Origin of the sequence: Sphaerisporangium krabiense (assembly GCF_014200435.1) — a bacterium.
Taxonomy (GTDB): domain Bacteria; phylum Actinomycetota; class Actinomycetes; order Streptosporangiales; family Streptosporangiaceae; genus Sphaerisporangium; species Sphaerisporangium krabiense.
On record NZ_JACHBR010000001.1, the window covers coordinates 6385301 to 6427873 of the forward strand.

The following is a 42573-nucleotide window of genomic DNA, read 5'->3' on the forward strand; positions in this document are numbered from 1 at the left end:
GCACTTCAGGGCGGACACCTCGCGCGGCCCGCCCGGGTCGGCGGCGGAGACGGTCGACAGCAGGCCGTTGGTCAGCGCCTGCAGGCGCGGCCCGCCGCCCACGGGGCCGGAGGGGACGGCGGCGGCCCGCCTGCCCTCGGCGGCCGACCGCGCGGACCTCGCGGAGGCCGCGTAGGCGACGGCGGCCCCGGCGAGCAGCAGGGCGGCCAGGACGGTGACGAGGACGCGGGTGCGCGTGCTGAGGGTCATCGGGACCTCGCGGGGGGAAGGGGGACGGGACGGCGGAGTGCGGCGCCCCGGACGGGCACGGCGCCGCCGCGGGACCCGCGATGGGCCCGCCGGCGGCGCCGCTTCCGTCGAGGCCGCTCAGGCGCGCGCTCAGTGGCAGGCGGTGGTGCCGCTGTCGGTGAACGTCTTGCCCGACTGCGGCACGAACTGCCAGTCGTAGCTGCCGGCGTGAAGGGTGAGCTTCAGCACGCCGTAGGTGTCGCTGTTGCGGACCTGGCTGTTGGCCAGGATCGTGCCGAACCCGTAGTGGCTCGCGCCGCCGGACCCGACGACGAAGTGACGGATGCCGCGCGCGTTGTCGAGCTGGTTGGAGGGGGTGATCGGCGCGAACCGCTCGTACTGGTGGTTGTGGCCGGTCAGGATCACGTCGGCGTTGTTGTCGTACAGGGCCTGCACGAGCGGCGCGACCGAGGTGTCGGGCGCGTGGTTGGACCCCGAGGTGAAGCGCGGGTGGTGCCACATCGCGACCGTGCACGGCTTGGGGTTGGCCTGCAGGTCCGCGCGCAGCCACTGCACCTGCGCCGACGTGGCGCCGCAGCCGCCGACCGCCGAGCAGTTGGAGTTCAGCACGACGACGTGCCAGTTGGACCCGAGGTCGTAGGAGTAGTACCCCTTGCTCGGGTCGCCCGCGGCGGCGCCGAAGTAGCCGTAGTACCCCGACGCACCCGAGGTGTTGTAGTCGTGGTTGCCGGGCACCGGCCGGGTGCGCGCCTTGTGGCGGCCCCAGGTCGGGTTGTAGTAGGTGTTGAACTCCGAGGCGGTCCCGTTGTCGTACACGTTGTCGCCCAGGGTGAACACCGTGCCGGAGATGCCGTCCAGCAGCGCCGCGGTCGCGGTGTCGCCCGAGCCGGAGTTGGAGATGTCGCCCGCGCCGACCAGCACCGGGTCCGCGGCCGACGGCGTGCTGGTCGTGGGCGTCGGGCTGGAGGTCGTCCCGGTGGTCACCACGAGCTGGGGCGCCGTCGCCGCGCCGCTCTCGCGCGCGTCGTAGTCGGCGCCGTCGGAGCTGGACGAGGTCACGCCGACGCTGTAGGTGCCGTCGCCGGTCACGTACGAGGTCACGTCGACCTCGTACCAGGCGTTCCTGGACACCGAGCCGATCGTGCCGAGCGTCGCGCCGTCGATGGCCGGCTGGTCGTTCCACGTGGTGGCGGTCTCCGACCACGTCGTGCTGCTCACCGCGCGGAACGTGCCGCCGCTGGCGCTCTCCGCGCCGCTGACGTCGTCGGTGTGCAGGCGGAGCTTGGCGCCGGTGACCGTGCCGGAGACGCCGGACACCGTGAACCGCAGGAACAGCCGCTTGACCGGCGAGTTGTCGATGCCGAGCTGCCCGGAGGTGCCGTAGTTGGTGCCGGTCGCGCCGTTGTCCACGTAGGTGTCCGCGACCGGGGTGAAGGTCGACGTGGCCGCGTTGGCCACGCCTCCCGGCAGCGTCACGGCCGCGATCGCGACCGCGCCCGAGACGGCGGCCGCGAACACCGCCGTCAGGGTCTTGCGTCGGAACATGTGCTTGCTCCTCGTGCGGGGGTCGGGGGGGCTACACGGACGCTAGATCGGCTTCCGCTCGGCCCGATGAGCAGTGAGAGAGCGAAGGGAGTCCAGAGGGTTAATGCCGGAAGCGCCCGGTCGTGCGGCGTGAGGTATGAAGCCGACATATTGCGCAGGCCCCGCGGGCGGCGCGTCCGGCGCCGTCACGCCGCCCGCGATGGCGGTACACGACCACGGACGCGTGAACGGAAGGTGAGGTCGTCGTGCCACCCTCGGATTCCGGCGAGTCCTGCCGCAGACCGTTCGGACGGCGTCGTGCCGGTCCCCGGATTCGGCGGGTTCCGCCGCGCGACCGTGCCGAGCGGCCCGTCCTGTGTGTGCCCGTCGGTCCTGAGCCACCGTCGCGGCGGGCCCGCGGCACCGTGGACACCATCGCTAGGGTGAGGGTGGGATGTCCGGTTCGTTGTCCAGTGGGGTGATGGGGTGGCGACGTTGCACTTCGGGATTCTGGGGCACAGCGCCGAGGGGGCCGCGTTGTGCTTCCGGGCGTTCTGCGGGGAGGGCTTCCGCGCGCTCGGGCCGCACCGGCATCCTGACGTGACCCTGGACCTCATCCCGCTGGCGCGCAGCATGCCGTACTGGGACGCGGGCGACCACGCGCCCATCCGGGACACGCTCGCCGAGAGCGTGCGGCGGCTCGCCGGCGCGGGCGCCGACTTCTTCGCCTGCCCCGACAACACCGCCCACATGGCCCTGGACCTGCCGGGGGAGGACCTCGCACTCCCGGGGCTGCACCTCGCCGAGGTCGTCGCCGACCGTGCCGCCCGGGACGGCCGCACCCGCGTCGGCGTGCTCGGCACCCGGTACACCATGGACGGCCCGCTCTACCCGCGCGCGCTCGCCGCCCGGGGCATCGCCGCCGAGGTTCCCGAGGCCGGCGACCGCGCCGTCGTGGACGAGATCATCTTCACCGAGCTGCTGGAAGGCGTCTTCAGCGACTCATCGCGCCGCAGGTACGCCGAGGTGATCGGGCGGCTCGCCGAGCGGGGCTGCGACGCGGTGGCGCTGGTCTGCACCGAGATCCCGCTCCTGGTGACGCCCGAGGTGTCGCCGCTTCCGACGCTCGACTCGACCCGCCTGCTCGCCCGCGCCGCCTTCGAGGTGGCCACCGGCCTGCGCCCCATGCCGGTCTGGCGCGGCGGCCCCGGCCCGTCGCGGAGCTGAGGCGGAGCGGACCCGGGCCGGGCGGACCAGGGCCGATATACTCGTCGGCGCATGCGAAAACGCGGCCTGGTCGGTAGCCCAGGCGCCGTCGTCCGACGGTTTGTATCCGCCCTCTCCAGGGATGTCCGGCATGCCGGAATCCGGCCTCGTCAGGCCGGTGATCGGTATGCCCGCTGGAGGGGACATGAGCGCCGTGACGCTGACCGTGTGCTTCGCCGACCCGTTCTGGGTCGGCTACCTGGAGATCGACGAGGGCGGCGCCGTGCGCGCCACCCGGGTCGTGTTCGGCGGCGAGCCGACGGACGCCGAGCTGCACGACTTCCTCCTGCGCAACGGCTCCGCCCTGCTCGCCAAGGCCGCCGCGAACCCGCCCGTGGCAAGCGACGCGCGGCCCGTGGGGCGTCCCAACCCCAAGCGGGCCGCGAAGCTGGCCGCCCGGGAGGCCGCCCGCGTGGCGCAGGGCCGGCGGAGCACGGCGTCGCAGGAGGCCGTCCGCCTGGAGTACGAGGAACGCAAGGCCGAGGCGTCCGCCGGGCTGCGGGCCAGGAAGGCGGCCGACGCCGAGCGCCGGTACGAGGCCGCCCGTGCCAAGCGCCGCGAACGCAGACGCGGCCACTGATGACGCCGCGCGGACCGGCACGCACCGGCACGCACCGGCGCGGACCGGCACGCACCTTACCGGGCCGGGTCGCGTTCGTAGAGCTCCGTCAACGGGGCGGTCTCGGCGGCGGGGACGGACAGGGGGATGGGGCCGGGTGGGGTGCCGAGGCCGGCCACCTGGTCCCAGGTGACGTACCTGCTGCCCCGGTGCAGGCGCCGGACGATCGCCCGCACGAGCAGGGGCGCCTGCCCGCCGGGGCCGCGTTCGTAGCCGAAGAGCTGCCCGGTGTGCCGGGGCGCGACGATGAGGCCGGACACGCGGAACGCGTGCTGGACGCCGCGCAGCAGCGGGCCGTCCTGGGTGAGCTGGACGTCGGCCACCTGGCCCATCGGCGTGCCGCTCGCGTCGTTCACGGGACGGCCGATGAGCTCGCCGATCCGCGTCGCGCCCTCCTCCGCCCGGGTCCTGGCCGGTCCCGGCGGCGCGGTGGTGTCGTCCCCGGCGCCGCTGCCGGGGATGGGGCCGATGAGGTTGCGCCGCGTCCAGCGTTCCAGGGCCGGTTCCTCCGGGTCGCCGTCCACCGACAGGGCGGCGTCGATCCCGGAGACCTGCGCCATGCCGACGCGCCGCGGCGCCGGGTCCTCCTCGGGCCGGAACAGCTCGGTGACGGCGACGATGAGCCTGCCGGGCACGCCGCCGATCCTCGGTCCGAGCGCGAGCGGCCCGGCGAGGATCGCCGCCACGTACGGGCGGCCTTGGGCGTCGCGCTTCAGCTCCAGGTCGTCGGCCTTGCAGACGTGCCGGCCGTCGCGGGAGCGCACCACCTGGCGGTCCAGCAGGTGGAGCCGGGCGTGCAGGATCCGCGCTCCGGTCATTGCCCCGCCTTCGTCGCGAGCATCAGGGGGATCGCCGCCACGGCGACCACCAGCAGCAGCACCATGTACGCGGTCCCGAGCGCGTTGGAGATCCTGCCGTTCACGTGTTCGCCCATGTAGTCGGGGTCGTTGGCGATCATCAGCACCGGCAGGTAGGTCAGCGGCAGCGCGGCGGCGGAGAAGACCAGGGAGTACTCGGTCACCTTGATCGGGTCGATCGTGGTGAGCACCAGCGCGGCGGCCACGATCGTGGCGACCAGGACGACGACGTGGAAGCGCGCCGCGTCCCTGGGCCGCACGTACTTGCCCCACTGCCAGCCGAAGTACTGGCTGAGCGTGTACCCCGACGACAGGGCGGTCTCCAGCGTCGCGCCGAACGTCGCCGCGAACACCCCGAAGATCACGACCACCAGGCCGATCTTCCCGAGCGCCAGCCCGACGGGCAGCAGCATCTGGTCCAGCGTGCCGACCTGGATGTGGAGGGGGAGGAAGACGGTGGCCGCGCACGCGGCGATGGCCAGGGACAGGAACCCGCCGAGGGGGAAGCCGACGAACACGTTGGCCCGCGCGGTCAGCAGGTCCTTGCCGGTCCAGCGCTCCTCGACGCCGCCGGAGGAGAAGAAGAACACCTCGTACGGCGTCATCGCGCCGCCGAGCAGGGCGATCGCGTAGTACCAATACGTCGGCGCGCCCTCGTCCGGCGGGGGATGGGTCACCTGGCGGGCCAGCTCGCCCCAGTCGGGGCCGAGCCGCCACGCCGCGACGGCGAACACCACCAGCGCCAGCCCGGCCAGCCCGAAGACCTTCTCCATGGTCCCGAACTTGACCCGCCACATCACCAGCCAGGCCACCAGCGCCACACCGGGCACCCACAGCAGGTAGTTCACGCCGGTGACCAGCTCCAGCGCCAGGGAGGCGCCGCCGATCTCGGCGGCCAGCGTGAGCACGTTGATGAAGAAGGACGCCCCGAGGTTCACCAGGCCCGCGCGGGGGCCGAGCCGCTCGCGCACCAGGTCGAACACCGGCCGCCGCGAGGCCACGGCGATGCGGCCGGACATCTCGGCGAACAGGCAGATGCCGATCACCCCGACCACGACGACCCAGGCCAGCGACATGCCGAACCTGGCGCCGACCAGGGCGTTGGCCACCAGGTCGCCGATGTCGACGAACCCGCCGAAGGCGGTGAGGATGCCGAGCGTGACCGCGAAGAGCCGCTTCACCCGTACGCCTCCTCGACGGCGCGCAGCCGCCCCGCGAGGTCGCCGAGCTCCCGGTCGGCGGCCGCCGGGTCGCGCAGCCCGTCCCTCCTGACCTCGACGAGCAGGCCGCGCAGTTCCTCCTCGGCAGCCGAGGTCAGCTCGGTGACCCGGTCGCGCAGCCGGTCGGAGGCGTCGGAGGGCGGCTGGACGCGGCCGAACTGGTCGCCGACGCCGCCCACGTCGTCGGCGGCCTGGGTGAGCAGCGTCTTCAGGTACGGCGTGGTCAGCCGGTCGGCGCCGCGCACGGCCTGGCGCGCCAGCTCCACGCCCGAGGCGGCGGCCTCTGCGGTGGCGGCGGCCTTGAGCCCGTAGTCGTGGTCGTCCCAGGCCGGGCTGACGCATCCGGACAGGACGAGCGCCGCGAGCAGGACGGGCGGGACGGCGGCCGCGCGCCTCATGACCGGCCTCTGAGCAGGAAATATCCCAGCAGGCCCAGCAGGGCCAGCATCTGGCCCCAGGCCAACAGGAGCACCAGGCCTTCGTCCACCACGCGGCCCCCACTGCCCGCGCGCGGGGTCTTCATACCGGCGCGGGGCGGGAACCCGGCGGAGGTCCCGCGCGGGGCTGCTGGTTGAATGCGGCCATGGTGGTGCGTGACGCTCTTCCCCACGAGATGGACGCGGCCGGCGCGCTGCGCGTGGCGGCCTACCAGGCCGACCGGCTGCTGGACGCCAACCCCTCCTACGCCGGCGCGCTGCGCGCCCTCGGGACGGACGGCGCGGGCGAGGTCCTGGTCGCGGTGGACGGCGACCGGCTGCTCGGGACCGTCATGCTGGAGACGTGGCACGCCGGGAGCGAGGTGGCCAAGGGGCCGCAGGAGGCGGAGATCCGGGCGCTGGCCGTCGCCCCGGAGGCGCGCGGGCGCGGCGTCGGCACCGCGCTGGTGCGGGCGGTCGTGGAGCGGGCCGTGCTGCGAGGGGTCCGGGCGCTACTACTGTCCAGCCAGCCGGCGATGGCCGGCGCTCAGCGCATCTATCTCGCCGAGGGGTTCACGCGCAGGCCCGAGCTCGACTGGGCCCCCGTGCCGGGTCTCACGCTGCTCGGTTTCGGGCGCGATCTGTGAAAGCCCGGTGATCCCGCGTTATCGGCGCGTGCCGCGGCATTGTCGGCAGGGGTTTTCGGTCCGCTCGCCCTGGTGGTAAAGGAAACGCTCACATCGGCGCACTCTGGCACGGGACCGAATCAGGATCTACGTTATTCGGGGAAAATCGGAATACGTTCCTCGGGAGTTGGTGTCCAGTGCCGGACGACGAGGCCTTCCCCGTCCCGGAGTCGCCGAAGATCGACACCTCTGTGCCGCATTCGGCGCGCATCTGGAACTACTGGCTCGGCGGCCGGGACAACTACCCCGTCGACCGGGAGGCCGGCGACGGCTTCGCGCGGGTCTTCCCCGGCATCGAGCGGCTCGCCCGGGCGTCCCGGCACTTCCTCAGCCGCGCGGTGCGTCACCTGGCGGGCGAGGCCGGGATCCGGCAGTTCCTGGACGTCGGCACCGGTCTGCCCACCGTGGACAACACCCACGAGGTGGCCCAGCGGGTGGCCCCGGAGTCGCGCGTCGTCTACGTCGACAACGACCCGCTGGTGCTGGTGCACGCCCACGCCCTGCTCACCGGCACCCCGCAGGGCGCGACGAGCTTCATCGACGCCGACCTGCGCGACCCCGAGGCGATCCTCGCCGCCGCCGGCCGCACCCTGGACCTGACGCGGCCGGTCGCGCTGGTCCTCATGCAGATCACCGGGCACGTCCACGACACCGCCGAGGCGCACGCCCTGGTGCGCCGCCTGATGGCCGGGCTGCCGTCCGGCAGCTACCTGGCGTTCAACGACAGCTCCGACACCAGCGCGGCCAACCTGGAGGCCACCCGCCGGTACAACGAGTCCGGCGCGGCGCCGTACCACCTGCGCAGTCCCGCCGAGCTCGCCGGCTTCTTCGACGGGCTGGAACCGGTCGAGCCGGGCGTGGTGCCGATCGCCCGATGGCGTCCCGAGGTGGACCCGTCCGCCATCGTCGATGTGGACGCATGGGGAGGAGTCGCAATAAAACCATGATCCGCGACGCGCCATGAAGAATCCGGTAATCACGCCCACATGATCGATAGATTGGTCGGTAGCGGAAGATCGTACGACTTGGGGGAGGCGGCGACGTGACCGAACGGGAGAGGGCTCACCCCTGGGTCGTCGACCCCACCACTCCCAGCGTCGCCCGCATGTACGACTACTATCTCGGCGGCAAGGACAATTTCGCCGCCGACCGCGAAGCCGCCGAAAAGATCATAAAGCTGGTGCCGAACGCCAGGGAGATCGCGCGCGCCAACCGCGCCTTCCTGCGCAGGAGCGTGCGCGTCATGGTCGAGTCCGGCATCGACCAGTTCCTGGACATCGGCACCGGCCTGCCCACCCAGGAGAACGTGCACCAGGTGGCGCAGCGAGTGAACCCGGACGCGCGCGTCGCCTACGTCGACAACGACCCGATCGTGCTCGCCCACGCCCGCGCCCTGCTCGCCGACAACGCCGGCACCGTCGTCGTCTCCGCCGACATGCGCGACCCGCGGGGCATCGTGGACCACCCCGAGGTGCGCGCCCACCTGGACCTCGACCGGCCGGTGGGGCTGCTGCTCCTGGCCATCCTGCACTTCGTCGTCGACGACGCCGAGTCCGTCCAGATCGTCCGCACGCTGCGCGGCGCCATGGCCCCGGGGAGCACCCTGGCGATCTCGCACATCACCCCTGGCGACCTCAGCGAGGAGGACATCCGGCGGGGCCGCGACGTCTACACCTCGACCGCCACGGGCGGGATCGTCCCGCGCACCCACGCGCGGATCCGCTCGTACTTCGAGGGCTTCGAGCTGCTCGCGCCCGGCGTGGTGCCGGTGGAGGAGTGGCGTCCCGACCCCGAGACGGTGATCCTCCCGCACCGGGGCGGCATCGGCTTCATGGGCGCCGTCGGCCTGCTCGCCTGAGCGAAGGCGCCGCCGCGCGTCCCCGCCTCCTGGAAAACCTGGAGAACCGGTGGGCGAACGCCCGGCGAAGATCTCCACGCCCCCGCCGGATGTCATCATGAGGCGATGGACGAGGGCATTCTCCTGGTGGACGACCACCCGGGATTCCGCCGCATGGCCCGCCGGCTCCTGGAGGCCGGCGGGCTCCGCGTGATAGGGGAGGCGGCCGACGGGCGGCAGGCCGTGGCCCTGGCCGCCGAGCTGCGCCCCGAGGTCGTGGTCCTCGACGTCCTGCTGCCCGACATCGACGGCTTCGCCGTGGCCGCGCTGCTCGCCGAACTGCCCGACCCCCCGGTGGTCGTCCTGATCTCCAGCCACTCGCCCCTGGAGCTCGGGGCCGAGGCGGGCGCCCCGAACGTGCGCGGCTTCCTGCCCAAGGACGAGCTGACCGCCGAGCGCCTCGCCGAGCTGGCCGGATTACGCCCGTGACCACGCCCCTCCCTTCCCCGGCCGCCGTCGCCCCGCCGCCCGCGGGAACGGAGGGCACGCGACGGCGGCACGGCGCCCTGGTCCTGGCCGGGCTCGCCCTCACCGCCGCGGACGTCTGGTTCGCCGCCCGCTGGGGCGCCGCGGAGCCGCTCTTCTACGTCAAGGAGGTCACCCAGATCCTGGTGTGGCTGGCCGCGGGATTCCTGGTGGAGCGGGTGCGCCCCGGCACGCCCATGGGCGTCCTGATGGCCCTGCTCGGCGTGCTGCTCGCCGCCGACGCGCCCGCCGCGTTCGCGCTGGAGGCCGGCGGCGCCGGGATGCGCGTCCTGATCACCGTCGCGCTGCTGCTCACGGCGCTCCAGCTCCCGCTCGGCGCGCACGTCTTCCTCGCCTACCCCTCCGGCGTCATCCGCGACCGCATGGGACGGGTCGTCATGCGCGCCGGCTACGCCTTCGGCGCCCTCACCGCCCTGACGCTGCTCCTCGCCGGGCCCGCCGTGCCGGTGCAGGGCTGCCGCGACGTGTGCGCGCCCATGCCGCTGCTCGACGCCCCCGGCCTCGCCGAGGCCGCGGCCCGCGGCGTCTCGCTCGGGACCGCGGTGCTCGTGCTGGTCGGCGGTGGCGTGATCGTACGGCGGGCCGTCCGCGCCGGGGCCAGGGAACGGCGGCTGCTGGCCTTCCCCGCCACCGCGATGGTCGCCACCGCGCTGCTGTGGGCGGCGGTCGGCCTGCTGGCCGCCAGGGCGCCGGGCGACTGGTCCGCCGGGGCCGACTCCACCCTGGCGCTCGCCCAGTTCGCCGCGCTCGTCGCGGTGCCCGCCTCGTTCTTCCTCGGCCTGCTGCGCGAGCGGCTGGACGAGGCGCGGGTGTCCGACCTGGTCAGGGAGATCGCCGCCATGCCCGCCGAGCGGCTCGGGCCCGCGCTGGCGGAGGCGCTCGGCGACCCCCACCTGCGGGTCGCCTTCCCGGTGCCCGGCGGGTACGTCGACGCCTCCGGGACGCCGGTGGAGGTGCCGGTGGAGCTGGACCCGCGCCGGTTCACCGTCGTCGGCGACCCCCGGGCCCCGGTCGCGGTGCTCCTGCACGACCCCAGCCTGCGCACCGAGCCCGCGCTGCTGGAGGCCGTCAGCGCCACCGCGCGCCTCGCCCTGGAGAACGCCCGGCTGCAGGCCGCGGTGCGGGCGCGGCTCGCCGAGGTGCGGGCCTCGCGCGCCCGCATCGTGGCGGCGGGCGACGAGGCGCGGCGCAGGCTCGAACGCGACCTGCACGACGGCGCGCAGCAGCGCATGCTCGCCGTCGGCCTCGCCCTCAACCTGCTGCGCCAGGGCCTGGGCGAGGCGAGCGCCGAGACGCTGGACCTGCTGCGCGAGGCCGAGGAGGAACTGCACGCGGCGACGCGCGAGCTGCGCGAGCTGGCGCGCGGCATCCACCCCGCCGTGCTCACCATCCAGGGGCTGCGCGCCGCGCTGCACCAGCTCGTCCTGCGCGCCGGGCCCACGGCGAGCCTGCGGGTGGGGGAGCTGCCCCGCCTGCCCGAGGCGGTGGAGGCCACGGCCTACTTCGTCGCCGCCGAGGCGCTGACCAACGCGCTGCGGCACGCGGCGGCCCGCCGCGTGGAGGTCGCCGCCACGGTCGCGGACGGCAGACTGGTCGTCTCGGTGTCCGACGACGGCGCGGGCGGCGCGGCCCCGCGCCCCGGCTCGGGCCTCGCCGGGCTCGCCGACCGGGTCGCCGCCGTGGACGGCGTGTTCACCCTGCACAGCCCGCCGGGGACGGGCACCGTGCTCACCGTGGAGCTCACCGTGGAGCCGTCATGCGCCTGATCATCGCCGAGGACTCGCTGCTGGCAAGGGAAGGGCTGAACCGCCTGCTGGGCGGGCTCGGCCACCAGGTCGTCGCCACGGCGACCCGCGCCGAGCAGGTGCTCGGCCTGGTCGCCCGGCACGCCCCCGACGCGGTCGTGCTGGACATCCGCCTCCCCCCGACCTTCACCGACGAGGGGCTGCGCCTGGCCGCCGCGATCCGCCGCAGGCACCCCCGGGTGGCGGTGCTCATCCTGTCCCACTACCTGGAGAACTCCTACGCCGCCGCGCTGCTGGAGAACGGCGCCGCCCGGCTCGGGTACCTGCTCAAGGAGCGCCTGCTCGACGCGGCCATGCTCGACGAGGTGCTGCGCCGCCTGCACGGCGGCGGCACCGCCGTGGACCCCGACGTCGTGGCCCACCTGCTCGCGCCCCGTCGCGAGCACGACGCCCTCGCCCGCCTCACCGGGCGCGAGCGCGACGTGCTGGCGCTCATGGCGCAGGGCCTGTCGGACCGGGGCATCGCCGACCGGCTCGCCCTGTCGGTCACGACCGTCGGCACCCACACGCACAACGTGTTCCGCAAGCTCGGCATCGGCGACGCCCCGGCGAGCAACCGGCGCGTCAACGCCGTCCTCGCCTACCTCACCGGCCGCGTCGAGGCGTGAGGGCGTCAGGGGAGATCAGTCCGGCGAACTCCGGCGGGGTGAGGATGGGGACGCCGTAGGCGCGTGCCGTGCCCGCCTTGCGGGAGAGCGTGTCGGGGTCGGCGGCCACCAGCACGCGCACGCGCCGGGTCACGCGCGGGTGCACGGTGTACCCGGCGCGCTCGGCGCGCGTCTCCCAGTCCTCCCGGCCGCCGGGCAGGTCCCCGGTGAACGCCACCAGGTCGCCCGGCCTCAGCCGCAGGTCCGGGCCCGCCCGCCGGGTGCGGGGACCGGCGGCGCCGCGCCGCACCCAGGGCAGGTCGGGGCCGGGCGGCGCGGGCCAGACGGTGGCCGCGGCGGCCTCCAGCCGCTCGCGCCACCCGCCGGATAATCGGATGTAGTGGCGCAGCAGCCCGGCGGCGGCCCGGGCGTCGGCGAGCGCGTCGTGGTGGTCCTCCAGCGGCACGCCCGCCAGCGCGCAGCAACGCGCCAGCCCCCGCCCGCCGTACGGGAGGAACCGCGCGGCCTCGGCCATCGTGCAGACCCCGAGCTCGGTGCGCAGCGGCGCGCGGACGCCGAGCCGTTCGAACTCGCGGGCCAGGAAACCGACCTCGAAGGGCAGGTTGTGCGCGGCGAGGACGCGCCCGCGCAGCAGCCCGGCGAGCCGGCGCGCGACCTGCCCGAAGGCGGGGGCGAGGCGGACGTCGGCGGCGCGGACGCCGTGGACGTGCTGGGGCCCGAGGTCGCGGCCGGGGTTCACCAGCGTGTTCCACTCGCCGGTGACCTCGCCGGCGGGGCTCAGGTGGACGACGCCGATCTCTATCACGCGGTCGTGCCACGACGACCGCAGGCCGGTCGTCTCCAGGTCGACCACCGCGTAACCGGGCGGGCCCGCCGTCTCGGGAGAACTCGCGGGATCCGCGAGATCGTGCGCCATCGGATCGCCTTTCGGTCGCCGCCTCATCCGATGATCTCACCCGGCACGGGGCCGATGATCACGGAAACGGGGGACCGTGACCGGCTCGTCACCGGGCGCGGGACGGGCCGGTCACCGATGTGGCGACGGGGGAGGGACGCGGGGGATGACGGGGACGGGACGCCGCGCTGCCGCATCATTCCCTCATCATGTCCCGGCGCGCCGGGAAGCGGGCGGGAAACGGATTTCGCGGTGAACGGCGGACGCGGCGGCGGTCCCGTGACCACCGCCGCGTCCGTGTCCGCGCGGCTCCCGCCGCGAAGGGCTCAGCCCCAGGGCGTGTTGCCCCGCCACACCGTGTGCGGCGAACTCGTGTGAGCGTGGTCGGAGATGCGCACCACGTGCGGCGACGCGGCATGGGCCGAGGTCATGGCGCCGGCCGTCACGAACCCCCCGGTGGCGACGACGGCGACGACGATGAGCCGGGTCGTGAATTGTCTGACGTGATCCCTCATTGCAGCGGTCCCCTCGTCTGCGGCGGCTTCGCGTCCTGCCGCTTCCCTGCTCGCGTCGCCAACGTATTCGCGGCCGCTATCCGACCCCTATCCGCGCGCTTCCGTGGCGCTATGGCGGCGCCCACCGCGTCGTTCGGGTCGCGCGACTTTACGTTAAACAGGCCGTCGTTCCGTGCCCGCTTGAGCACGGATGTCGCCGTGCGGGAAGGTGGCGGGAGCGATCCGGCGCCTCCGGTCGCCCGTTTGGACGGGGCGGACGGGGTAAGGCGTATCTCGGACGGAACCGGAGGGCGTGAGGTGTCTCGACCCCGGCCTGCGATGGGGACCGCGCGAGCCGTCCCCACGGGACGCGGGCGCCCGGCCTCCGGATGGCAGGAAGTTGCCAGGCTCCTGCAACTTGCTGCCACCGATCCGCATGGTCCCGGGGCGGCGCTTCGCGCAGAGTGGTACACGGGAGTGCCGAGTGGTACCGCTTCGGGAAGGCGCGCGCACGTCGAGGACGGGCCTGGGCCGCGGGTGCTTCCGCCTGCCGGGCTTGGCCCGGTCGTGTGTCCCGGCCTCGGCGGATTCCGGCTCTCCGGCCGTCGCGCGACAACCGCGGCATCCGAGATCGCGACCAAGGAGGTGCGAGATGACCCACCCATCCGCGTCACGCGACGGGTCCGAGCGACGGGCCGATCCCGCGCGAGAGGGGATCTTCACCGGACGCGCCGGCAGGCAGGGACCGCCCGGTCTGCCAGGCCACGACGGCGGGACGTCTCCCGGCCGCCCCACCGGCAGGACCCACGGTGCCGAGCGGACGGGGTAACCGTGGTGAGCAGAGGCTGGGACATGTATCTGCACACCCTCGACCAGTACCTCACCCGCTTCCCCGGGCGGTTCGCGCTCGTGGTCTACTCGCCTCCGGCGCGGCGCATCCGCGATGAGCCCCTCTGGACCGTGCTGGAGCGCGGTCTCGGGCTCAACGGACCGGTGGTCAGGGGCGACCGGGTCCGCCTGGCGCCCGAGGGTCTCACCCCGATCGAAGGCGTCGCCGACTACGTGGCCCCGCACTTCCTCGGCGTGCGCACCGGCGACGGGCTCTACCGGTTCATCGAGGGCTCCAAGTCCACGGTCGTGATCGGCCACCACATCTTCTCCGACAGCGTCGACCCGGCGGACAACGAGCGCATGTGGCTCGGCTGGCTCCTCGCCCTGTTCGAGCCGGACGACTCCCGATGACGGACGCGGCGGTCGCCGCGGGCGGGAGATGCGGCCGTCGCCCTAGAAGGTCACCAAGGAATGCGCGAGACGACAGACGCCGGACACCCCGCCGATGACCGGCGCACCGACAGGGAAGCCACCGACGACGGGAAGGACGACGTGACGGACATGGAGACGCACGCGGGCGGCGCCGCCACCACGCCACCCGGCGACGCCCTGGGCGCGCCGGACCCGGACGCGCCCGACGCCGGCCAGGAAGGGCGCGGATCCGGGAAGTCGTTCCTCCTGGGGCTCGCCTGGTGGCCCTGATGCCACGGGCCGGGGCCGCCGCGAGGTGAGCCCTCGGGCCCGTGCCACGACTCGGCGTCCGCGTGCCGGGAGCCGGGTGAATCCCGGCGTGCCGGTGCCCGTTGGTGCGGCGGAGCACCGGCACGCCGGCCGTGCCGCCGGAGTCCCGCCCGCCGGACTCCGGCCGTCTTTCCCCCGTCCCGGTCGGCCGGGGCGGTCTCATGCGGTGGGCATCGCCTCGCGCGCCGGGTCCGCCTCGCCGCGCGGCCTGACCGTGCGCCGCACCGCCAGGCCGAAGGCCGTCACCAGCAGCCCCGCGACGCCGGCGACGACGAACGGCCCGGCCGGCCGCCACGTGTCGTACAGCCATCCGCCGAGCGCCGAGATGATCATGATGCCCGCGGCGCCGCAGAGCGTGTGGACGCCGAACGCCGACCCGCGCACCTCGGCCGGCGCCTGCTGGGCCAGCAGCGGGCCCGCGGTGGTGATCACGGCGATCTCCCCGACGCCCACGAGCACCGCGACGGCCATCATGCCGCCGCCGAGCGGGTCGTCCACCAGCAGCGTCGACAGGTAGGCCGCGGCGGCCAGCGCCTGGGCGAGCACGACGAGGTCCTGGCGGCGCACCCGGTCGCCGAGCCAGCCGAACAGCGGCGCGCACAGCAGCGCGACGGTCTGCGAGACGCCCACCACGGCCCCGGCCCTGGCCAGCGCCTCCGCGCTGGACATGCCGCGCGCGTCGGTGGCGTGGTCGGCGATCCACAGCGTCATGAAGCCGACGACGATGGCCAGGTCCGCGCGCGCGACGAACGACGCGGCGTACGACAGCGCCACGCCGGGGTCGCGGGCCAGCGCCACCCCCTCGCGCACCAGGCGCGCCAGCGGGACGCGCGCGGCGGCCTCGCTCACCCCGACGGGGGACAGCGTCAGCCACAGCAGCCCGGCGGTGGCCAGCACGCCCGCGGCGATGAGCAGGAACGCCAGCCGGGTCGCCGCGACCGGCGCGAGCCCGGCCGACTCCAGCGCGCGCGGCAGCCGGACCAGCGCCAGCACGGCGAGCACCGCGCCGAGGCCCCCGAACACGCCGATCAGCCCGTAGGACTTGCCGCGCGAACGGGTGCGCACGTAGTCGACGGCGATGGTGGAGAGCATGGCGTTCAGCGCCGCCACGCCGAGGCCGAAGACCACGCGCAGCGCGACCAGGACCGTCGTGTTCGCGGCGAAGGGGAACAGCGCCGCCCCGGCCGCGCACAGCAGCAGCCCGGCGACCACGACGAGCCTGCGGCCGAACCGGTCGGCGAGCGCGCCGTACCAGGCCAGGCTGAGCACCATCGCCAGCTCGGCGGCGAACCCCAGCAGGCCGACGGTGGTGCCCTGCGAGGACTCCGGCACCCCGAGGACGGTCGTCAGCACGTGCGGCTGGGCCGAGGGCAGGAACGAGATCACGGCGGTGCCGGCCGTCGCCAGGGTCAGCAGCGCCCACATGTTGCCCTTGGTGATGCCGTCGGCTAACTGCGCGCCCAGCACACGGCGCGGGGAGGCTGCGGCCATGAGAGGATCATGACACCGGGACTGGGCATTTTTCTACATATGCTCATATTCGTCGACACTTGTTAAGATCGTCGGCGTGAAGCGGATCAGTGGGGGACTGCGATGAACCCGTCCTCGTTCGGCCCGGGTTTCGACCCCAACACTCCGAACGCGGCGCGTATGTACGACTACTTCCTGGGCGGTAAGGACAATTTGCCCGCCGACCGTGAAGCGGCGGACAAGGTGCTCAGGTTCGTCCCGGAAATCCCCATAGGCATCCGCGAAAATCGCGCCTTTCTTGTTCGCGCGGTACGGTTCCTCGCCGATCAGGGCATCCGGCAGTTCCTCGACATCGGCGCCGGGCTCCCCACGCAGCGCAACGTGCACCAGGTGGCCGCCGAGCACGCGCCCGGCTCCCGCACCGTCTACGTCGACAACGACCCGCAGGTGCTCGTGCACGCCCGCGCCCTGCTCCAGGACAGCCCGCAGGTACTGGTCGTCGAGGGCGACCTGCGGCGTCCGGAGGAGATACTCGCCGACCCGGCGCTGCGCCGCCACCTGGACCTCGGCCGACCCGTCGCCGTGCTCCTGCTGGCGATCGTCCACTTCATCAGGGACTCCGAGGACCCGGCCGGCGTCATCGCCAAGATCCGCGGCGCGCTCCCGCCCGGCAGCTACATGGCCATCTCACACGTCGCCGTGGACGAGCGGCCCCAGGCCGCCCCGGGCGTCGAGCGCGTCTACAGCGGCGCCTCCGCCCAGTTCGTGGCGCGGATGTCGCGCGAGATCGAGCCGTTCTTCGACGGGCTCGACCTGGTCGAGCCGGGCATCGTGAACCTGCACCAATGGCGCTCCGACCTGCCCGTGGTCGCCCCCGAGCTGGACAGGATCGGCGCCTACTTCCTGTGCGGGGTCGGCCGGGTCCGATAGGGGGACCGGCGGGCCCGCGGCCCGCCGGTCGCCGGGGTCAGCGTCCGCCGAACCGCAGGCGCGCGACGCGGCCCTGTTCGCCGGACGCCCAGCAGCTCAGGTCCGGCGCGCACGCGACGGTGTCGAAGGACCCGCCGTCGAAGGCCCGCCACCGCGCCCCGGCGGAGAGCGTCACGTCGCTGCCGGACGGCCCCACCGCGACGGCGGCGAACGGGGCCCAGGGAAGCCAGGTCACGCCCGATCGGTAGGCCGCGGGAGGCTCCGCGGCCGGCCTCCAGGTGGCGCCGCCGTCCTCGGTCACCGCGGCGGCGTCCGGCGACGCCTGGCCGGCGCGGTAGTCGCCGCCCACCGCGATGCCGTGCCGCGGGTCGCGGAACGCCAGCGCGAACACCCCGCGCGCCGGGTCGCCCGCGGGGATCGGGGTGTCGGACACCTTCCAGGTGCGGCCCCGGTCGCGCGAGTGGAAGACGCGCGAGCGCGCGCCGCCGCCCGAGGCCAGCCACACGTCCCGGTCGCCGGCCGTCGCCAGGCACTGGCCGCTCGCGGCGAACCCGGCCTCGCCGGGGAGCGCCTCCGGCATGCCCGCCGAGGGCAGCACGCGCCAGCTCCGCCCGCCGTCGTCGGTGGACAGGACGCGGAACCTGCCGTCCACGGGGTCGCTCATGGCGAGCCCGTGCCTGCGGTCGAAGAAGGCCATGCAGTCGTAGAAGGCGCGCGGCTCGTCGTTGCGGAAGGTCTCCGCCCAGGTGCGCCCGCCGTCCTCGGTGCGGTAGACGCGGGACGCCTCGCCCTCGCCGATGGACAGGACCACGGCGGTGCGCGCGTCGAACGCCTCGATGTCGCGGAACTCCAGGCCGGAGGCGCCGGGCGGGCCGGACGCCGTCCAGTGCGCGCCGCCGTCGCCGGTGCGCAGCACGGTGCCGAGCGAGCCGGACGCCCACGCGACGCGCCCGCTCACAGGGGAGAGCCCGCGCAGGCGCGCGGTGCTGCCGGTCGGGGTGAGCCGCCAGGTGAGGCGGCGCGCGAGGTCGTCCACGCCGGCCGCGGCGCCGGAGTCCACGGCGGACGGGAGGCCGAGAGCCGGGCCGGAGTCCACGGCGGACGGCAGGTCGCGGGCAGGGCCGGGGGGTTCGGTCTCGGCGTGCGCCGGGGCGGTGGTCGCCAGGACCGCGACGGCCGCCGCGACGGCGAGAGCGGTTCGCGGCCTCAAGCGGGGGATCGGGGACTCGGGGGGTATGGGGGGTATGGGGGGCATGGGGGGCATGGGGGGCATGGGGGGCATGGGGGGAACGTAGCGAACGGGATCACATCCGTCCACGGTCCCGCCGCGGACGCGGACGTCGGCGCGCCCGCGGCGGGACCACTGGGCCCGGACGCGTGCCCGGCCCCGCCGTGGCGGCGGCGGCGCCGGGCGTCCGGCCCTCCGGGATGGTCAGCCGACCTGAAGGTCCACGCAGTTGTAGAAGGCGTTCGCGGTGTCGTAGACGTTCCAGACCGCCAGCACCTTGGTCCTGCCGGTGACGTTGCCGAGGTTCACCGTGTGGGACACGGTGGAGCCGGGCTGCGCGCCGTTGTCGTTGATCGACGCGACGCGGGTGCCGCCGACGTAGTAGTCCCAGGTGCTGGTCCTGTGCCGGGCGGTGAGCACCCAGGTGAAGGTGACGGTCCTGCCCACGCGGGCCGCGGGCCACGCCTTGCTCTCGTCGCTGAGCTGGGCGAACCTGCCGACGTTGCCGTGGCAGTTGCGCAGGCCCTTCGGGCCCTCGACGCTCTGCGGCTCCCAGACGATGTCGCCGCAGTTGGAGACGGCGCCGCGGGCGCAGTTGGCCTGCCGGCTCGGCGGCGAGGAGATGTAGCCGTGGGCGTTGGCGGGGGAGGCCACGAACACCGTGGCGCCGATGGCCATCACGGCGGCGGCGAACAGCGTGATCGTTCTTCGCATGTGGTGCTCCTTACTGTGCTGGGGGGTGCTCCTAGTTTGTAGGAAACTTTCCTAAGGGTAAATGCGTTGATGACAGAAGTTTTGTCGTTCTGTCAGAACGTTTCGGGCTGAAGGGATCTTGATTGGTAATTGGAACGATCCTTACTGTGGCGACGTTTACCGCTGATGCCGTTGATAGCCGGATATGTGGCTTAAGTGGAGAAAACTGAGCTTTTGGGCTATATGGGGTGAATAGTCGAGTTTGCCGCAACTACCGTGGCAGGCAAGTATGGCGTCGTCTCGACGCTCCCGGGAGTTCGGATCCGGCGCTGCGCCGGCCCGCGGCAAGGACGGGCCGCGAACCCTCCGACACGGAGTGATCCTCATGCTGAAACACGCTCTCGCCGCCTGCGCGATCGCGGCGTCCGGCCTCATGGCACCGGTGGCCGCGCAGGCTCCGCCCGCCGGCGCCGCTGTGGTCCGGCATGTGTCCGAGCACGGCCACATGGCGCCCGTCGGCGACGACTGTCGCTACCGGTCGTGCCGCAGCGAGAGACCGCGGCGGTACGGCGGCTCGAGTTCGAGCGGTAGCAGTAGCAGTAGTTCGAGCAGTTCGAGTAGCTCGAGCAGTTCCAGTAGTTCGAGTAGCTCGAGCAGTTCCACCGGCTCCAGCGGTTCGGGCCGCGGTTGGCGGGACGACTGGGACCGCCGGGGCGGGGGCTCCGGTTCCAGTTCCAGTTCCAGCAGTTCGAGCAGCTCAAGCAGCTCGAGTAGCTCCAGCAGTTCGAGCAGTTCGAGTAGTTCCAGCGGTTCGAGCGGTGACTAGGACGCGGTCACGGACGCGGCGCCCGCCGGTCCGGCGCCGCGCCGGCGGCGTGCCGGGCTCGGTCAGACCAGGGCCCTCACGATGAGATCGGCCACCATGTCGGGGTCGATGTGGTGGCCCGTCAGCATGCAGAGGCTCTCCTGGTAGAGCAGCACGGCGGCGAAGGTGGCCGCGGCGGCCTCCAGGCGCGCCGCGTCGCCGCGGCCGCCGGGCAGGGTCAGCTCGAGGACGAAGCTCGCGCGGCGGATGATCTCGGCGTTGAGGTTGCGCAGCCGTTCGCGCACCGAGCCGTGGGTGTCGGCCTCGCGGAACAGGATGCGGCGCATCGCCGGGGAGGCGCGCAGCGGCACGCGGCGGGCCAGGCGGGCGAGCGCGCCGGCCGGGTCGCCGGGGACCTCCTCGACGGGCTCGTCGCCCATGTCGTCGACGCGGGTGCGCTCCCCGACGAGCGTGACGAGCACGTCGATCTTGCGGGGGAAGTAGTGGAAGACGAGCCCCTTGGGAACCTCGGCCCGTTTGGCGATCTCCGCGGTGGCGGTGGCCTCGTAGCCGCCGCCGGCGAACAGCTCCTCCGCGGCGTCCAGGATGCGGGTGCGGGCGTCCGGCCATGCCTCGCCGGTCCCGGACCGCCGCCGGGCGGCCCGGGACCACAGGGACGGATTGATCACGCGTGCGTCGGCGCCCGGGTGCCGACGCGGGTCTGAAGGGCCGTCCACAGCCCGACGATAACCGTCACGCCGCCGGCGATCCACGCCGTCCACGCGGCGGCGCCGTCGCCGTCGAAGCCGAACGCGAAGGGGGACAGGAACAGCAGTGCTCCGAAGGCCGCCGTGACCCAGGAGCTCGCGCCGCCCGCGCCGAGCAGCGACCAGAGCGCGGAGATGAGGAGCAGGCCGCCGACCAGCAGCAGGGGCTGGGCGGCGGCGCGGGTGCCGTCCGCCCACAGGAACGGCGCGAGGACCGCCGCCGCGCCCGCCAGGAACGCGACGACGTCGGCCCAGGATTTGGAGAGGTCCATTCGTGCCTCCGGCGAAGAGAGAGGTGTCGTGCCCTTCGACCGTCGTCCTGATTGACCGACCGGTCAATGTTCGCGAACGTTACGAACTGCTCACTGTGCGGGGTGGTTCCCTGGCGGCGCGGAAGGCCGCCCCGCCGGAGCCGGACCCGCCCCAGGACAAGGCGCCCGCCGCACCGGGTCACGGCCGGTACGGCGGGCGCCGCTCGAGGGCCCCGCCGGCCCGGGGGCGGTCCGGGCGGGGCGGGGCGGGGTCACCAGGAGCGGTGGCGGGTCCTGAAGAGCTGGCCGCGGACGGCGCCGCCGTCGAACACGGTCGTGTGCAGGTTGGCGTACCAGTTCTTCGGGTTCCTCCTGATGCCGTCCGCGATCTCGTCCTTGACGGGCGCGGCGCCGGCGATGCCGTAGATCGAGGCGGGCAGCCCGTTGGCGTCGGCGAACAGGTCGGCCACCACCTCGCCGTTGCGGCCCTTCTTGCCGCGGTGGACGTGGCCGTTGGTCACCGGGTCGAGGCGGTCCCAGACCGTGGCGTAGTAGATCTTCGACCCGCGGACGCCGAACAGCCACTCGGCGTGCCCGTCGCGGTCGCCGGTCCTCTTCGGCGGAGCGGGCACCTCCTGCCCGCCGTCGGCGCGGACGCCGAACGAGGCGCGCGTGCCGTCGGCCAGCAGCGCGGCCAGGTCGACGCCACGGGGCAGCCGGTGGAGCTGGGCGCGGACGGCGCCGCCGGGGAACTCGCCGGTGTGCAGGTTCACGTACCAGTTCTTCGGATTCTTCGTGATCCTGGACAGCAGGGCGCGGTCGCCGACCTTGAGGCGTCCCGCCACGGCGCTCGCCGTTCCGGGCAGCGCCTCGGCGAAGAAGCCGATCTTCACCTCGCCGTTGGTCCCGGCCTTGCCCTGGTGGATGTGAAAGGCCGTCGGGGCCGCGATGCCCTTCCAGCGCACGGCGTAGGAGACCTGGTCGCCGCTGATGCGCACCACGGCGTAGGCGCCGCCGTCCTTGTCTCCCACGGCCGGGCCGCCCTTGACGGGTACTTCCTCCCGGCCGCTGAGCCGGGCCGCGAAGTAGACGGCGGGGGTGTGCGTGCCGCCCGCCGCCCTGGAGGTATCGGCGGAGGTCTGCCCGGCGGCGTGACCGGCGTGCGAGGTCACCTGCGAGACGCCGTGCGAAGAACCGTGGGAGGGGTCGTGCGCGGCGTTCGCGGCCGGCGGGAAGGCGGCGGCGAGCAGACCGGCGGCCGTTCCGGCGGCCAGACCGGCGAAAGGCAGGGCGAGGGTGCGCTTGGCCATGATGAACCTCTCATTTTCCGCGTCGAGGGTGTCGAGGGTGCGGTGTCGGTGTTTCCGGCACTAGTACGGGGCCGGGGGCGGAAGAGGTTCAATTCGCGGACCGGTAAAACTACATGGACAACGGCCTGGCGCCGCCCGGTGGGAAAGGTTATCCTGCCAGGTCAGACATTCACCGTGAGAAGTGTCGCCCCGGTTGAGGCGGTCACCTCGAAATGGTCGATACGGTCGGGCGGCAACGCGCTCCCGCCGTGCACATAAAGGGGTTCCGGCGAGCCCGGAATTCCATATCCCTTTTCCGGGACCGCCCATCCGGTGACGACGCGCCTTTCGCCTTTTTCGGTGACGGCGACCAGCGTGCACTCCAGAGGACCCTTGAGGCCGCGCAGCTCCAGGGCCACGTGCGTGCCCCAGTCCTTGCCCTCCAGCACCAGCCCGCCCGACACGCCGGGGACGCTGCCGGGCCGCCCGGGGATGGGGACGCCGGCCTTGTAGTACGCCTCGGCGGGACCGTGCGCGGAGTGACCGGGCCCGAAGGACGGCCCGCCGGTGACGGTCGCGCCGACCGCGATGCCGCCCAGGACCAGCGCCGCCGCGGCGGCCAGGCCCCCGGCGTACCGGGTGAGCCTCGCGCGCCGGCCCGCGGCCCGGTCGCGCCGCACGAGGCGGAGCAGCCGCTCGGGGGCGTGCTCCTCGCCGTCGTCCTCCAGGGGAGGGAGCCCGGCGAGCGCGCCCGCCGGTCCGGACAGCTCCGACAGCTCGGCCCGGCACGCGGCGCAGCCCGCCAGGTGCGCGGCGAAGGCCAGGCGGTCGGGCTCCTCCAGCAGGCCGAGGGCGTAGGCGCCCACGTCGGTGTGCTCGACGGTCACGCGGTCACGCCCCTTTCCTCCAGGGCCACGCGCAGCGCGCGCAGGGCGTAGTACACCCGGGACTTCACCGTCCCGAGCGGGATGCCCAGCACCGACGCGGCCTCGTTCACCGACCTGTCCCGCAGGATGGTCTCGTTCAGGATCTCGCGGTGCGCGCGGGACAGGGACCGCAGCGCGTCCTCCACCATCACCTGGCGCAGCAGGTCGTCGGTGAGGTCGGGGACGGGGGCGTGCCCGAGCGGCAGGTCGCCCGCCTCCCGGGGCCGGGCGTCCCTGCGGCGCACGTCGTCGATGACGACGCGCCGCGCGACCGTGGCCAGCCACGGCATCAGCGAGGCCGCCTCGGGCCGCAGCTCGCCGGCGCTGCGCCAGGCGCGGATCATGGTCTCCTGGACGACGTCCTCGGCCCACTGGAGGTCTCCTCCGGTGAGCCGCGCCGTGAAGGCCAGCAACGGCCGGTGGTACTCGCGGTACAGCTCGGAGACGATCAGCTCGTCGTCGGGTTCCTTCGGCGGGCGGGGACGGCCGAACAGGTTCCGCCGTCCTCGCGGGCCGTGGAAGGCGTCCGCCATGGACTCTGCTCCCGGGGTCGGCCGTCGGGGGACCGTGCCATCAGGCATCATCCCGCGCGCCGTGCGAGTGCGCGAGCCCGGCCCGTCAGGCGGCCGTCGCGCATTGACCATTCATGAGGCTCAAGTACCGAAATTTCGCGCTTAGGGGCCTAGTTTCGCTACCGTTGACTCCCGAGGGCCGGGCTCCGGCGGAAAGCCCGCGCGACATCGTCGCGCGTGGCCGCCGCCGCGCGAACGCGGGCACGCGCGCCTGGTCCTCGACGGCACGGGCCGGCTCCAGGGAAGCCGGCCGAAGGCACGGCACGTGAGACCCCGGCAAGGCGGGGAGGCAGGCAGGTCGCGCGGAAGGGGAGCAAGAAGGGAACCGCCAGGGCCCGATGCGCCCGCCGGCGGATTGCATGGTCCAGGAAGTTCGGTGATCCAGGAGTGCCGCCATGACCCGCGAGTCCCGAGAGGAGCACGGCGATCTCGCCGATCTGCTGCTCGTCGGCCCTTTCCACCAGGCGCTACGCGTCGCGATCCAGGAGCGCTCGCTCACGCTGGAGCGTCTGCGCCGGAGGATCGTCCAGGCCGGTGTGCCCGTCGCGCTGTCGACGCTGAGCGACTGGCAGCAGGGCAACCGCCGCCCCGGGACCGAGAGGTCGATGCGCGTGGTCGCGGTGCTGGAGCAGATACTCGGCCTTCCCCCCTCCTCGCTGCGCGACCTGCTCGACCACGAGTCGGTCGTCCACGACGAGCGCGGCGGCGCCATCGGCGAGCTGCTCGACCGGCTGCCGGGCTCGCGCGACCGGGACGCCACGATCCTCAGCCAGCAGCAGAAGGTGACCGTCAGCAAGTACGGCGCCGCCAGCAAGGTGTGGAACCGGACGCTCATCCGGGCCCGCCGCGACGGCGTCGACCGGTACTTCTTACGGTTCTTCGGCGGTCCCGGCACCGTCATCGACGACGTGCAGCTCAACCCCATCGACAACTGCACGCTCGCCCGGGTCGAGCGGCACCCCACCCAGCCGGTGCTGGTCGCCGAGTACCTGTTCGGCAGCAAGCTGCAGGCGGGCGAGACGTGGGTCTTCGAGCACCAGTACGAGGACCACGCCGACCAGCCGGACACCGAGTACGGCCACGGCTTCCGCTACATGGTGTCGCAGTACCTGCTGGAGGTGCGCTTCCACCCCGAGCGCCTGCCCGCCGCCTGCTACTCCTACGCCCGGCGCGGCCTGCTCGGACCGCCGCACCGCACGGGCGTGCTCACGCTGAACCCGCACCACGCCGTCCACCTGGTCGCCTCGAACGTCGCCGCCGGCGTGCTCGGCATCACCTGGGACTGGGAGAACCCCGCGGGCTGACCCCCGATGCCGCGCGCGACGCTCACGCGGGCCGGATCACCCGCGCCGCTCGGCGGCCACCGTTGCCGGTGGCCGCCCGGGACGGCGGCGATCGTGCCGGGAATCAAGAACCGGACAAGAGTGGACGCTAGGCGTCAAAGCGGAAGTAATCCGCGGTCCTGGGTATTCACATTGGTGCTCTGATTTACCCGCAAACAGGTGTCAAGGCATCGACAGCGGGCACGCGACTCCACGGCTGAACCGGCAGCCTGAGGACTCCGCGCTCACTCGCATTGGAATGCCATGATCACCCAGAACACGATCCTCCCCGCCGTCTCGTGGCTGCGCCGCGCCGCCTGCCGTGGCGAGGACCCGGAGCTGTTCTTCCCGATATCGGCGAAGGGGCCGGGGCACCTGCAGCACGAGCGCGCCAAGGCGGTCTGCCGCCGCTGCCCGGTGCGCGTGCCCTGCCTGGACTACGCCCTGCGCACCGCCCAGGAACACGGCATCTGGGGCGGAACCGACCCTGACGAGCGCAGGGCGAGCGCCCGGCGCTCCCAGGACCGGCGCGTGCGGGTCGGATAGCGGAGACCGCGAAGACCATGGAGACACGGGACGCGGGTAGGGAGGGGTCATGAGCGACGACCTGCCCGACCCGGGCGAGCGGCGGCCCTCGGGGCTGGACGACACCACCGTCGAGGCCCTCGGCAAACTGTCCGAGGCCCTGGAGACCGTGCAGCGCGCCCGCGGCCACCTCTACACCTTCCACCAGCTCACCGGGCACGCCCACCTGCAACTGGAGGAGGCCGTTTCGCTGCTGCGCGCGGCCGGGCACGACACGCACGCCGACGCGCTGACCGCGGATCTGCTCGGCCGCGACGTGCTGCCGGGTCGGTGGACCTTCCAGGTCGTCGAGGAGTACGACGACGGCTACTACCGCTGCTTCACCGAGACCGAGGAGCGGCTCAGGAACGACCTGGCCAAGGGCAGGCGCCACATCTACGAGTCCGAGATGAAGCGGCGCCTGCAGAGGTGAGCGGACGGGATCACTTGAGCGCGCCCGCGGTCAGGCCGGCCTGGATCTGCCGCTGGAAGATCGTGTAGACCACCAGCATGGGCAGGATCGCCATGCTGAGGGCCGCGAACAGCGCCGCCCAGTCCGCGTCGTAGCCGGCGGCCGTGGAGATGTCGGCGATGCCCTGCGTGAGCACCCACTTGTCCTTCGACTGGCCGCTGAGCAGCACCAGCGGGATCTGGTACTGGTTCCACTGCCCGAGCACGTTGAAGATCGTGATGCTCACGATGCCGGGCCTGGCCAGCGGCAGCATGATCTGGAAGAACACCCGGGCGTGCGAGGCGCCGTCCACGAACGCCGCCTCGGCCACCGCCCCGGGCAGCGTGCGGAAGAACGCCGACAGGAAGAACACGGTGAACGGCAGCGAGTAGGCGATGTACACGAGCACCAGCCCGCCGTAGCTGTCCAGCCCGATCAGCGGGCCGATGACCGGCAGGCTCCCCATGGTGCGAACGACGAAGAACAGCGGCGTCAGCGCCAGGTACACCGGGAAGGCCAGGCCCGAGACGAACAGCAGGTAGACGGCCCGGTCGCCGCGGAACCGGTAGCGCGCGAGCACGTAGGCCGCCATCGAGCCGAGCAGCATCGTGCCGGCCGTGCCGAGGCCCACCACCACGACGCTGTTGAGCATGTACCTGCCGACGTGCGCCTGCTCCCAGGCGCGCGCCCAGTTGTCCCACCGCGGGACGGCGGGCAGCGACCAGGCGCTGCCGAAGATCTCGTCCTCGGTCTTCACCGACGCCAGGAACGTCCACGCGATCGGGACCACGACCAGCGCCGTCCACACCAGCAGCGCCGCGTGCGACAGCCCGGCCAGCGGGCCGAGCACGCGCCGCCGCCGCTCGCGGGCCGCGCTCCTGGCGAGCGCGACCGGCTGGGATCCCGCCTGAGACGTCACGTCCCGGCCCCTTTCACAACTCGGCTCAGAACTCGACCCGCTCGCGGCGCGACAGCCGCAGGGCGACCGCCGCGAAGGCGACCGTGAAGAAGAACAGCACCACGCCCATCGCCGAGGCGTAGCCGAACTTGAAGTACTGGAAGGCGTTGCGGTAGATCTCGGCGGCCATGACCGTCGTCGCGTGGTCGGGCCCGCCGTGCTCGGCGGTCATCACCCACACGATCGCGAAGACGTCCAGGGCGGCGATGCCGAGGTAGATCCACCCGACCTGCACGGTGTCCCACAGCAGGGGCAGGGTGACGCGGAAGAACAGCCGCCCGCGGCCCGCCCCGTCGATCTCCGCCGCCTCGTACAGCTCGCGCGGGATGGACGCCATGCCCGCCGAGAACAGCACGACGTAGAAGCCGACCGCCTGCCAGATCAGCACGCCGAGGATCGACCACAGCGCCACGCCGGGGTCGGACAGGAAGCCGACCGGCTCCAGGCCGAGGGCGATCAGCGGGGCGTTCAGCATGCCGCTCTCGTCCGGCCGGAACACCTGCTGGAACAGCACGGCGACGATCGCGACGGCCAGCACCTGGGGGAAGAAGAAGACCACGCGGTAGAACCGGGCGCCGAACACCCCCGAGGCCGCCGTGGAGCCGCCCGCGTTGAGCAGGAAGGCGAAGAACAGCGCGATGACCAGCGTTCCGATCGGCATCAGGACCAGCAGCAGGCCGTTGTGGCGCACGGCGGTCCAGAACACGCCGTCCCCCAGCAGCCGCTGGAAGTTGGCCAGGCCCACGAAGCCGGGCGCCGCGCTGACCCCGCGCCAGTCGGTCATCGCGATGGAGAACGCCTGGGCGTAGGGGGAGATCACGTAGATGAGGTAGAGCAGCACCGGGGCCGCGAGGAACCCGATGATGAACCGCGCCCGGGTGAAGGCGGCGCGGTTGGCGGTGAGGGACCTTCTCGTGCGGTCGGCCACGCTGTTCTCCCTGGTACCGCTGTGCGGCTGCTTCGCTGGTCGCCGGCCGTGGCCCGAGGGTCCGCGCCGGGCCGCGGGGGCCCGGCGCGAGGGCCCCTGGTCAGCGGCGGGTGTACTTCTTCACCGAGGCGTCGTTCCTGATCTCGTCGGACTTGCGCTGGATCCGGTCCGCCCACGCGGCCACCGGCAGGCGGCCCGCCATGAGCTGGCCCGTCGCGGCGGCGGCCTCGTCGTGCAGCTCCTTGTACCACTGGCGGAACCGGAAGTAGGTGGTGTTCTCGCCCGCCTCCTTCAGCCGGGCCGCCGCGCTGCGCAGCCCCGGCTTCAGCGTGCGGCCCTCGGCCGCCCCCTTCACCACGGTCAGCGTGCTCACCATCTCGCTGAACCTTCCCGCGCCCTCCTTGGAGAGCATCGCGCGCATGTACTCCATGCCCGCGCGCGGGTTCGCCGACCGCGCGGCGACGAAGAACTCCTCACCCGGCCGGGAGTGCAGCGTGCCGTACGGCAGGGCGTCGGAGGCGGTGAACGACGGCAGCGGGAACATGGCGTACCCGAAGTCGGGGGGCGTGGTGTCCTTCTGCTCGTTCTCCAGCCACGACCCGCACGGCAGCATGGCGACCTGGTACTTGTTGTGCGCGGTCTGGGTCTGGATGTGGTCCAGTCCCTCGGTGCCGCGCAGCAGGTACTTCGCGCCGAGGCCGGCGAAGGCGGTGGCGGCGGTGGCGACCGGCTCGGCCTTCCACGCGCCCTCGGCCAGGTTGTCGATGTCCTTCAGCACCTCGACGCCGCCGATCTTGGCGGCGAGGGTGAGGATCGTCTCGTAGATGTAGAACGGGTGCTTGCCCGCGTAGGTGAACGGAGCGCACTTCCCCGACTTCTGGATCCTCTCGCAGAGCGCGGTGAACTCCTCCCACGTCTTGGGCACCTGCCAGCCGTTGTCGCCGAACAGCTTGGTGGAGTACCAGATGCCCCAGACCGTGCTGGCGTAGTTGAGGACGCAGTAGGCGCCGTCGTAGGTGCCGAGCTCGACGGCCGAGGGCAGGATCGTGTCCCGCACCTTGACGGCGGGGTCGTCCCAGCTCGGGGCGTCCAGCAGCGGGCCGAGGTCCTGGAGCTGGCCGTCCTGCGCCAGCGCGCCGAAGTCCATCGCGTTGTCGCCGGAGTTGTTGACGAACTCCGGCGGGTTCCCTCCGGCGAAGCGGGGCTGGAGCGTCTTGGCGATCTCCTTGGTCGCCGTGTGCTTGATCGCCGCCTTCGGATGCCTGGCGGCGAACAGGGGCTCGTGCACCTGGCGGGCGTAGGCGTCGCCGAAGCCGCCGTCGAAGATCACCACCTCGAACGGGGCGGTCTCGGCTATGCCGAGCGGGTTGGCCGCCGACGTGGCCCCGGTGGCCGCCGGGGCGGGGGCGCCGGACCCGCCTCCGGGGGACGCGCAGGCCGCGAGCGCGCCTCCGGGGAGCAGGACGCCCGCGAGGGCCGCCGCGCGCAGCAGCTCGCGCCGGGTGAAGGAGTTGTCCGCCATTGGTCCTCCTGGGGGGTGGAGAGGGGGAACTTCAGCCGCCGCGGCGGATGCGCCCCGCGTACCGGGCCTCCAGGGCGCGGTTGTGCTCGTCGCCGCCGACGACGTTGGCCGAGCGGTAGATCGGGGGCTCCTCGCCCGCCTCCGTCAGCGCCCGCACCACTTCGGCGACCACCATCTGCGCCAGCAGCGCCGAGGTGATCGTGGACACCGCCCCGAACGTGCCGCCCCCGGGCAGCCGCAGCACCGCGTCGCCGTAGGGGGCGCCGTTGTCGAGCACCACGTCGGCGATGTCCATCAGCTTCCGGCCTGAGGGGTGCCGCGAGGCCATCGCGGCGCTGTGGCGCACCGACGTCAGCGCGACCAGGGGATGGCCGCGCTCCTTGATGAGGGACGCCAGCTCCACCACCGAGCCGTTGACCCCGGAGCTGGAGATCAGCACGAACGCGTCCCCCGGCCGGACCGGCGCCAGCTCGTAGACGCGGCGGGCCACCGCCGGGTCGCGTTCCAGCTCGGCCGAGCCCAGCAGGGACGCGGGCTCCCCGCCGTACAGGACCAGATCGCGCAGCGCCAGCCGGTTGGCCGGGACCAGGCCGCCCGCGCGGCCCGCGATCTCCATCGCGATGGCCTCGGAGTGGCCGGAGCCGAACGCCTGGATCACCCCGCCGGCGCGCAGGGCGGCGGTGAGCAGCGCCGCGGCCTCCCGCACGGCCTCCGCCCGCCCCGTGGCGACCTCGCGCACCAGCATCTCGACCTCCCGGGCGTAGGCGCCGGCACTGATGTCCAAAATTATTCCTTTCATTAAGGAGTGATCAGATGAAAATAATTGCCCAGCACCGGCCGCTTAGCAAGAGGAGCTTCGTGGCATTCTGGACATCGGCCCGCGCCGCGGACCGGACGACAGGCGCCGCTCATGCGCCAGAATGGGCGGGGGCCGTCACCACGGGCGCGGCCATCGCGGGCGGCCGCGTCGACGAGGCATCGGGAAGTCATGAGCGAAGATCAGATCAGGCGGGTGCTCGGCCTGCTCTCCCAGGACGACACGCTGCGGGTCTTCTCCGCCCTCGTCCTGCACGGCACGACGGGGGAGTGCGGCCTCGCCCCCGAGGCCGAGCGGCGGGCGCTGGACCGCCTCGAACGCGGCGGCCTCGTCACCCGGGACTCCGGCGGCTGGCGCGCCCGGCGCGAGCGGTTCCGCGAGCTGCTGCACGCCACCACCCCGCCGCCCGCCCCCGCGCCCGACGCCGAGAGCCGGGTGCTGCAGACCTTCCTGGTCGAGGGCCGCCTGCGCGCCATCCCCACCCGGCGCGAGAAGCGCCTCGCCGTGCTCGGCTACATCGCCCGCGTCTTCGAGCCCGGCGTCCGCTACCCCGAGAAGGACGTCAACGTCGCGCTGCGGGCCTTCCACGACGACTACGCGGCGCTGCGCCGCTACCTCATCGACGAGGGCCTGCTCGCCAGGGAGAACAACGTCTACTGGCGCAGCGGCGGCCCCGTGGACGTCTGAGCCGCGGCGAGACGTCTCACACGCCGAGGAGCTCGGCGAGCCTGGCCGCGTTGCGCTGGGCGTTGTCCGCGCAGCAGTTGTTCATCAGCACGTGGACGCGCGGGGTGCGGGCCGCCAGGTCCGCGATCTCGCCCGCCCAGCGCGCCAGCTCCTCCTCGGAGTACAGGTAGCCGAACCGCTCCTCGATCACCTTGCTCGCCCACAGCCGCGAGTGCCCGTGGAAGCGCACCACCGCGAGCTCGGCGGTCGCCGCGAGCACCGGCGGGATCGACGACGGATGCCCCTGCGGCATGTCGACGCTCACGTACGGGACGCCGTGCTCCGCGAGGAACCCCAGCGTCGCGTCCCGCGCGTCCCGCGACATCCACGCGGCGTTGCGGAACTCCACGCAGGCGGTCATCGGCGCGCACCGCCGCACGGCGTCCAGGACGGTGCGCCTGGCGCGCTCGCCCGGGGCGAACCACGGCGGGAACTGGAACAGCACCGCGCCGAGCCGGCCCGCCTCGTGCAGGGGCCTGATCGTGCCGAGGAACCGCGCCCAGACCTCCTCGGCGACCGCCGCGGGCACGTCCCGGGGATAGACGCTGGTCTTGGCGGTGCCGAGCCGCTCCCGCAGGTCCTTGTAGAGGGTGCGCACCGGGGTGGGGTGGCCGGTGAGCAGCGAGAACGCCTTGACGTTGAACGTGAAGTCCGGCGGGGTGCGCGCGAGCCAGGCCTGGACGGTGCGCGAGGACGGCGGCGAGTAGTAGGTGGCGTCCACCTCCACCAGCGGGAACCGCGAGGCGTAGTGGGCGAGCCGCGCCGCCGGTGTCGTCGCCTCCGCCGGGTACCACCCGGACGTCAGCAGGCTCTTGTCCGTCCACGACGCGGTGCCGACCAGTATCCCCTTGCGGTCACTCTCACGATGATCGACATCGAGCATCCCGCCCCTCTACCACCACACCTCCCGCCAAACCTTCGCGCGGCGGCGCGGATCAGGAGGCGCCGTCGTGCGGGTGGTCGGGGGTGCCCTGGTCGAGGGGGACGGCGGCGGCGCGGACGAGGTCGAGCTGGACGGTCTGGCGGGGGAGGATCGCGTCCAGCAGCCAGTTGCCCGCGATGCGGGTCCGGCCGCCGGGAACGGCCAGCAGGTGGTAGCCGCGGGCCACCACCTTGGCGGGCACACCCGACAGCGGGACGCCGAGCGGGTCGGCCGCGGCCTTCACCCCGCCGAGGTCCACCACGAAGCCGAGGTCGTGGTGCTCGTAGGGACGGCGCTCGCCGTGGCCGTAGGAGGCGGCGATGTTGTCGGCGGCCCGCTTGCCCTGGCGGGTGGCGTGCTGGGCGGTCATGGCCGTGTGCTCGCCGGGCCGGGTCAGGTCGGGCACGGCCGCCGCGTCGCCGATCGCGAAGATCTCCGGGTGGCCCGGCACGTTCAGGTACTCGTCCACCTCCAGGCGGCCCTTCGCCGTGGGCAGGCCGAGCGACTCCACCAGCGGGTCGGGGCGCACGCCCACGCACCAGATCAGCGAGCGCGTGGGGACGAACTCCCCGTCGGACAGCCGGACGCCGTCGCCGGTCGCCTCCTCCACCGTCGTGCCGGGGCGGATGTCGATGCCGCGGCCGGCGAGCGTGGCGTGCGCGGTGCGCGAGAGCCGCTCGTCCAGCTCGGGCAGGATGCGGGGGGCCTTGTCGACGAGCAGCCAGCGCAGCGGCCGGCCGGCCAGACCCGGCCGCCGCTTCGCGGTGTCGGCCGTGAGGAGCTGTCCCTGGGCGGCGACCTCGGTGCCGGTGTAGCCCGCGCCCACGACGACGAACGTGCACCGCGCGTCGCGCTCCTTGGGGTCGTCCTCGGCGTCGGCCAGCTCGATCTGGCGGATCAGGTGGTCGCGCAGGTACAACGCCTCGGCGATGCTGCGGAAGCCGTGGGCGTGCTCCACCACGCCCGGGACGGGCAGCAGCTTGTTGACGCTGCCCACGGCGATCACCAGGCGGTCGTAGCGCAGCTCGCGCCGGCCGCCCTCGGCGTCGGTGCACGTGACGCGGCGCGCCTCGGCGTCCACCTCGTCGACGCTCGCCAGCAGGTGGCGCACGCCGGGCAGGCTCCCGGCCAGCGGGACCGCCACCTTGCGCGGGTCCAGGATCCCCGCCGCGACCTCCGGCAGCAGCGGCAGGTACAGGAAGTAGTCGGTCGGGTTGACCAGCACGATCTCGATCGCGCCCTTGGCCAGCCGGGACAGGCGGCGCGCGGCGCTGTAGCCCGCGAATCCGCCGCCGGCGATGACGACCCGCTGCCGGTTGCCCATCGGTCCTCCCTCGATCCGCGTTCGGCCGCACGCCGTCCACGCGTGCGTGCCTCCTTTGTCGCGTACCCGGTCTCCCCCGGAGAAACCTGGGCGGGAGGACGGTCCGTCGCGGCCATTTACCTACCTTTCAACTTGGTTATCATGGCGGTCAAGATCGGAACCCGGCACGGCCGGCGACGGGGCACGCCGCCGCCTGCCGGGAGGCACGCCGTACCGCAGGGACGCGAACGAACGGGGATGCTGATGATCAGGAGAAGGCTCGCCGCCGGAGCCGCCGCGCTCGGCCTCGTCCTCGCCGCGGCCGGTTGCGGCTCCGGCGACTCGGGCGGCTCGGGCGGTTCCGGCGGGCAGGGGAGCACGGCCGGGGCCGCCTTCACGTACTGGACCAGCGGCTGGAAACCCGACCAGATCGCCGCCGTGGACGCCGCCTTCGCCAAGGCCAACCCCGGCATGCGCGCCAAGGGCGAGTACATCGCCAGCTCCGACCAGTACCTGCCCAAGGTCGTCGCCGCCCTGAAGAACGGCACGCAGCCCACCGTCCTGCTCACCCAGAACCCCTCCGACCTCCCCGTGGTGGCGCAGAGCGGCAAGCTGATCCCGCTGGACGGCAAGCTGACCGCCGAGACCGACGCCCTGTACCCCGGCATCAAGGAGTCCCTGTTCCACAAGGGCCGCCAGCTCGGCATCGCCCTCGGCGGCGTCGGCGACGTCGTGCTCTTCTACGACAAGAAGGCCTTCGCCGCGGCCGGCATCGACGGCCCGCCCGCGACCTGGGCCGAGCTGGCCGCCGACGCCAAGAAGCTGTCGGACCCGGCCAAGGGGAAGTACGGCTTCTACGTGCCGCTCGGCGAGGCCGAATGGATCAGCTTCGCCTGGGCCCCCATGCTGTACGCCGAGGGCGGGTCCTTCCTCACCCCGGACGGCACCGCGACGGCCTTCAACAGCCCGCAGGGCGTCAAGGCGCTCACCACGTGGGTGGACCTGCTGCGGAGCAAGGCCGCGCCGAGCACCAGCTACGCCCAGGCCGGCAGCTTCGACGGCGCCCCCGCCTTCGCCGGCGGCGCGGTGGCGATGATCGTCGACGGGCAGTGGGCCGTGAGCACCTTCCGGGAGGCCGGGGTGGACTTCGGCGTCGCCCCCATGCCCCGCGGCGACGCCGGGACCGCGACCAGCCTGGGCATCGGCGTGGCCGCCCTGCTGAGGACCGACCCCGCCGCCGAGAAGGCGGGCCTGGCGTTCCTGAAGTTCCTGGCGAGCCCCGCCCAGGGCGCCTACCTCGCCGTCCAGAGCGGCGGCCTGCCCTCCGCGCCCGAGCAACTGGACCAGCCCCTGCTCAAGGAGCACATCGCCAAGGACCCGACGTACGAGGTGTTCGCCGAGGCCGAGAAGACCGGCAAGGTCCGCCCGATCACCCCCGCCTACAACGCGATCTCCCAGAGCCTGTGGACCCAGATCAACGCCGCCCTGCAGGGCAGGAAGACCCCGCAGGAGGCCCTCGCCCAGGCCGCCAAGGAGGGTGACGCGGCCCTGAAGAAGCTCGGATGACCTCCGCCGCCCGGACGACGCGCCGGGCCCTGCCGTACCGGATCGGCGGCCGGCGCGGCCCGGGGGAGGCCCGGACCGGGGGCGGGCGGGGGACCAGGACGCTCGCCTACGCGTTCGTGGCGCCGACCGTGGTGCTCACCGTCGTGTTCTCCCTGGTCCCGCTGGGAATGTTGCTGTGGCGCAGCCTGCACGGCGGCGGGGTGTTCGACCTGGAGCCCCGCTTCGTCGGCCTGGACAACTACACCGCGATGCTCGCCGAGGGCGGCGGCCAGGCCCTCGGCGTCACCGCCGTCTACACCGCCGGCTTCGTGGTGCTGACGATGGGCGCGGGCCTGGGGCTGGCGCTGCTGCTCAACTCGCGCGCGCCCGGGGTGGCGCGGCTGCGCGCCCCGTTCGTCGTCCCGTTGGTCGTGCCCGTGGTCGCCACCGCGCTGATCTGGGCGAACATGTTCGCGCCGCGGTTCGGCGTCGTCAACAGGGTGCTCGCGGCCCTGGGCCTGCCGCAGGCCGACATCCTGTCCGCGCCGGGGCCCGCGCTGCTCGCCGTGCTGACCTTCGGCGCGTGGCAGTTCTTCGGGCAGAACGTCATCCTCTACGTCGCCGCGCTGAAGTCCGTCCCCCGGGACGTGCTGGACGCGGCGGCCGTGGACGGCGCGGGGGCCTGGCGCAGGTTCCGGCACGTGCAGTGGCCGCTGACCCGCCGCCACACCCTGCTCATCTGGGTCGTCACCACCCTCACCGGCCTGCAGACCTTCACCCAGATCTACGTCCTCACCCAGGGCGGCCCGGACGGCGCCACCTCCACCGCCCTGTACTACGTCTACGACCAGGGGTTCGTCCAGTTCGACACCGGCAGGGCGAACGCCATGGGCGTCGCCCTGTTCCTGCTGTCCCTGCTGGTCACCGTCGTGCAGCTCTGGCTGGTGGGACGGTCGGGCCGTGCCCGCTAGCCTTCTCGCCCGGCGCGCGGCGGTCTACGTGGCGCTCGGCCTCGCCGTCGCGATCGTGGCGTTCCCGCTCGTCTGGATGACGCTGAGCGCTCTGAAGACCAACGCCGAGGTGATCAACCCGGCCGCGCCGCCGTGGCCCGCCGCGCCGCGGTGGTCCAACATCGGCAGGGCGCTCTCCCAGGCCCCCTTCGGCCGCTGGTACCTCAACACCGCGGTCTTCGGGGTCGCCGCCACGGCGGGACAGCTCATCACGGGGCTGCTCGCCGGCTACGCCTTCGCCCTGCTCGACTTCCCCTTCAAGCGGACGCTGTTCCTCCTCGCCCTGAGCGGCCTGATGGTGCCGTTCAGCGCCATCATCGTCCCCATGTCGGAGCTTCTCGGCGCCCTGGGCTGGCTGAACACCTATCAGGGCCTGATCGTGCCGAACGTCGCCTCGGCCCTGGGCGCGTTCCTGTTCCGCCAGTTCTTCCTCGGCACGCCCCGGGAGCTCGGCGAGGCCGCCCGCCTCGACGGCGCCTCCGAGCTACGCGTGTTCCTCCGGGTGTACGCCCCGCTGGCCCGTCCGGTGATCGCCGCCCTGGCGATCATCCTGTTCCTGCAGAACTGGAACAACTTCCTGTTCCCGCTCATCGTGGTGAACACCACCGACATGGCCGTGCTCTCCCAGGGCCTGTCGGTCTTCCGCAGCCAGTTCACGACCGACTACAACCTGATCATGGCCGCGTCCCTGATCGCCGTCGTCCCCGTCCTGCTCCTCGCCGTCACCGCCCAGCGCCACATCATCGAAGGCATCACCCTGGGCGCCCTGGACTGAGCGCCGCGCCTTCCAGGGGAGGAGGTCTTCCGCGCGACCGTCGGCGACCCGGGGCGCCGGGACCGCGTGCGGCCCGGCGCCGATCGTTCCGTCAGGGGCGGGGGAAGAGGGCCGCGACGGTCTCGCGGATGTGGGTGCTGGGGTGGCCGATGAGCTTGTGCAGATCGCCGGGGGTGGCGGAGAGGGCGCCGCGGGAGATGTCGACGTCCATCGCGGCGTACAGCTCGGCGACCGGCTCGGGCATGCCCGTGGCGGCCAGGACGCGCGCGTACTCCTCGGGCGACAGGTTCTGGTAGACGACCTCGCGGGGCGTGGCGGCGCCGACCTCGACGGCGAGCTCGCGCATGGTCCAGCCGACGTCGCCCGACAGCTCGTACACGGTGTTGTCGTGGTTCTCGACCTCGCCGGGGCCCGCGCCGATCAGCACGGCGACGGCGGCGGCGGCGTAGTCGGCCCGCGTGGCGCTGGCGATGAGCCCGTCGCCCGCGCTGCCGACGATGACGCCGTGCTCGGCGCCGTTGATGATCGCGGCGTGGTAGTTCTCGCTGTACCAGCCGTTGCGCAGGAAGCTGTACGGCACGCCCGAGGCGCGGATGTACTCCTCCGTGGCCCGGTGGTCGGGGGCGACGGCGAGCGGGCTGATGTCGGCCTGGAGCACGCTGGTGTAGGCGAGCAGGGCCACGCCGGCAGCGGCGGCGGCGTCCACGACGGCCTTGTGCTGGGCGACCCGGGTGCCGAGGTCGGGGCCGGAGATCAGCAGCACGCGGTCGCCGGCGCCGAAGACGTTCGCCAGGGTCTCCGGCCGGTCGTAGTCCGCCTCCCGGACCTGGACTCCCCGTTCCGCGAGGTCGGCGGCCTTCGCGGGATTCCGTACGGCGGCGACGAGCTGGTCGGCGGGCACGGTGGCCAGCAGGCCTTCCATGACGAGCCGGCCAAGCTGACCGGTCGCGGCGGTGACGACGATCATGGGTTCGATCTCCTGTGAGTCGGGGTTCGAGCGTAGGCTAGTACTAACTGTGAGATAGTGCCAGAGGATCGGTAAGTGCTCTCCCGGGTATAGCACGGAGACCGTAAGCTGGTGTTATGGAAAAGCAGGGCACGAAGGCGCGGCGGGCGCGGGCGTCGCACACGCGCGCCGGGCGGGAGCCGGTCGTGGCGGACGGGCGGGACGCGTGCGCGCGCGACGAGGACGTGCGCGCCCCCGACGAGCACGACGAGGTCGCCTTCGACGTGTTCGCGCGCGGCTGCCCGTCCCGCGAGACCATGGAGCATCTCACCGGCCGCTGGGGCATCCTCGCCATGGCCGCGCTCGCCGACGGCACCTACCGCTTCAACGCCCTGCGCCGCCGCGTCGACGGCGTCAGCGAGAAGATGCTGGCCCAGACCCTGCAAGCCCTCGAACGCGACGGCATGGTCCACCGCGCCGCCCAGCCCAGCATCCCGCCCAAGGTCGAGTACAGCCTCACCCCGCTCGGCCGCGAGGCCGCGCGCCGCCTGGCCGGGCTCATCGAATGGCTGGAGGGCGAGATGCCCGAGGTCATGACGTCCCGCGCCGTCTACGACACCGCGAAGAGCGCCGCACCCCGCTCCTGAGCGCCGGGGCCGTCAGCGGGCGCGGCGCCGTAGCCAGGCGCGGGTGCCGAACGAACCGCAGGACGCCGCCGCCACCGGGACGGCGAACTCCAGAGCGGACGCGAACGCCTCCTCGTCCAGGTCCCGGGCCCGTCCCGATCCGCCGAGCGCGCGGCACAGCGCGAAGGTCAGCGCGCCGTGCAGCACGTCGCCCGCGCCCAGGGTGTCCACCACCGCGACCTCGGGGACCGGCAGCGCCCGCACCGGCCCCGCCCCTCGCCACAGCACCGGCGCCGCGCCCCGCGTGACCGCCGTCCACGGCACGCCCGCCGCGCGCAGCCGCGCGAGGACGTCCTCGGGCCCGCCCGCGCCCGGCGGGCGGAAGTCGGCCGACACCACCGCCACGTCCACATGCGGCAGCAGCCCGGCCGTGCCCGGCTTCCAGCTTCCCCCGTCCAGCAGGACGAGGCGTTCCCGCCGCCGGGCCAGCCGCGCCGCCTCCAGGGCGAGCGCGGGGTGGTGGCCGTCCAGGTGGACCACCGCGCTCGCCGCCACCAGTTCGTCCAGGTCGGGCGGCGGCCGCACGTCCAGCCCGGCGGCGTTGACCGACACCACCGCGCGGTCGCCGCCGCGGCTCACCATGATGGTCGACACGGCCGGGGGATCGGCGGCGTCCGGCGTCAGGTCGAGCAGCCGCACGCCGCGCTCGGACAGGTCGGCGCGGATCCCCGCCGCCAGCGGATGCCGGCCCACGGCGCTGACCAGCGTCGCCGCCCCGCCCAGATGCGCGAACGTCACCGCCGCGTTGGCCGCGGGCCCGCCCGCCGCGACCGTCTGCCGCAGCGCGGTCACCTTCTCGTTCGCCGACGGAGGCCGCTCCACCGCCTGCACGAGGTCCAGCGTGCACAGCCCGGCGAACAGCGCGCGAGACGTCATGCCCCCACCGTAACGACGCCGGCGCCGCGCTCCGGGCGCGCGGCGGGGCGGACCCGGGCGGCACGCCCGCCCCGCCGCCGGCGTCACGACGACAGGACGGCGATGTCGTCCATCTGCATCCAGCCGTCGGCGCCGACGCCCCAGAAGCCCGCGAACACCGTGACGACGTCGTTGTTCAGCGAGTTGAACGGTTTCTCGACGAGCTGGTAGCCGCCGCCGGGCGTCGGTCCGAAGTGGACCTCGGTGGGCGGCCACATGCCGGGCAGGCGCACGCCGAAGAACGCGGTGTTGATGTTCGCCGTGGTGCGGATGAACCCGCGCACCACGTAGTCGGTGTTGCGGCGCACGGCGATCTGCTGGGTGAGCGCGTTCCAGTTCCTGCCGGAGGTCCGGATGAACGCGTTGTTGCGGAAGGTGTGCGCGAAGCCGCGGTTGAGGTCGATGCCCTTGGAGTCCGGGCCCTCGGTGGCCCACGGCCAGGAGACGGCGCCGGAGGTCTGCCGCTCGAAGCCGCCGTCGTGCACCGGCGCGCGGTACAGCTTGACGACGACGTCCCAGGCGCCGGTGTTGTCCCAGGTCTCGGGGTCGTTGATGCCGAGGGTGACGGTGTCGGCGCCGGGCATCACGCAGTTGGACGGGCGGCTCACCTGGAACGGCGACCCGCCGGCCCACACGAGCAGGCTGTACTGGTTCATCAGCGGCGCCGGGTAGCCGTTGCCCGCGGCCTGCGGGTTGCCCGCGGGCGTGACGATGTCCCACGGGTCGGCCGGGGCCAGGAGGCTGACGTCCACCTCGTCGGCGAGGTCCGGCTCGATCCTGATCATGTCGCCGTCGGCCAGCCGGGGCAGGCCCGCGGGCGGGTAGGTCTGCCCGCGCCCGCCGTCCAGGTGGAGGATGGTGAACGCGTCGGGGTCGGTGCCCTGCACGCACCGCTGGCTCGCGCCGGTCGGCGTGGGCGCCGGGGCGGCGCGCGCCGGCGGCGGCCCGAGGATCAGGGTGGCGGTCACCGTCAGGAGCATGACGCTCCACAGGGTCGGTCGTCGGCGCATCGGGTGCGTCCCTTCCTGCCGCGGTGGTCCCGGCCAGGTGCGCGCGCCGGGTCCTGCGAGGGTCCCGCGCGCCGCCGCGGGCACGCATCAAGGAAAACCATGAGATGCCGCGGCGGGAAGGGGCGGAGCGGCCGCGGGCTCAGGAGAGGGAGGCGCGCGACAGCCAGAAGTCCAGCAGGCCGGCGTCGCCGCGTATCTCCACGCGGCCGCCGGTGGCGGGCAGGCGGCGGTAGAAGGTCAGCAGGACGTCGGTCAGGGAGCCGCGCACGGTCACCGTGGCGTCCTGGCCGCCGGTGTCGTCGCGGCGCCAGGTGAAGCCGTCCGGGCCCAGCTCGATCAGCCACGCCGCGCCCGTGTCGGCGGCGGCGAGGCGGATCGTCTCGCCGCCGCCGCGCAGCTCGGCCAGCGCGGGCATCCCGCCCGCCTGCTGGCCCGCGAACAGCTCCAGCAGCTCGTCCACCGCGTCCGCCGCCAGGTCCGGCGCGACGACGTACTCCTCGCCGAGGGCGAGCGCGGCGTCGGCGCGGTGCACGACGATGTCGTGGACCGCGCGCCGCACCCAGAACGGCGTGCCCCCCTGGAAGCCCCACACCGTCGCCTCGCCGTCCGGCCCCGCCTGGCGCAGCGTGGCGGTGTACTTCTCCGCGGCGTCGGAGAACCACGCGTCCAGTTCGGCCGGGTCGTCGTCGCGCGGGCCCGACAGCCCGGTCACCTGCGCCGCCGGGTCGCTCACCGGCGTCCCGGCGCCCACGGCGGTCTCGACCGTCCGCAGGTTGCCGCCGATGTGCCGGACCAGCGCCGCGAACGTCCAGCCGGGGCAGGCCGGCACCGGGGCCGAAAGGTCGGCGCCCTTGACGAGGTCGCGGAGCAGGCCGCTCTGGTCGAGGATCTCGTCGCAGTAGCGGTCGTATCCGAGGGGTGCCATGTGCGTGCTCCTCGCAGCTCGGCGGGGCGCTCACCGTGAGCGGATCAGCTCGAGGATATGAGCGTCCCCGCCGCCGGGACAGGCGGCGCGTCCGGTTCCGGGGTCACCGGGGACGCGGCCCCGGGTAGCGCCTGGGGAGGTCGAAGCCGCGCGCCGCCAGCACGCCGCGCAGCCGGTCGGGGTAGTCGGTGATCAGTCCGTCCACGCCGTCGTCGATGAGCTTGTTCATGGTGGGTTCGTCGTCGACGGTCCACGGCACCACCTTGATGCCGAGGCGGTGCGCCCGGTCCACCATCTCCCTGGTCACGTAGGGGACGTAGCCGGGGTCGGCGACCGTGCCGTTCTGGGGGAACCCGTGCACGGGCGAGAACGCGGCGGCTCCGAACGACGCGATGGCCTTCAGCGGGTCCCCGCCGAAGTCGTCGATGTCGATGCCGCCGAGCCACGGCGAGGCGCCCGGTTCGCCGACCTGGAGGAAGTCGTGGTTGGTCAGCGCCACCAGGGGCAGGCGCGGCTCGACCTGGCGCATCCGCATCAGCGCGCCCCAGTCGAAACTCTGGATCGTGACCTGCCGGGCGATGCGGGCACGCCTGATCTCCGCGGCCGCCACCTGGACGAACCGCTCGCGCGGCGCGGTCTCGCTCGGCGCGCCCGCCTCCACCTTGGTCTCGACGTTCAGCGTGACGTCGTCGGCGTGGAACCGCTTGACCAGGTCGAACACCTCGCTCAGCAGCGGCATCCTGGCGCCGGGCGCGGGCCGCTGGCCGGGGAACTCGGGCAGCGTCCGCGACCCGCAGTCCAGGGTCCTGACCTGGGCGAGGGTGAGGGTGTTGACGTACTTGCCGGCGTAGGGGAACTCGGGGTCGCCGGGAGAGACGGGGCCGGTGTCCTGGCACTTGCGGGCGTCCACCCGGCGGTCGTGGGTGACGACGGCCCTGCCGTTCTCGGTGAGCTGGATGTCCAGCTCGAGGGTGCTGACGCCGACGCGCAGGCCGTTGGCGAAGGAGTCCAGCGTGCTCTCCACCACCAGCCCGAGCCCGCCGCGGTGCGCCTGCAGGTCGAACCGCCGGTGCCCGCGTCCGCGGTCCGCCGCGTCGGGGCCATGCGGGGTGAGGTCCTGTGCGGGTGGGGCCGGGACGCCGTCGGTGGGCGTGACGACCGGGTCGGCGGACGCCGGGGCCTGGAGGGCCAGGACGAGCAGGCAGGCCGGCAGTGCGGCGGCGGGCGTGCGGAACGTCTTCATCATGGGCGGCATCCGTTCTCATCGGGTCTGATCGGGACGGTGGCGCACCCGCCAACCTGCCGATCATGGATGACCCTCGGGGAAAGCCCCGATGAAGCCGTCAGTCCGCCCGCGTGTCCGTTCGGTGCGCCGGGCCGCGCACGCCGTCCAGGGTGAGGGACAGCAGGCGGGCGGCCCTGGCCGGGTCTCCGGCGGCGAGGGCGATACCGGTGACCAGCCCGAACAGCTCGTCGACTTCCAGGTCGGCGCGCACGGCCCCGGCCCGCCTCGCGGCGGTGAGCAGGCGTTCCCCCGCCGCGCGCATCATGCCCACGCAGTCGAAGCCGCCGGCGGTCCCGCCGTCCCCCGTCGTGGTCGCGAGCCCCCTGTCGGTCAGGGCGTGGACGAGGACGGCGTCCAGCCAGGCCGTGAGCGCCTCGCCGGGCGGGCGCGCGGCGGCCAGGTCGTCCGCGGCGGCGCACAGGGTCTCGATGCGGTCGC

47 protein-coding genes (1 of these 47 running past the window's edge) are annotated in these 42573 nt (G+C 73.4%); 19 read left to right on the forward strand and 28 right to left on the reverse strand.

Going from position 1 to position 42573, the window contains the following annotated elements:
• A protein-coding gene (locus tag BJ981_RS27890) for a TolB-like translocation protein (RefSeq protein WP_184615307.1) crosses the window boundary here: on the reverse strand, positions 1-249 show its beginning. Its footprint begins 747 nt before the window's first position; 249 of the gene's 996 nt are visible here — the first part of the coding sequence; it begins with the start codon at positions 247-249; the stop codon falls past the left edge of the window.
• 129 nt (positions 250-378) lie between these two features.
• On the reverse strand, positions 379-1794 hold the full coding sequence (locus BJ981_RS27895) for a CBM96 family carbohydrate-binding protein (protein ID WP_184615308.1): 1416 nt from the start codon (positions 1792-1794) through the stop codon (positions 379-381).
• A gap of 465 nt (positions 1795-2259) precedes the next feature.
• Between BJ981_RS27895 and BJ981_RS27900 the strand changes: the two genes are divergently transcribed.
• Entirely contained in the window at positions 2260-3000 is a 741-nt protein-coding gene (locus tag BJ981_RS27900; RefSeq protein WP_184615310.1) for an aspartate/glutamate racemase family protein, read from the forward strand.
• A gap of 184 nt (positions 3001-3184) precedes the next feature.
• A complete protein-coding gene (locus tag BJ981_RS27905; RefSeq protein ID WP_184615312.1) occupies positions 3185-3619 on the forward strand; it encodes a YjdF family protein in 435 nt (144 codons plus the stop codon).
• A gap of 56 nt (positions 3620-3675) precedes the next feature.
• Here the strand turns inward: BJ981_RS27905 and BJ981_RS27910 are convergent, their stop codons facing one another.
• From BJ981_RS27910 to BJ981_RS38630, 3 genes are read right to left on the reverse strand one after another with little or no spacing between them, the layout of a single operon-like run.
• Positions 3676-4476, reverse strand: a complete 801-nt coding sequence (locus BJ981_RS27910) for a hypothetical protein (protein WP_184615314.1) — start codon at positions 4474-4476, stop codon at positions 3676-3678.
• Complete coding sequence (locus BJ981_RS27915) at positions 4473-5696, reverse strand: NRAMP family divalent metal transporter (protein WP_184615315.1); 1224 nt, start codon at positions 5694-5696, stop codon at positions 4473-4475. The genes BJ981_RS27910 and BJ981_RS27915 overlap by 4 nt, the downstream gene beginning before the upstream one ends.
• A complete protein-coding gene (locus tag BJ981_RS38630) occupies positions 5693-6133 on the reverse strand; it encodes a hypothetical protein (protein WP_184615318.1) in 441 nt (146 codons plus the stop codon). The genes BJ981_RS27915 and BJ981_RS38630 overlap by 4 nt, the downstream gene beginning before the upstream one ends.
• Positions 6134-6318: 185 nt before the next feature.
• Between BJ981_RS38630 and BJ981_RS27925 the strand changes: the two genes are divergently transcribed.
• From BJ981_RS27925 to BJ981_RS27950, 6 genes are all read left to right on the forward strand, one after another.
• Positions 6319-6798, forward strand: a complete 480-nt coding sequence (locus BJ981_RS27925) for a GNAT family N-acetyltransferase (protein ID WP_184615320.1) — start codon at positions 6319-6321, stop codon at positions 6796-6798.
• Positions 6799-6974: 176 nt separating this feature from the next.
• Positions 6975-7784 carry an SAM-dependent methyltransferase gene (locus tag BJ981_RS27930; RefSeq protein WP_184615322.1) on the forward strand — a complete coding sequence of 270 codons (810 nt, stop codon included), beginning with the start codon at positions 6975-6977 and terminating at the stop codon, positions 7782-7784.
• 95 nt (positions 7785-7879) lie between these two features.
• Entirely contained in the window at positions 7880-8695 is an 816-nt protein-coding gene (locus BJ981_RS27935; RefSeq protein WP_239139422.1) for an SAM-dependent methyltransferase, read from the forward strand.
• A gap of 105 nt (positions 8696-8800) precedes the next feature.
• Entirely contained in the window at positions 8801-9163 is a 363-nt protein-coding gene (locus BJ981_RS27940) for a response regulator (RefSeq protein ID WP_184615324.1), read from the forward strand.
• On the forward strand, positions 9160-10986 hold the full coding sequence (locus BJ981_RS39445) for an ATP-binding protein (protein ID WP_184615326.1): 1827 nt from the start codon (positions 9160-9162) through the stop codon (positions 10984-10986). Before BJ981_RS27940 ends, BJ981_RS39445 begins: the two co-directional genes overlap by 4 nt.
• The gene (locus BJ981_RS27950; protein ID WP_184615327.1) at positions 10977-11633 is read left to right on the forward strand and encodes a response regulator; all 657 of its coding nucleotides are present in this window, start codon (positions 10977-10979) and stop codon (positions 11631-11633) included. The genes BJ981_RS39445 and BJ981_RS27950 overlap by 10 nt, the downstream gene beginning before the upstream one ends.
• Here the strand turns inward: BJ981_RS27950 and BJ981_RS27955 are convergent.
• On the reverse strand, positions 11611-12549 hold the full coding sequence (locus BJ981_RS27955; RefSeq protein ID WP_184615329.1) for an exonuclease domain-containing protein: 939 nt from the start codon (positions 12547-12549) through the stop codon (positions 11611-11613). The two genes, BJ981_RS27950 and BJ981_RS27955, sit on opposite strands and share 23 nt — an antisense overlap.
• 305 nt (positions 12550-12854) lie before the next feature.
• Positions 12855-13043 (reverse strand): hypothetical protein, encoded by a 189-nt coding sequence (locus BJ981_RS27960; protein ID WP_184615331.1) that lies wholly within the window; start codon positions 13041-13043, stop codon positions 12855-12857.
• An 831-nt stretch (positions 13044-13874) separates the two neighbouring features.
• Between BJ981_RS27960 and BJ981_RS27965 the strand changes: the two genes are divergently transcribed.
• On the forward strand, positions 13875-14264 hold the full coding sequence (locus BJ981_RS27965; RefSeq protein ID WP_184615334.1) for a hypothetical protein: 390 nt from the start codon (positions 13875-13877) through the stop codon (positions 14262-14264).
• Positions 14265-14324: 60 nt separating this feature from the next.
• Positions 14325-14555 (forward strand): hypothetical protein, encoded by a 231-nt coding sequence (locus BJ981_RS27970; protein WP_184615336.1) that lies wholly within the window; start codon positions 14325-14327, stop codon positions 14553-14555.
• A gap of 198 nt (positions 14556-14753) precedes the next feature.
• Here BJ981_RS27970 and BJ981_RS27975 read toward each other — a convergent pair whose 3' ends face one another.
• Positions 14754-16085: an MFS transporter gene (locus tag BJ981_RS27975; RefSeq protein ID WP_184615338.1), complete on the reverse strand. Its 1332-nt coding sequence runs from the start codon at positions 16083-16085 to the stop codon at positions 14754-14756.
• Positions 16086-16187: 102 nt separating this feature from the next.
• On the opposite strand from BJ981_RS27975, the gene BJ981_RS27980 reads away from it, so the two are divergent.
• Positions 16188-16994 (forward strand): SAM-dependent methyltransferase, encoded by an 807-nt coding sequence (locus tag BJ981_RS27980; RefSeq protein ID WP_184615340.1) that lies wholly within the window; start codon positions 16188-16190, stop codon positions 16992-16994.
• A 37-nt stretch (positions 16995-17031) separates the two neighbouring features.
• Here BJ981_RS27980 and BJ981_RS27985 read toward each other — a convergent pair whose 3' ends face one another.
• The 8 genes from BJ981_RS27985 to BJ981_RS28015 all read right to left on the reverse strand — a co-directional run bounded on the left by BJ981_RS27985 (position 17032) and on the right by BJ981_RS28015 (position 23486).
• Positions 17032-18204, reverse strand: coding sequence for a WD40/YVTN/BNR-like repeat-containing protein (locus BJ981_RS27985; RefSeq protein ID WP_239139423.1), 1173 nt, complete (start codon positions 18202-18204; stop codon positions 17032-17034).
• Positions 18205-18426: 222 nt separating this feature from the next.
• Positions 18427-18936, reverse strand: a complete 510-nt coding sequence (locus BJ981_RS27990) for a lytic polysaccharide monooxygenase auxiliary activity family 9 protein (RefSeq protein WP_184615342.1) — start codon at positions 18934-18936, stop codon at positions 18427-18429.
• Between the two features lie 510 nt (positions 18937-19446).
• Positions 19447-19578 carry a hypothetical protein gene (locus tag BJ981_RS38640; protein ID WP_260324684.1) on the reverse strand — a complete coding sequence of 44 codons (132 nt, stop codon included), beginning with the start codon at positions 19576-19578 and terminating at the stop codon, positions 19447-19449.
• Between the two features lie 225 nt (positions 19579-19803).
• Positions 19804-20409 (reverse strand): TetR/AcrR family transcriptional regulator, encoded by a 606-nt coding sequence (locus BJ981_RS27995; protein ID WP_239139424.1) that lies wholly within the window; start codon positions 20407-20409, stop codon positions 19804-19806.
• A complete protein-coding gene (locus tag BJ981_RS28000; protein WP_184615344.1) occupies positions 20406-20759 on the reverse strand; it encodes an SPW repeat protein in 354 nt (117 codons plus the stop codon). The genes BJ981_RS27995 and BJ981_RS28000 overlap by 4 nt, the downstream gene beginning before the upstream one ends.
• A gap of 251 nt (positions 20760-21010) precedes the next feature.
• Positions 21011-22048: a CHRD domain-containing protein gene (locus BJ981_RS28005; RefSeq protein ID WP_184615345.1), complete on the reverse strand. Its 1038-nt coding sequence runs from the start codon at positions 22046-22048 to the stop codon at positions 21011-21013.
• Between the two features lie 161 nt (positions 22049-22209).
• Positions 22210-22914, reverse strand: coding sequence for an anti-sigma factor family protein (locus BJ981_RS38645; protein ID WP_184615347.1), 705 nt, complete (start codon positions 22912-22914; stop codon positions 22210-22212).
• Complete coding sequence (locus BJ981_RS28015; RefSeq protein WP_184615349.1) at positions 22911-23486, reverse strand: sigma-70 family RNA polymerase sigma factor; 576 nt, start codon at positions 23484-23486, stop codon at positions 22911-22913. Before BJ981_RS28015 ends, BJ981_RS38645 begins: the two co-directional genes overlap by 4 nt.
• 434 nt (positions 23487-23920) lie before the next feature.
• Between BJ981_RS28015 and BJ981_RS28020 the strand changes: the two genes are divergently transcribed.
• From BJ981_RS28020 to BJ981_RS28030, 3 genes are all read left to right on the forward strand, one after another.
• Complete coding sequence (locus BJ981_RS28020) at positions 23921-24829, forward strand: hypothetical protein (protein WP_184615351.1); 909 nt, start codon at positions 23921-23923, stop codon at positions 24827-24829.
• A 282-nt stretch (positions 24830-25111) separates the two neighbouring features.
• A complete protein-coding gene (locus BJ981_RS28025) occupies positions 25112-25393 on the forward strand; it encodes a WhiB family transcriptional regulator (RefSeq protein ID WP_184615353.1) in 282 nt (93 codons plus the stop codon).
• A 49-nt stretch (positions 25394-25442) separates the two neighbouring features.
• The gene (locus BJ981_RS28030) at positions 25443-25844 is read left to right on the forward strand and encodes a hypothetical protein (RefSeq protein ID WP_184615355.1); all 402 of its coding nucleotides are present in this window, start codon (positions 25443-25445) and stop codon (positions 25842-25844) included.
• A 10-nt stretch (positions 25845-25854) separates the two neighbouring features.
• Here the strand turns inward: BJ981_RS28030 and BJ981_RS28035 are convergent, their stop codons facing one another.
• The 4 genes from BJ981_RS28035 to BJ981_RS28050 all read right to left on the reverse strand — a co-directional run bounded on the left by BJ981_RS28035 (position 25855) and on the right by BJ981_RS28050 (position 30054).
• Positions 25855-26781: a carbohydrate ABC transporter permease gene (locus tag BJ981_RS28035; RefSeq protein WP_184615357.1), complete on the reverse strand. Its 927-nt coding sequence runs from the start codon at positions 26779-26781 to the stop codon at positions 25855-25857.
• Positions 26782-26806: 25 nt separating this feature from the next.
• The gene (locus BJ981_RS28040) at positions 26807-27748 is read right to left on the reverse strand and encodes a carbohydrate ABC transporter permease (RefSeq protein ID WP_184615359.1); all 942 of its coding nucleotides are present in this window, start codon (positions 27746-27748) and stop codon (positions 26807-26809) included.
• A 100-nt stretch (positions 27749-27848) separates the two neighbouring features.
• The gene (ngcE, locus tag BJ981_RS28045; protein WP_184615361.1) at positions 27849-29270 is read right to left on the reverse strand and encodes an N-acetylglucosamine/diacetylchitobiose ABC transporter substrate-binding protein; all 1422 of its coding nucleotides are present in this window, start codon (positions 29268-29270) and stop codon (positions 27849-27851) included.
• Between the two features lie 31 nt (positions 29271-29301).
• A complete protein-coding gene (locus BJ981_RS28050) occupies positions 29302-30054 on the reverse strand; it encodes a sugar isomerase domain-containing protein (protein ID WP_239139425.1) in 753 nt (250 codons plus the stop codon).
• Positions 30055-30258: 204 nt separating this feature from the next.
• On the opposite strand from BJ981_RS28050, the gene BJ981_RS28055 reads away from it, so the two are divergent.
• Entirely contained in the window at positions 30259-30774 is a 516-nt protein-coding gene (locus BJ981_RS28055) for a DUF2087 domain-containing protein (protein ID WP_184615365.1), read from the forward strand.
• A 16-nt stretch (positions 30775-30790) separates the two neighbouring features.
• On the opposite strand, the gene BJ981_RS28060 is transcribed toward BJ981_RS28055, so the two are convergent.
• Together BJ981_RS28060 and BJ981_RS28065 are read right to left on the reverse strand one after the other, a co-directional pair.
• Entirely contained in the window at positions 30791-31696 is a 906-nt protein-coding gene (locus tag BJ981_RS28060) for a DUF72 domain-containing protein (protein ID WP_184615367.1), read from the reverse strand.
• A 52-nt stretch (positions 31697-31748) separates the two neighbouring features.
• On the reverse strand, positions 31749-33059 hold the full coding sequence (locus tag BJ981_RS28065; RefSeq protein ID WP_184615369.1) for an NAD(P)/FAD-dependent oxidoreductase: 1311 nt from the start codon (positions 33057-33059) through the stop codon (positions 31749-31751).
• 237 nt (positions 33060-33296) lie between these two features.
• On the opposite strand from BJ981_RS28065, the gene BJ981_RS28070 reads away from it, so the two are divergent.
• Genes BJ981_RS28070 through BJ981_RS28080 form a run of 3 tightly spaced genes read left to right on the forward strand, consistent with a single transcriptional unit; the run spans position 33297 to position 36368 of the window.
• The gene (locus tag BJ981_RS28070) at positions 33297-34604 is read left to right on the forward strand and encodes an extracellular solute-binding protein (protein WP_184615371.1); all 1308 of its coding nucleotides are present in this window, start codon (positions 33297-33299) and stop codon (positions 34602-34604) included.
• Entirely contained in the window at positions 34601-35554 is a 954-nt protein-coding gene (locus tag BJ981_RS28075; RefSeq protein ID WP_184615373.1) for a carbohydrate ABC transporter permease, read from the forward strand. Before BJ981_RS28070 ends, BJ981_RS28075 begins: the two co-directional genes overlap by 4 nt.
• Positions 35544-36368: a carbohydrate ABC transporter permease gene (locus tag BJ981_RS28080; RefSeq protein WP_184615375.1), complete on the forward strand. Its 825-nt coding sequence runs from the start codon at positions 35544-35546 to the stop codon at positions 36366-36368. Before BJ981_RS28075 ends, BJ981_RS28080 begins: the two co-directional genes overlap by 11 nt.
• 91 nt (positions 36369-36459) lie before the next feature.
• Here BJ981_RS28080 and BJ981_RS28085 read toward each other — a convergent pair whose 3' ends face one another.
• Complete coding sequence (locus BJ981_RS28085) at positions 36460-37335, reverse strand: NAD(P)H-binding protein (RefSeq protein ID WP_184615377.1); 876 nt, start codon at positions 37333-37335, stop codon at positions 36460-36462.
• 116 nt (positions 37336-37451) lie between these two features.
• Between BJ981_RS28085 and BJ981_RS28090 the strand changes: the two genes are divergently transcribed.
• Positions 37452-37961 (forward strand): winged helix-turn-helix transcriptional regulator, encoded by a 510-nt coding sequence (locus BJ981_RS28090; protein WP_184615379.1) that lies wholly within the window; start codon positions 37452-37454, stop codon positions 37959-37961.
• A 12-nt stretch (positions 37962-37973) separates the two neighbouring features.
• Here the strand turns inward: BJ981_RS28090 and BJ981_RS28095 are convergent, their stop codons facing one another.
• The 5 genes from BJ981_RS28095 to BJ981_RS28115 form a co-directional block, all read right to left on the reverse strand.
• On the reverse strand, positions 37974-38876 hold the full coding sequence (locus BJ981_RS28095) for a PfkB family carbohydrate kinase (RefSeq protein WP_184615381.1): 903 nt from the start codon (positions 38874-38876) through the stop codon (positions 37974-37976).
• A gap of 83 nt (positions 38877-38959) precedes the next feature.
• A complete protein-coding gene (locus BJ981_RS28100) occupies positions 38960-39925 on the reverse strand; it encodes a hypothetical protein (protein ID WP_184615383.1) in 966 nt (321 codons plus the stop codon).
• Positions 39926-40064: 139 nt separating this feature from the next.
• Positions 40065-40850 carry a maleylpyruvate isomerase family mycothiol-dependent enzyme gene (locus BJ981_RS28105; RefSeq protein ID WP_184615385.1) on the reverse strand — a complete coding sequence of 262 codons (786 nt, stop codon included), beginning with the start codon at positions 40848-40850 and terminating at the stop codon, positions 40065-40067.
• A gap of 103 nt (positions 40851-40953) precedes the next feature.
• Positions 40954-42096, reverse strand: coding sequence for a glycerophosphodiester phosphodiesterase family protein (locus tag BJ981_RS28110; RefSeq protein ID WP_239139426.1), 1143 nt, complete (start codon positions 42094-42096; stop codon positions 40954-40956).
• Positions 42097-42193: 97 nt separating this feature from the next.
• Positions 42194-42573, reverse strand: a 380-nt coding sequence (locus BJ981_RS28115) for an SbtR family transcriptional regulator (RefSeq protein WP_446444261.1), incomplete at its 5' end; no start/stop codon positions are given.

Bases quoted from the DNA above. Each gene is read 5' to 3' on its own strand.
- BJ981_RS27905 (WP_184615312.1), top strand. From the start codon at position 3,185: ATGAGCGCCGTGACGCTGACCGTGTGCTTCGCCGACCCGTTCTGGGTC.
- BJ981_RS27895 (WP_184615308.1), bottom strand. From the start codon at position 1,794: ATGTTCCGACGCAAGACCCTGACGGCGGTGTTCGCGGCCGCCGTCTCG.
- BJ981_RS28015 (WP_184615349.1), bottom strand. From the start codon at position 23,486: ATGGCGGACGCCTTCCACGGCCCGCGAGGACGGCGGAACCTGTTCGGC.
- ngcE (WP_184615361.1), bottom strand. From the start codon at position 29,270: ATGGCGGACAACTCCTTCACCCGGCGCGAGCTGCTGCGCGCGGCGGCC.
- BJ981_RS28020 (WP_184615351.1), top strand. From the start codon at position 23,921: ATGACCCGCGAGTCCCGAGAGGAGCACGGCGATCTCGCCGATCTGCTG.
- BJ981_RS28030 (WP_184615355.1), top strand. From the start codon at position 25,443: ATGAGCGACGACCTGCCCGACCCGGGCGAGCGGCGGCCCTCGGGGCTG.
- BJ981_RS27975 (WP_184615338.1), bottom strand. From the start codon at position 16,085: ATGGCCGCAGCCTCCCCGCGCCGTGTGCTGGGCGCGCAGTTAGCCGAC.
- BJ981_RS27965 (WP_184615334.1), top strand. From the start codon at position 13,875: ATGTATCTGCACACCCTCGACCAGTACCTCACCCGCTTCCCCGGGCGG.
- BJ981_RS27990 (WP_184615342.1), bottom strand. From the start codon at position 18,936: ATGCGAAGAACGATCACGCTGTTCGCCGCCGCCGTGATGGCCATCGGC.
- BJ981_RS28110 (WP_239139426.1), bottom strand. From the start codon at position 42,096: ATGATGAAGACGTTCCGCACGCCCGCCGCCGCACTGCCGGCCTGCCTG.
- BJ981_RS27980 (WP_184615340.1), top strand. From the start codon at position 16,188: ATGAACCCGTCCTCGTTCGGCCCGGGTTTCGACCCCAACACTCCGAAC.
- BJ981_RS28070 (WP_184615371.1), top strand. From the start codon at position 33,297: ATGCTGATGATCAGGAGAAGGCTCGCCGCCGGAGCCGCCGCGCTCGGC.
- BJ981_RS28100 (WP_184615383.1), bottom strand. From the start codon at position 39,925: ATGCGCCGACGACCGACCCTGTGGAGCGTCATGCTCCTGACGGTGACC.
- BJ981_RS27950 (WP_184615327.1), top strand. From the start codon at position 10,977: ATGCGCCTGATCATCGCCGAGGACTCGCTGCTGGCAAGGGAAGGGCTG.
- BJ981_RS28025 (WP_184615353.1), top strand. From the start codon at position 25,112: ATGATCACCCAGAACACGATCCTCCCCGCCGTCTCGTGGCTGCGCCGC.
- BJ981_RS27960 (WP_184615331.1), bottom strand. From the start codon at position 13,043: ATGAGGGATCACGTCAGACAATTCACGACCCGGCTCATCGTCGTCGCC.
- BJ981_RS27910 (WP_184615314.1), bottom strand. From the start codon at position 4,476: ATGACCGGAGCGCGGATCCTGCACGCCCGGCTCCACCTGCTGGACCGC.
- BJ981_RS27925 (WP_184615320.1), top strand. From the start codon at position 6,319: ATGGTGGTGCGTGACGCTCTTCCCCACGAGATGGACGCGGCCGGCGCG.
- BJ981_RS28095 (WP_184615381.1), bottom strand. From the start codon at position 38,876: ATGACGTCTCGCGCGCTGTTCGCCGGGCTGTGCACGCTGGACCTCGTG.
- BJ981_RS28055 (WP_184615365.1), top strand. From the start codon at position 30,259: ATGAGCGAAGATCAGATCAGGCGGGTGCTCGGCCTGCTCTCCCAGGAC.
- BJ981_RS28060 (WP_184615367.1), bottom strand. From the start codon at position 31,696: ATGCTCGATGTCGATCATCGTGAGAGTGACCGCAAGGGGATACTGGTC.
- BJ981_RS28075 (WP_184615373.1), top strand. From the start codon at position 34,601: ATGACCTCCGCCGCCCGGACGACGCGCCGGGCCCTGCCGTACCGGATC.
- BJ981_RS28005 (WP_184615345.1), bottom strand. From the start codon at position 22,048: ATGGCCAAGCGCACCCTCGCCCTGCCTTTCGCCGGTCTGGCCGCCGGA.
- BJ981_RS27970 (WP_184615336.1), top strand. From the start codon at position 14,325: ATGCGCGAGACGACAGACGCCGGACACCCCGCCGATGACCGGCGCACC.
- BJ981_RS38630 (WP_184615318.1), bottom strand. From the start codon at position 6,133: ATGAGGCGCGCGGCCGCCGTCCCGCCCGTCCTGCTCGCGGCGCTCGTC.
- BJ981_RS28085 (WP_184615377.1), bottom strand. From the start codon at position 37,335: ATGATCGTCGTCACCGCCGCGACCGGTCAGCTTGGCCGGCTCGTCATG.
- BJ981_RS28065 (WP_184615369.1), bottom strand. From the start codon at position 33,059: ATGGGCAACCGGCAGCGGGTCGTCATCGCCGGCGGCGGATTCGCGGGC.
- BJ981_RS27940 (WP_184615324.1), top strand. From the start codon at position 8,801: ATGGACGAGGGCATTCTCCTGGTGGACGACCACCCGGGATTCCGCCGC.
- BJ981_RS28105 (WP_184615385.1), bottom strand. From the start codon at position 40,850: ATGGCACCCCTCGGATACGACCGCTACTGCGACGAGATCCTCGACCAG.
- BJ981_RS28090 (WP_184615379.1), top strand. From the start codon at position 37,452: ATGGAAAAGCAGGGCACGAAGGCGCGGCGGGCGCGGGCGTCGCACACG.
- BJ981_RS27955 (WP_184615329.1), bottom strand. From the start codon at position 12,549: ATGGCGCACGATCTCGCGGATCCCGCGAGTTCTCCCGAGACGGCGGGC.
- BJ981_RS28000 (WP_184615344.1), bottom strand. From the start codon at position 20,759: ATGGACCTCTCCAAATCCTGGGCCGACGTCGTCGCGTTCCTGGCGGGC.